The 57,671-nt window shown below is 57.1% G+C and carries 51 protein-coding genes (1 of these 51 running past the window's edge); 23 read left to right on the forward strand and 28 right to left on the reverse strand.

Going from position 1 to position 57,671, the window contains the following annotated elements; genetic code table 11:
• Positions 1 to 129 precede the first annotated feature (129 nt).
• The 6 genes from QMG40_RS08790 to QMG40_RS08815 all read right to left on the reverse strand — a co-directional run bounded on the left by QMG40_RS08790 (position 130) and on the right by QMG40_RS08815 (position 7,874).
• Positions 130 to 843 carry an ABC transporter ATP-binding protein gene (locus tag QMG40_RS08790; RefSeq protein ID WP_283530593.1) on the reverse strand — a complete coding sequence of 238 codons (714 nt, stop codon included), beginning with the start codon at positions 841 to 843 and terminating at the stop codon, positions 130 to 132.
• The gene (locus QMG40_RS08795) at positions 830 to 1,723 is read right to left on the reverse strand and encodes an ABC transporter ATP-binding protein (protein WP_283530596.1); all 894 of its coding nucleotides are present in this window, start codon (positions 1,721 to 1,723) and stop codon (positions 830 to 832) included. The genes QMG40_RS08790 and QMG40_RS08795 overlap by 14 nt, the downstream gene beginning before the upstream one ends.
• Complete coding sequence (locus QMG40_RS08800) at positions 1,720 to 2,985, reverse strand: branched-chain amino acid ABC transporter permease (RefSeq protein WP_283530598.1); 1,266 nt, start codon at positions 2,983 to 2,985, stop codon at positions 1,720 to 1,722. The genes QMG40_RS08795 and QMG40_RS08800 overlap by 4 nt, the downstream gene beginning before the upstream one ends.
• Positions 2,982 to 3,989 carry a branched-chain amino acid ABC transporter permease gene (locus QMG40_RS08805; protein WP_283530599.1) on the reverse strand — a complete coding sequence of 336 codons (1,008 nt, stop codon included), beginning with the start codon at positions 3,987 to 3,989 and terminating at the stop codon, positions 2,982 to 2,984. Before QMG40_RS08805 ends, QMG40_RS08800 begins: the two co-directional genes overlap by 4 nt.
• Positions 3,990 to 4,129: 140 nt before the next feature.
• Positions 4,130 to 5,368, reverse strand: coding sequence for a branched-chain amino acid ABC transporter substrate-binding protein (locus tag QMG40_RS08810; protein ID WP_283530601.1), 1,239 nt, complete (start codon positions 5,366 to 5,368; stop codon positions 4,130 to 4,132).
• 286 nt (positions 5,369 to 5,654) lie between these two features.
• The gene (locus QMG40_RS08815) at positions 5,655 to 7,874 is read right to left on the reverse strand and encodes an NADP-dependent isocitrate dehydrogenase (protein WP_283530607.1); all 2,220 of its coding nucleotides are present in this window, start codon (positions 7,872 to 7,874) and stop codon (positions 5,655 to 5,657) included.
• Positions 7,875 to 8,056: 182 nt separating this feature from the next.
• Here QMG40_RS08815 and QMG40_RS08820 point away from each other — a divergent pair, with 182 nt between their 5' ends.
• On the forward strand, positions 8,057 to 8,560 hold the full coding sequence (locus tag QMG40_RS08820) for a ferritin (protein WP_283530609.1): 504 nt from the start codon (positions 8,057 to 8,059) through the stop codon (positions 8,558 to 8,560).
• A gap of 276 nt (positions 8,561 to 8,836) precedes the next feature.
• On the opposite strand, the gene QMG40_RS08825 is transcribed toward QMG40_RS08820, so the two are convergent.
• Together QMG40_RS08825 and purH are read right to left on the reverse strand one after the other, a co-directional pair.
• Positions 8,837 to 8,959: a hypothetical protein gene (locus QMG40_RS08825; RefSeq protein WP_283530612.1), complete on the reverse strand. Its 123-nt coding sequence runs from the start codon at positions 8,957 to 8,959 to the stop codon at positions 8,837 to 8,839.
• Positions 8,960 to 9,078: 119 nt separating this feature from the next.
• The gene (purH, locus tag QMG40_RS08830; protein ID WP_459252980.1) at positions 9,079 to 10,749 is read right to left on the reverse strand and encodes a bifunctional phosphoribosylaminoimidazolecarboxamide formyltransferase/IMP cyclohydrolase; all 1,671 of its coding nucleotides are present in this window, start codon (positions 10,747 to 10,749) and stop codon (positions 9,079 to 9,081) included.
• Between the two features lie 76 nt (positions 10,750 to 10,825).
• Here purH and QMG40_RS08835 point away from each other — a divergent pair, with 76 nt between their 5' ends.
• The 6 genes from QMG40_RS08835 (at position 10,826) to QMG40_RS08860 (ending at position 17,099) form a co-directional block, all read left to right on the forward strand.
• The gene (locus tag QMG40_RS08835; RefSeq protein WP_283530616.1) at positions 10,826 to 12,487 is read left to right on the forward strand and encodes a glycoside hydrolase family 3 protein; all 1,662 of its coding nucleotides are present in this window, start codon (positions 10,826 to 10,828) and stop codon (positions 12,485 to 12,487) included.
• A 3-nt stretch (positions 12,488 to 12,490) separates the two neighbouring features.
• A complete protein-coding gene (gene murQ / locus QMG40_RS08840; protein ID WP_283530618.1) occupies positions 12,491 to 13,435 on the forward strand; it encodes an N-acetylmuramic acid 6-phosphate etherase in 945 nt (314 codons plus the stop codon).
• On the forward strand, positions 13,435 to 14,511 hold the full coding sequence (locus tag QMG40_RS08845; RefSeq protein WP_283530621.1) for a serine hydrolase domain-containing protein: 1,077 nt from the start codon (positions 13,435 to 13,437) through the stop codon (positions 14,509 to 14,511). The genes murQ and QMG40_RS08845 overlap by 1 nt, the downstream gene beginning before the upstream one ends.
• Positions 14,512 to 14,526: 15 nt before the next feature.
• Positions 14,527 to 15,879, forward strand: coding sequence for an MFS transporter (locus tag QMG40_RS08850; protein WP_283530623.1), 1,353 nt, complete (start codon positions 14,527 to 14,529; stop codon positions 15,877 to 15,879).
• A 211-nt stretch (positions 15,880 to 16,090) separates the two neighbouring features.
• Positions 16,091 to 16,393 (forward strand): hypothetical protein, encoded by a 303-nt coding sequence (locus QMG40_RS08855; RefSeq protein WP_283530625.1) that lies wholly within the window; start codon positions 16,091 to 16,093, stop codon positions 16,391 to 16,393.
• 82 nt (positions 16,394 to 16,475) lie between these two features.
• The gene (locus tag QMG40_RS08860) at positions 16,476 to 17,099 is read left to right on the forward strand and encodes a DedA family protein (protein WP_283530627.1); all 624 of its coding nucleotides are present in this window, start codon (positions 16,476 to 16,478) and stop codon (positions 17,097 to 17,099) included.
• Here the strand turns inward: QMG40_RS08860 and purN are convergent.
• The 3 genes from purN to QMG40_RS08875 all read right to left on the reverse strand — a co-directional run bounded on the left by purN (position 17,096) and on the right by QMG40_RS08875 (position 19,532).
• The gene (gene purN / locus QMG40_RS08865; RefSeq protein ID WP_283530629.1) at positions 17,096 to 17,674 is read right to left on the reverse strand and encodes a phosphoribosylglycinamide formyltransferase; all 579 of its coding nucleotides are present in this window, start codon (positions 17,672 to 17,674) and stop codon (positions 17,096 to 17,098) included. The two genes, QMG40_RS08860 and purN, sit on opposite strands and share 4 nt — an antisense overlap.
• A gap of 34 nt (positions 17,675 to 17,708) precedes the next feature.
• Positions 17,709 to 19,106 (reverse strand): cell division protein PerM, encoded by a 1,398-nt coding sequence (locus QMG40_RS08870; RefSeq protein ID WP_349361611.1) that lies wholly within the window; start codon positions 19,104 to 19,106, stop codon positions 17,709 to 17,711.
• Positions 19,107 to 19,328: 222 nt separating this feature from the next.
• Positions 19,329 to 19,532: a cold-shock protein gene (locus QMG40_RS08875; protein ID WP_038467205.1), complete on the reverse strand. Its 204-nt coding sequence runs from the start codon at positions 19,530 to 19,532 to the stop codon at positions 19,329 to 19,331.
• A 510-nt stretch (positions 19,533 to 20,042) separates the two neighbouring features.
• Here QMG40_RS08875 and QMG40_RS08880 point away from each other — a divergent pair.
• From QMG40_RS08880 to QMG40_RS08895, 4 genes are all read left to right on the forward strand, one after another.
• Positions 20,043 to 20,519: a hypothetical protein gene (locus tag QMG40_RS08880; protein WP_283530631.1), complete on the forward strand. Its 477-nt coding sequence runs from the start codon at positions 20,043 to 20,045 to the stop codon at positions 20,517 to 20,519.
• A gap of 155 nt (positions 20,520 to 20,674) precedes the next feature.
• Positions 20,675 to 21,397, forward strand: a complete 723-nt coding sequence (locus QMG40_RS08885; protein WP_283530633.1) for a DsbA family protein — start codon at positions 20,675 to 20,677, stop codon at positions 21,395 to 21,397.
• A gap of 3 nt (positions 21,398 to 21,400) precedes the next feature.
• The gene (locus tag QMG40_RS08890; protein ID WP_283530635.1) at positions 21,401 to 22,303 is read left to right on the forward strand and encodes a cytochrome c biogenesis CcdA family protein; all 903 of its coding nucleotides are present in this window, start codon (positions 21,401 to 21,403) and stop codon (positions 22,301 to 22,303) included.
• Position 22,304: 1 nt separating this feature from the next.
• Positions 22,305 to 22,769, forward strand: coding sequence for a hypothetical protein (locus QMG40_RS08895; protein WP_283530637.1), 465 nt, complete (start codon positions 22,305 to 22,307; stop codon positions 22,767 to 22,769).
• 48 nt (positions 22,770 to 22,817) lie between these two features.
• Here the strand turns inward: QMG40_RS08895 and QMG40_RS08900 are convergent, their stop codons facing one another.
• The 7 genes from QMG40_RS08900 to QMG40_RS08930 all read right to left on the reverse strand — a co-directional run bounded on the left by QMG40_RS08900 (position 22,818) and on the right by QMG40_RS08930 (position 33,960).
• Positions 22,818 to 22,976 carry a hypothetical protein gene (locus tag QMG40_RS08900; protein ID WP_283530640.1) on the reverse strand — a complete coding sequence of 53 codons (159 nt, stop codon included), beginning with the start codon at positions 22,974 to 22,976 and terminating at the stop codon, positions 22,818 to 22,820.
• 62 nt (positions 22,977 to 23,038) lie between these two features.
• Positions 23,039 to 23,593 carry an acyl-CoA dehydrogenase family protein gene (locus QMG40_RS08905; RefSeq protein WP_283530642.1) on the reverse strand — a complete coding sequence of 185 codons (555 nt, stop codon included), beginning with the start codon at positions 23,591 to 23,593 and terminating at the stop codon, positions 23,039 to 23,041.
• Between the two features lie 60 nt (positions 23,594 to 23,653).
• Positions 23,654 to 24,058 (reverse strand): hypothetical protein, encoded by a 405-nt coding sequence (locus QMG40_RS08910; RefSeq protein WP_283530644.1) that lies wholly within the window; start codon positions 24,056 to 24,058, stop codon positions 23,654 to 23,656.
• Between the two features lie 9 nt (positions 24,059 to 24,067).
• The gene (locus QMG40_RS08915; protein WP_283530646.1) at positions 24,068 to 24,748 is read right to left on the reverse strand and encodes an alpha/beta fold hydrolase; all 681 of its coding nucleotides are present in this window, start codon (positions 24,746 to 24,748) and stop codon (positions 24,068 to 24,070) included.
• Between the two features lie 154 nt (positions 24,749 to 24,902).
• On the reverse strand, positions 24,903 to 26,435 hold the full coding sequence (locus QMG40_RS08920; RefSeq protein WP_283530648.1) for a hypothetical protein: 1,533 nt from the start codon (positions 26,433 to 26,435) through the stop codon (positions 24,903 to 24,905).
• A 200-nt stretch (positions 26,436 to 26,635) separates the two neighbouring features.
• Positions 26,636 to 32,158, reverse strand: a complete 5,523-nt coding sequence (locus tag QMG40_RS08925) for a DUF3320 domain-containing protein (RefSeq protein WP_283530650.1) — start codon at positions 32,156 to 32,158, stop codon at positions 26,636 to 26,638.
• A 245-nt stretch (positions 32,159 to 32,403) separates the two neighbouring features.
• On the reverse strand, positions 32,404 to 33,960 hold the full coding sequence (locus QMG40_RS08930) for an acetyl-CoA hydrolase/transferase family protein (protein ID WP_283530652.1): 1,557 nt from the start codon (positions 33,958 to 33,960) through the stop codon (positions 32,404 to 32,406).
• Between the two features lie 95 nt (positions 33,961 to 34,055).
• Between QMG40_RS08930 and QMG40_RS08935 the strand changes: the two genes are divergently transcribed.
• From QMG40_RS08935 to QMG40_RS08945, 3 genes are all read left to right on the forward strand, one after another.
• Positions 34,056 to 34,529: a hypothetical protein gene (locus QMG40_RS08935; RefSeq protein ID WP_283530654.1), complete on the forward strand. Its 474-nt coding sequence runs from the start codon at positions 34,056 to 34,058 to the stop codon at positions 34,527 to 34,529.
• 120 nt (positions 34,530 to 34,649) lie between these two features.
• Positions 34,650 to 35,015, forward strand: coding sequence for a hypothetical protein (locus QMG40_RS08940; RefSeq protein ID WP_283530656.1), 366 nt, complete (start codon positions 34,650 to 34,652; stop codon positions 35,013 to 35,015).
• A gap of 38 nt (positions 35,016 to 35,053) precedes the next feature.
• A complete protein-coding gene (locus QMG40_RS08945) occupies positions 35,054 to 35,455 on the forward strand; it encodes a hypothetical protein (protein ID WP_283530658.1) in 402 nt (133 codons plus the stop codon).
• Between the two features lie 68 nt (positions 35,456 to 35,523).
• On the opposite strand, the gene QMG40_RS08950 is transcribed toward QMG40_RS08945, so the two are convergent.
• From QMG40_RS08950 to QMG40_RS08970, 5 genes are all read right to left on the reverse strand, one after another.
• The gene (locus QMG40_RS08950) at positions 35,524 to 36,432 is read right to left on the reverse strand and encodes a DNA-methyltransferase (RefSeq protein WP_283530660.1); all 909 of its coding nucleotides are present in this window, start codon (positions 36,430 to 36,432) and stop codon (positions 35,524 to 35,526) included.
• Between the two features lie 371 nt (positions 36,433 to 36,803).
• Positions 36,804 to 36,944 (reverse strand): hypothetical protein, encoded by a 141-nt coding sequence (locus QMG40_RS08955; protein WP_283530662.1) that lies wholly within the window; start codon positions 36,942 to 36,944, stop codon positions 36,804 to 36,806.
• Positions 36,945 to 37,061: 117 nt separating this feature from the next.
• Entirely contained in the window at positions 37,062 to 37,769 is a 708-nt protein-coding gene (locus QMG40_RS08960) for a pullulanase X25 domain-containing protein (RefSeq protein ID WP_283530665.1), read from the reverse strand.
• Between the two features lie 136 nt (positions 37,770 to 37,905).
• Positions 37,906 to 41,025, reverse strand: a complete 3,120-nt coding sequence (locus QMG40_RS08965) for a DUF3427 domain-containing protein (protein WP_459252986.1) — start codon at positions 41,023 to 41,025, stop codon at positions 37,906 to 37,908.
• Between the two features lie 297 nt (positions 41,026 to 41,322).
• Complete coding sequence (locus QMG40_RS08970) at positions 41,323 to 42,837, reverse strand: SulP family inorganic anion transporter (protein WP_283530670.1); 1,515 nt, start codon at positions 42,835 to 42,837, stop codon at positions 41,323 to 41,325.
• Between the two features lie 173 nt (positions 42,838 to 43,010).
• Between QMG40_RS08970 and QMG40_RS08975 the strand changes: the two genes are divergently transcribed.
• The 6 genes from QMG40_RS08975 (at position 43,011) to QMG40_RS09000 (ending at position 48,747) form a co-directional block, all read left to right on the forward strand.
• Complete coding sequence (locus tag QMG40_RS08975; RefSeq protein ID WP_283530672.1) at positions 43,011 to 43,385, forward strand: MerR family transcriptional regulator; 375 nt, start codon at positions 43,011 to 43,013, stop codon at positions 43,383 to 43,385.
• 152 nt (positions 43,386 to 43,537) lie between these two features.
• Positions 43,538 to 44,017, forward strand: a complete 480-nt coding sequence (locus QMG40_RS08980; protein ID WP_283530674.1) for a DUF6941 family protein — start codon at positions 43,538 to 43,540, stop codon at positions 44,015 to 44,017.
• A gap of 113 nt (positions 44,018 to 44,130) precedes the next feature.
• Positions 44,131 to 45,186: an alpha/beta fold hydrolase gene (locus tag QMG40_RS08985; RefSeq protein WP_283530676.1), complete on the forward strand. Its 1,056-nt coding sequence runs from the start codon at positions 44,131 to 44,133 to the stop codon at positions 45,184 to 45,186.
• 165 nt (positions 45,187 to 45,351) lie between these two features.
• Positions 45,352 to 46,065 (forward strand): hypothetical protein, encoded by a 714-nt coding sequence (locus tag QMG40_RS08990; RefSeq protein WP_283530678.1) that lies wholly within the window; start codon positions 45,352 to 45,354, stop codon positions 46,063 to 46,065.
• Between the two features lie 251 nt (positions 46,066 to 46,316).
• Complete coding sequence (locus QMG40_RS08995) at positions 46,317 to 47,939, forward strand: amidohydrolase (RefSeq protein ID WP_283530680.1); 1,623 nt, start codon at positions 46,317 to 46,319, stop codon at positions 47,937 to 47,939.
• A gap of 88 nt (positions 47,940 to 48,027) precedes the next feature.
• Positions 48,028 to 48,747 (forward strand): hypothetical protein, encoded by a 720-nt coding sequence (locus QMG40_RS09000; protein ID WP_283530682.1) that lies wholly within the window; start codon positions 48,028 to 48,030, stop codon positions 48,745 to 48,747.
• Between the two features lie 139 nt (positions 48,748 to 48,886).
• Here the strand turns inward: QMG40_RS09000 and putP are convergent, their stop codons facing one another.
• Entirely contained in the window at positions 48,887 to 50,410 is a 1,524-nt protein-coding gene (putP, locus tag QMG40_RS09005; RefSeq protein ID WP_283530684.1) for a sodium/proline symporter PutP, read from the reverse strand.
• Between the two features lie 237 nt (positions 50,411 to 50,647).
• Here putP and QMG40_RS09010 point away from each other — a divergent pair, with 237 nt between their 5' ends.
• From QMG40_RS09010 to QMG40_RS09020, 3 genes are all read left to right on the forward strand, one after another.
• Entirely contained in the window at positions 50,648 to 51,478 is an 831-nt protein-coding gene (locus tag QMG40_RS09010) for a tryptophan-rich sensory protein (RefSeq protein WP_283530687.1), read from the forward strand.
• 88 nt (positions 51,479 to 51,566) lie between these two features.
• Complete coding sequence (locus QMG40_RS09015; protein ID WP_283530689.1) at positions 51,567 to 51,734, forward strand: hypothetical protein; 168 nt, start codon at positions 51,567 to 51,569, stop codon at positions 51,732 to 51,734.
• 50 nt (positions 51,735 to 51,784) lie between these two features.
• Positions 51,785 to 52,405, forward strand: coding sequence for a PH domain-containing protein (locus QMG40_RS09020; protein WP_283530691.1), 621 nt, complete (start codon positions 51,785 to 51,787; stop codon positions 52,403 to 52,405).
• Positions 52,406 to 52,501: 96 nt separating this feature from the next.
• Here the strand turns inward: QMG40_RS09020 and QMG40_RS09025 are convergent, their stop codons facing one another.
• From QMG40_RS09025 to QMG40_RS09040, 4 genes are all read right to left on the reverse strand, one after another.
• Entirely contained in the window at positions 52,502 to 54,229 is a 1,728-nt protein-coding gene (locus QMG40_RS09025) for an ABC transporter family substrate-binding protein (protein ID WP_283530693.1), read from the reverse strand.
• 111 nt (positions 54,230 to 54,340) lie between these two features.
• Positions 54,341 to 56,431, reverse strand: coding sequence for an ABC transporter ATP-binding protein (locus QMG40_RS09030; protein ID WP_283530872.1), 2,091 nt, complete (start codon positions 56,429 to 56,431; stop codon positions 54,341 to 54,343).
• An 82-nt stretch (positions 56,432 to 56,513) separates the two neighbouring features.
• Positions 56,514 to 57,440, reverse strand: coding sequence for an ABC transporter permease (locus QMG40_RS09035; protein WP_283530695.1), 927 nt, complete (start codon positions 57,438 to 57,440; stop codon positions 56,514 to 56,516).
• 2 nt (positions 57,441 to 57,442) lie between these two features.
• Positions 57,443 to 57,671: the 3' end of an ABC transporter permease gene (locus tag QMG40_RS09040; RefSeq protein ID WP_283530697.1), read on the reverse strand. 755 nt of this gene lie beyond the right edge of the window; only the last 229 of its 984 coding nucleotides appear in the window; its start codon lies off the right edge, out of view; it ends in the stop codon at positions 57,443 to 57,445.

A 57,671-nucleotide genomic window follows, 5' to 3' on the forward strand; every position in this document is an offset into this window, starting at 1 on the left:
CGCTCACTCCACGTCGACTTTCCTTCGACGCTCGCTCACTCCACGTCGAGAAATGAAGATCGCTCCTTCACTAGGTGAAGGAGCGATCTTCGATATACAACATCAAGTGAGCGAGCGTTGGGGTAGGGGTTAGCCGACGCCCAGGTATGCTTCCTTGATGGCCGGGTTGGCCAGGAGCTCCTTACCCGTACCACTGTGGGTGATCTCCCCCGTCTCCAGCACAAACGCCCGATGCGCCCGGGCCAGAGCCTGGTTGGCGTTTTGTTCCACCAGCAGCACGGTGGTGCCCTGGCTGTTGATCTCCGTGATGATCTTGAAGATCTGGCGGATGAACTGTGGCGCAAGACCCATCGAAGGCTCATCCAGCAGCAGCAGTTTGGGCCGGGACATCAACGCCCTGCCAATGGCGAGCATCTGCTGCTCACCACCACTCATGGTTCCACCAAACTGCTTCTGCCGTTCCTGCAACCGTGGAAACAACGTAAAGACCCGCTCAAGGTCCTTGCTCACACCGCTTCTGTCCTTGCGGCCAAAGGTACCCATATCAAGATTTTCAAGCACAGTCATGGCCGGGAAAATACCCCTGCCTTCGGGTGCTTGGGAAATACCCTGGACCACTCTGATGTGCGCTTTCATCTTGGTGATGTCCTCGCCCATGAACTTAATGGAGCCACCGGATGGATTCAGCAGCCCTGAAATAGTCTTCATGGTGGTTGTTTTTCCGGCACCATTGGCACCGATCAACGAGACAATCTCCCCCTCATCTACTGTGAAAGACATGTTGTGGATTGCCTGAATCCGTCCATAGTGGACTGAGACGTCGTTCAGCTCAAGCAAAGTCATCTTCAGGCTCCCCTAGGTAGGCGGAAATAACACGTGGGTCTTCGCGGATGTCATGCGGTTTGCCGTCGGCAATCTTCTTGCCAAATTCCAAAACAACAATCCTGTCCGTGACACCCATGACCAGTTTCATATCATGCTCAATCAGAAGTACCGTGTAGCCATCATCGCGGATGGTGCGGATGAGGGCCATCAGCTCTTCTTTTTCAGCAGGGTTGAAGCCGGCTGCTGGTTCATCCAAACACAACACTTTGGGGTCCGTGGCCAGTGCCCTAGCAATTTCTAGGCGACGCTGGCTGCCATAGGGCAAGTGCTTGGACAGTGTGGCGGCTTGGTGTTCGATACCAACAAATGCCAACAGGGCCAGGCCGCGCTCTATGGCGCTTTTTTCCTCGCGGATGTGCCTTGGTAAACGCAATAGCGCCCCAACAACGCTTGTTTTGTGCCGGGCGTCCAAACCCACCACAACGTTCTCCAGAGCTGTCATCTCACCAAAAAGGCGAATGTTCTGGAAGGTACGAGCCAAGCCGGCCCGGGTGATTTTATGCTGCTTCATGCCGTTGAGCATCTTGCCTTCAAGCAGTACTTGCCCACTTGTGGGTTTATACACCCCTGTCATGGCATTGAAGCACGTGGTCTTTCCGGCACCATTGGGGCCGATCAAACCAAGGATTTCACCACGTTTGATGGTGAAACTGACATCATCCATGGCCACCAGGCCACCAAATTTCATTGTCAGGTTCTTTACTTCCACCAGGTCTTCACCGATGGCAACATCAAAGCTTCGATCAGGAGCAATGGCCGCCGCAACATCGAGGTCAACTCCTCCTGCTCCTACATCTGCTGCAGAGTCACCGGTTGATTCTTGCGCCGCATGGCTCATGGTGTCATCCCTTCAGCATTGGGTTGGGCTGTGGCCGGAGGTGTGCCTACTATGCCTGTGCCACCTGGACCGCCATTTTTCTTTGTCGGTTTGGCATACCGCTCCCTGACGGAAGCGTACGCTTTGGTGCCATAGGCCAACAGCCTCTGACGAGCCGGGATAAGGCCCTGCGAGCGGTAAATCATGATCAGTACCAGCGCCAAGCCGAAGATCAGGAACTTGTATTCGGCAATAGCTGTGAACCTCAGTGGAATATACGCAACCAGCGCACCGCCAAGGATGGCCCCGACCTTGTTTCCTGATCCACCCAAGACTACTGCCGCGACAAACAAAATTGACGTCACGACGTCGAACTTCTGGTTATTCACAAAGCCAACCTGGCCGCCCATCAGCGCACCTGCAAGGCCGCCAACACCGGCACCCAGTGCAAACGCCCACACCTTGTACTTGAACGTTGGTACGCCCATGGTCTCTGCGGCATCCTCATCTTCACGGATGGCGATCCATGCCCGGCCCACGCGGCTACGCTCCATATTGCCCACAAGGAAGAGAATTATTATCAGGATGACAAGCGTCATCCAATACCACGGCGTGCCGTTCGAGTTGGCGAAAATTGGGATTCCGTCATCACCAACACCCGGCGGGTGACCTACGTTCTGGAAACCGGGCTGGCCCTTCATGGCAGGAATGATGGTGGCCAAAATTCGGACAATCTCGCCAAATCCAAGCGTCACAATAGCCAAATAATCGCCACGCAGGCGCAGGGTGGGCAAGCCCAACAGGACACCCACAAACATGGAAACGGCAATGGCAACCGGGATGGTCCACAGGTAGGGAATCTTAATGAATGCGGAATCGGGGCTTGTCAGCATTGCTGCCGTATAGGAACCAACAGCGAAGAAAGCAATGTAGCCCAGATCAAGTAAACCTGCGTAACCAATGACAATGTTTAGCCCTACGGCCACCAGCGCATAAATAGCCATAAGCTGGCAGGCTAGTGGCCAGTCGTTGCCTGGTTCGGTAGTTATGAACGGTGGGTTTAACACTGGAAGAGCAAAGGCTAGGAGCACCACAGGGATCAAGATGAGCCATTGTTTTTGACGAGGCATTTCTCGCCATCTATCGCTCCATGAACCAAATTTACGGTTCGGACGTGGCACAGCGGCACTGGATCCTGGAGGTACCCCCGCAGACTCCATATCGGCAGTGCTTTGGCCGGACTTAGCGGTTTTTAGCGGCTTGGGACCGTCAACCATACTCATGCTTTGCTCCTTCCCAACGATGTGCCGAGGATGCCTTCTGGGCGGAACAGCAGCACCAGAACCAGCACCAAGAACGCCACGACATCTGTCCATTGCGAGTTGCCCAACAGGATCTGGCCGTAGTTACCGATCAAGCCAAGGAGAAGCCCGCCAAGCAGGGCCCCCCGGACGTTGCCGATACCACCGAGAACGGCCGCGGCAAAAGCCTTGATGCCCAAAATAAAGCCACCGTTGTAAACAACTCCGGAGGGGATCTTCATGACATAGAACAGTGCGGCAGCACCGGCCAAAATACCGCCGATAATGAACGTAGTAATGATGATCTTTTCTTTGTTCACTCCCATCAGCGTGGCAGTGTCCGGATCCTGGGCTACGGCACGAATACCACGCCCTGTCCGTGACTTACTGATGAAGCGCTCGGTGACAACCATCATGATGACGGCAGCCGTGACAATCAAAATCTGATCCGAGTAGATGATAGTTCCAAAGACTTCGAAAATCGGTTTGGTCTGGAACATAGTCAAAGCCTGCTCAGGAACCGGGCCACGCCACAGGAAGATCAGGTACTGGATGGTGAATGAAGCACCGATGGCTGTGATCAAAAAAACCAGACGTGGCGCATTGCGTTTCCGCAACGGTCTGTACGCGAGCCGTTCAAGCAGAAACGCTGTAAGCGCCGAGGCCACAATGGCGGCTATTAGCGCCAGCAATAGGTTCAAGACAATCTGTCCAATGCCCAGATTGGGTGCAGAGGGGCCAAATCCTAAGAAACTTAGGGTGAAGAAGACTGCATAGCAGCCCATGATGAATACTTCAGAGTGAGCAAAGTTAATCAGGTTCAACACGCCGTAAACAAGCGTGTAACCAAGTGCCACGAGGGCATAAATGGAACCAAATGTCAGGCCGTCAAAAGTGGCTGACCAAAAGTTTTGTCCCAGGGAAACAAAGTCGAGTGTAATCCAGTCGTTGGCCACTGGTGCGGCCATAAGGATGGTTGGAAGCATAGGAATGTCCGTTTCTTGCGGGGCGCCGGGGCAGGTTATGTCCGTGGCCGCTAAGATCCTGCGGAATGGGCTAGGAGGTCTGTGCATGGAAACGCTGTGGGACGGGTTCTCCCCACCCCACAGCGTGACCACAAGCGGGATTACTCCCCGATGGCACCGATGGGAACAATCTTGCCGTTCTCAACCTTGTAGCCGTAAACAGTCGGGGCCTGCAGTTCACCCTTGTCATTCCATTTGTAGTGCTTGCTCAAGCCGTCGGCGTCGTAGTTCTTGACCCACTCCATCAGCTTTGCGCGGTCCTGGTTGCCTGCGTCAATACCAGCCAAGAGAACCGTTGCCGCGTCATATCCTTCGATGGAGTATGTGCCTGGATCCATATTTGCCAATGCCTTGTAGGCCTTAGCGAAGTCAGGAATCAATTCACCGGGGATGCAGGGACAGGTGAAGTATGAGTTCTTCGAAGCATCGCCTGCCTGCTTGATGAACTGGTCATCCTTCAAGCCATCCGGGCCAATGAACGTTCCGGTGTAACCCTTGGCTACGAGCTGCTGGTCAAATGGTGCACCTTCAGCGTAGTAACCGGAGTAGAACACCGCGTCAGCTTTGGAGTTCATGATCTTGGAGATCGTCGCTGAGAAGTCCTTCTGGCCTTGAGTAACCTTGTCGGTGCCGATCAGGGCATCTCCCAAGCCCTCAGTTGTGGTTTGTGCCAAACCGATTCCGTATTCGGAGTCGTCCTGGACGATGTAGACCTTCTTGGCGCCAAGCTTGCCCGTCATGAACTTAGCCGCGGCCGGACCCTGAACTGCGTCATTACCCAGTCCGCGGAAGAACGTCTTCCAGCCATTTTCCGTCAACCCGGGGTTGGTGGCAGCTGGGGTGATGTGCACCATCTTCACCTGTTCGAAGATGTTGCCGGTTGCTTTGGACTCACCGGAGAACGGCAGCCCGACAACACCAATAATATTCTCTTCTTTAGTTGCCTGGGTGACGGGACCAGTTGCCTTGTTGGGGTCACCTTCCGTATCAAACTTCTTGAATGCCACCTGGCATTCGGCGTTCGCCGCATTGTGCTCATTAATGGCTAGCTGAATACCTTGGAAAATATTGATACCCAGCTGAGCATTGGCACCAGTTTGTGCACCAATGTAAGCCAACGTGGTGGTATCAGGGCAGACTGCTTTGCCATCGCCTGCAGGCAGAACAGCATCCTTTGGCGTTTCAATGGATGTCAAAGCTGGGATGTCTACAGCCGATTGGCTGCCACCAGCGGCGGAAGAGCTTCCACCCTCGGGGGCTGCTTGGTTTGCACAGCCTCCCAGCAGCATCCCAAAAGTGGCCGCAGCAGCCAGCGTGGTCATAACTCTCTTGCGGTTCATAAATGCGCCTTCCGAAGTTAGCATCAAGGCCCGTGGAACGTCGTCGTTCTACGTAACCGTTGGCTTCACGTGACTTGACCTTACACTCGAGAATGTGAAGTACAGCACACTATTGCGTAAAGATCTGATAACAGATGATGTACAACTGGGTACCTCTGCATAAATAGGGCATTGCGTGGCTGGTATTGCGTGGCTGGTATTGAGCGCAAAAAAGCCCGCCCCAGAGTGGGACGGGCGTTTTTGTTACTTGTACTCGCCGGAGGGCTTCCAAGAAGCCTGGCGGGTCTTAGGAGAGAGTGTCGATGGCCTTGTTCAGCAGTGCTGAGGGGCGCATGATCGCTGCAACCTTTTTTGCGTCCGGGCGGTAGTAGCCACCCAGGTCAACTGGCGAACCCTGAACGTGCGCGAGCTCGGCGATGATCGCATCTTCATTCTCGCTCAGATCGGCAGCGACTGCCGCAAAAGCAGCCGCCAGTTCAGCGTCAACACTCTGTGCTGCCAATTCTTGTGCCCAGAACTTGGCCAAGTGGAAGTGGCTGCCACGGTTGTCAATTTCGCCAACCTTGCGCTTCGGGGACTTGTTTTCCAACAGGAACGTTCCCGTTGCTCGGTCCAGAGTGTCAGCCAAAATCTGAGCACGGGCATTGCCTTCATTGACGGCAAGGTGTTCAAAGCTCACAGCCAAGGCCAGGAACTCACCCAATGAGTCCCACCGCAGGTGATTTTCCTTGATCAGCTGTTGGACGTGCTTGGGAGCAGAACCACCGGCACCGGTTTCAAAGAGGCCACCACCTGCAATGAGCGGGACAATGGAGAGCATTTTGGCGCTCGTGCCCAGCTCCAAAATCGGGAACAGGTCTGTGAGGTAGTCACGGAGCACGTTGCCTGTGACGGAGATGGTGTCTTCGCCTCGACGGATTCGCTCCAGGGTGAACTTTGTTGCATCCGCTGGTGAGAGGATCTGGATATCCAGATCCGTGGTGTCGTATTCCTTAAGGTATTCATTGACCTTGACGATCAGCTTGGCATCGTGTGCGCGCTTCTCATCCAGCCAGAACACCGCGGGGGTTTCTGATGCGCGGGCCCGAGTTACGGCAAGCTTGACCCAGTCACGAACCGGGATGTCCTTGACCTGGCAGGCGCGCCAGATGTCCCCGGCCTCAACGTGGTGTTCAATAAGGACGGTGCCTGCAGAGTTGAGGATCTGCACGGTTCCGGCTTCGCGCAGCTCAAAGGTTTTGTCATGGCTGCCGTACTCTTCTGCCGCTTGTGCCATGAGGCCAACGTTGGGGACGGTGCCCATGGTGGTTGGATCAAAGGCGCCATGCGCCCGGCAGTCATCAATGGTGGCCTGGTAGATACCGGCATAGCTGCTATCAGGCAGCACTGCCAACGTGTCGTGTTCCTGGCCATCCGCACCCCACATGTGCCCGGAGGTGCGGATCATTGCCGGCATGGACGCGTCAACGATCACATCGGAAGGGGTGTGAAGGTTGGTGATGCCGTTGTCGGAGTCCACCATGGCCAGTGCCGGGCCGTCTTCGTAGCCTTTCTTGATGGCCGCTTCAACCCCTGTGCGCACATCCTCGGGCAGATTGCCCAACCCGTTAATGATGGAGGCCAAGCCGTTGGCGGGACTCAGCCCTGCCGCATCCAGTGCTTCACCATAGTTGGCGAAGAGTTCCGGGAAGTAGGCCTTCACCACGTGGCCGAAAATGATGGGGTCCGAAACCTTCATCATGGTGGCCTTCAGGTGGGCAGAGAGCAGAACACCCTCTTTCTTGGCCCGCGCAACCTGTGCGCTCAAGAACGTATCGAGCTCGGCAGCACGCATAACTGTGCCGTCTATGATCTCATCCTTGAGAACCGGGAAGGCCTCCTTGAGCACGCTGGTGGTGCCGTCCGTTGCCACGAACTGTATTTTAATCTTGTCATTGTCTTCAATGACAACCGACTTCTCATTGTCAAAGAAGTCTCCACCGTCCATGGTGGCCACGTTGGTTTTGGAATCTGCGCTCCAGGCACCCATGCTGTGCGGGTTCGCCTTTGCGTAGTTCTTTACGGACTGGGGTGCGCGCCGGTCAGAGTTTCCTTCACGCAAAACCGGGTTCACTGCGCTGCCCTTGATCTTGTCGTAGCGGGCGCGAACGTCTTTTTCCTCATCAGTGGAGGGATCATCCGGGTAGTCCGGAAGAGCGAAGCCCTGGCCCTGAAGCTCGGCAACAGCAGCCTTGAGCTGTGGAATGGAAGCGCTGATGTTGGGGAGTTTGATGATGTTGGCATCCGGGCTCTTAGCCAGTGCACCCAATTCGGCCAGGGAGTCAACCACTCGCTGATCTTCCGTGAGGTAGTCACCAAAGACGGCGAGGATGCGCGCAGATACGGAGATGTCCCGGGTTTCCACGTCCACTCCGGCCGTGGAGGCAAATGCCTCAACAATCGGCAAGAAGGAGTACGTGGCCAACATGGGCGCTTCGTCTGTCAGGGTATAAATAATCTTGGCCATATGCGAGGTGTCTCCTGCGAAAATTCAATGGATTATTGAGAATCTGGTGAGATTTCTTTCCACTCCAATCTACCCGAGATAGGACGTTTGCCCGCTATCGGCAGTCGAAAGTGACATGTTCCATGGGTGAACTTAGCCTTACTTAGCATGCGCGGGAACTATTTTCCCAATAGCTTGGAGTTATGGAACTTAAAGGAAAGCTCGCAGAAGCCATTAACGATCAAATTACGTTGGAGATTCAGGCCGCGATAGTTTATCGCCAGCTGGCCATTGAAATGGATGTCCAGGACCTGCCCGGGATCTCCGGATGGTTCCTGGCCCAGTCTGACGAGGAACTGGTGCACGCACAGAAGTTCACGGATCATATGACAGACCGCAATGCCTCGCCCAAGATCGGCACCATCACGGCCCCGAACGTCACAATCACCACGGTTCTTGAGGCTTTCGAGGCCTCCCTGGCGCACGAGCAGAAGGTCTCGGAGTCCATCCGCAACCTCTACCGCATGGCCCAGCAGGAGGGCGATATTGACTCCATTCCGCTGCTGAACTGGTTTGTGGAGGAGCAGCTGGAAGAGGAAGCCACAGTAGGGGAAATCATTGGCCGCGTGCGCCTCATTGGCGCCGACGGCAATGGTCTGCTGCGTTTGGATGCTGAACTGGGCTCCCGCAAGGAATCAGGACAGTAAAGTGCGCGGCCGCGAGTTCACTCATGGCCGGCTAAGCCCGTGCCATGAGCGGTGGCGGCGCTGATGTCGGAGCAGATGGACAAGGTGCCCATCTGATCTGGCATCTAGCGCCATCAAGAAGGCGGGATGGCTTCAGCGTGCGTAGGAGCAACCGGCTTCTCACATGGCGTCTCCAGCTCCTTCATTCTGGCTGTTAAAGTACGACGCCGGGGTGTCACCTTTCGCACGAAAGGTGACACCCCGGCGTCGTACTTTTTTATGCTCAGATCTTCGTTTTCAGCGCTTGCGCATCTGCACCACAATGCCCACCAACAGCGCCACAAACGCTGTGGCCACGATGCTCGTGATGAGTGTGGCCGCAACATAAGGTGCCAGCAACCACTCAAACAAATCAGTCACACTGCACGCTCATCTAAGGAGGAAGTGGGTGGGCCCACAGTCGAAACTATGGGGCCCCCGCTTCCGAGGGGCCCCAATTTCAGGTCGCTTGCGACCTGAAATTGGGGAGGAAGTGGGGACTAGTGGAAGAAGTGGCGGGCACCGGTGAAGTACATGGTGATCCCGGCAGCATTGGCCGCTGCAATCACTTCTTCATCGCGTACTGAGCCACCTGGCTGAACAACTGCGCGCACTCCGGCGTCGAGCAGGATCTGCAGACCGTCGGCAAAGGGGAAAAACGCGTCGGAGGAAGCCACGGCGCCGATTGAGCGCTGCTCGAAAGCGGCCTCGGAGGACGCCGAGGCACCACCGGCACCGTCAACGTCGGAGGAGACAAGCACACCTAGGGTGTTGGCCCGTTCAACGGCCAGTTTGCAGGAGTCCACCCGGTTGACCTGCCCCATGCCGATCCCTACCGCTGCACCGTTTTTGGCGAGCAGGATGGCGTTGGATTTAGCAGCGCGGACTGCGGTCCAGGCGAAGGCCAGGTCAGCCAACGTGGCGTCATCGGCCGGCGCTCCTGCGGCGAGGGTCCAGTTGGCGGGGTTGTCGCCGTCGGCGTCGACCCTATCGCTCATCTGCACCAGCATGCCGCCGGAAACCTGGCGTACTTCCGCCGGGTAGCGGCCGTAGCCTTCCGGCAGCGCAAGCAGTCGGATGTTCTTCTTTTTGGAGAGGATTTCAACCGCTTCGGGCTCAAAGTCCGGTGCTATGACTACTTCGGTGAAGATCCGCGCCACAGTGCGGGCCATGCCAGCGGTGACGGTGCGGTTCGCGGCAATGACGCCACCAAAGGCGGAGAGTGGATCGCAGGCGTGAGCCTTAACGTGGGCGTCGGCAATGGGGTCCGCTGCGTCCACGGAGGCCACGGCTACACCACACGGGTTGGCGTGTTTGATGACGGCCACTGCCGGGACGTCAAAGTCGAATGCTGCACGTAAGGCAGCATCGGCATCGACGAAGTTGTTGTAGCTCATGGCCTTGCCGTGGAGCTGGTCTGCTTGGGCGATCCCCGAAGGTGCACCCTTGTCCACGTAAAGCGCTGCCTGCTGGTGCGGGTTTTCCCCGTAACGCAGTACTTCGGAGCGTTCAAGGGAGTAGCCGGCGTAGGAGGGCCAGTCGATGATGCCGTCGCCGTCCTCGTCCAGGAACTGGGCTGAGGTCCAGGCGGCTACGGCGTTGTCATAGGCGGCCGTGTGCGCGAATGCTGCGGCGGCCAGGCGCTGCCGGGCAATGAGTTCAAAGCCGCCGGACTGGGCCGCTGACAGTACTTCGCCGTATTTGGTGGGGTCAACAACAACGGCTACTGAGGGGTGGTTCTTGGCTGCGGCGCGGACCATGGAGGGACCGCCAATGTCGATCTGTTCTACAACTGCGTCCTGCCCGGCCCCTGATTTTACTGTGTCAACAAACGGGTACAGGTTAACCACAACAAGGTCGAACGGCTGAACGTTCATGTCTTCAAGCTGACGGACGTGATCCGGGAGGCGGCGGTCGGCGAGGATTCCGGCGTGAACCAACGGGTGCAGGGTTTTGACCCGGCCGTCCAAGGCTTCGGGGAAGCCTGTCACTTCGGATACTTCGGTCACGGGAATTCCGGCGGCAGCAATTTTGGCTGCCGTTGAACCGGTGGAAACAATCGCAACTCCGGCAGCGTGGAGGCCGGCGGCTAGTTCCTCAAGCCCGGTTTTGTCGTAGACCGAGATCAATGCCCGGCGGATAGGAACTCGGTTATGCACAACGCTGGTCACAGGTAATCTCCAGAGGTTCATTGATGATGGCGACACATAAAGTTTAGGCCACTTCGGCGCCGGTAGGATTTGCGGTATGACTTCACGTGAGCTCAACCACACGCCGTCCTCCATAGACTCTGCATCCGCTGACCTCCCAGCAGATTTGTCCCGCCTGATTAACTCGGTGATTCTCCCCGGTTTTGTTGGCACCACTGCACCAGGCTGGTTGGTGACTGCTCTTGAAAACGGGCTGGCCGGCGTCGTATATTTCAGCCAAAATATTGATCCCGACGCCCCTGGACAGGTGGCAGCTCTCTCTGCTTCTATCCGGGCCGCCAACCCGCAAGCTGTTATCGGTGTGGACGAAGAGGGCGGAAACGTCACCCGTTTGCAGTCCCGTGACGGCTCGGCCATTCCGGGCGCGGCAGTGCTGGGTGCGGTAAATGAGCCGGCCCTGACGGAAGCTGCGGGGCGCGCAATCGCCCGGCTGTGCCGCAATGCCGGCATCAACTTGGCGATCGCCCCGGTGGCTGATGTCAATACCAACCCGCGCAATCCCGTCATTGGTGTGCGCGCGTTTGGTTCGGATACTGCATTGGTGGGCGTCCATACTGCGGCTGCCGTCTCTGGCATTCAAAGTCTGCGCGTTGCCGCCTGCGCCAAGCACTTCCCCGGGCATGGTGACACTGTGGCTGATTCACACATGGACACGGCCCGCGTTGAGCTGACCTTGGCGCAGATGACGGCATCCCATCTGCCCCCGTTCAAGGCCGCCACGGATGCCGGGGTTGCTGCGATGATGAGCGCACACATCATCATCCCCGAGCTGGGTGAGGCCCCGGCCACCCTGAACCCGGCGGCGAGCGCACTGCTGCGCACGATGGGCTTTGAGGGCGTGCTGATTACTGATGCATTGGACATGGCCGCCGTTCGAGCAACCGTTGGCCCCGGGGAGGGTGGCGTGCTGGCATTGCTGGCGGGCAACGACCTGTTGTGTGTGGGCAACCCGATGAACGCCTACACCACAGGCCGTGATGACGAGTCCTGCTACACCGAGGTTTACGACGCCCTGTTTGCTGCGGCTTCCTCCGGGCGGTTGCCTGTGGAAACCTTGCGCCGGGCTGCTGCCCGTGTGCAGGGGCTGGCGCAGTGGTCTGCCGCGGAGGTTTCCCTTGAAGCGGACGACGACGTCGATTGGGTTTGCGTTGCTGCCCACGCCTGCCGTGTTGACTCGCCAGGTACACCAGCACTGGCAGGCTCCGGTGCGGTGACGCTGTTGGATGCGCGCACCGGGCACAATATGGCCGCAGGTCCCACCGCGAATTTCATGGCAACAGCCTTGAGTGATTATGCGGTGACTGCCATCAGCGTGGCAGGGCTCTCCACAGCGGAACTGGACACTGCCTTGGGCCAAACACCTTCCGGTACAGGGGACACGATGCAAGGAACCGTCCTTGTCATGGTTGACTCGTTGGAGTCTCCGGCGCAGCAAGAAACTCTGCAACTGGTTCTTGCCCGGGCACCCCGGGCAATCTGCATCAATGTGGGTCTCGCTACTTCGGAACCAACAAGTTTTATGACAATCCATGCCTATGGTTTCAGCCGAGTCAGTGCTCTTGGCGTGGTCAGCATATTAGAATCCCTCTCCTCCGTATCGTCCTCCCGTTCCCTCTCTCCCTCTCCCACCCTCTCCCCCTCTCCAACCTCAACGAGAACCCACGAAAATCTGAGCCCACAGTTCTGCAAGGAAGAGTGACCCGTGACCATCCACGAAAAGTCGATCCACAGTGAAACAGTTCGATCCGAGATTGGAACGCTGACAACAGAAGCTTCCAATCCCCGCTACCCGGATCTAGCCGCACTTTCAACAGCAGAGCTTGTTGCTGGAATGAACAGTGAGGATGCTTTAGTCCCTAAGGCCATTGAGAAGCAGCTTCCCGTACTTGCCACAATCATCGATGAGGTTGCAGCTCGCATGGGCCGGGGCGGCAGATTAATTTATGTGGGGGCCGGAACGCCAGGTCGCATGGGGATCCTGGACGCTAGTGAATGCCCGCCTACCTTCGGAACTGATCCGGAGCTGGTGGTGGGCATCATCGCCGGGGGTCAGGCGGCCGTTAAACAGGCCGTTGAAAATGCCGAGGACAGCGCCGAAGCGGGGACTGCTGACATGGCGGCATTGCAACTGGGCCCCCACGATTCAGTGGTGGGGATAGCCGCATCCGGACGTACTCCTTATGTCATTGCCGCCATTGAAGCCGCCCGGACGCAGGGTTGCTATACAGTCGGATTTGCCTGCAACAATAACTCTCCGCTGGGAGCTGCGGCCCAGAGTGCTCTGGAAATTGAAGTGGGCCCAGAGTTCCTGACTGGTTCCACCCGGCTGAAATCCGGTACCTGTCAAAAGATGGTGTTGAACATGATCAGCACCATCACCATGGTGCGACTGGGGAAAACCTACAAAAACGTCATGGTTGATCTTCGCGCCACGAACGCCAAACTCCATGCCCGCAGCGAACGTACTCTCATGCAGGTCACCGGGTGCGACGCCGAAGCAGCGACGGCAGCCTTGGCCGCAACCAATGGCCACGTGAAAGCGGCGATCCTCTCGATCATGACAGGTTTCTCTGCAGCACAGGCGGCAACGCTATTGGCTCAAAAGGATGGGTTCCTGACGGCCGCGATCGACGCCGGGAGGCACTAATGCCTGCCACTCACCGAATACTTGAAACCAAAATACAAAAACTGCTGAATCAGTGCGTGCAGGACCGCATAGCACCAGCGGCGAGCTGCGCCGTTGTGCTGCACCATGATTGGCTACCGGAACTCATCGCCGGAGAAGCGTCACCACAGACATTTTTTGACTTAGCTTCCGTGACAAAACTATTCACCACCGTCACAGCACTTTCGCTAGTTGACAGTAAAGCTCTGGAACTCGATGCACCCATCGGGCGAATCTTGCCCACCTACCGGCAAGGCCAGAAAGCTACAGTGACGTTGCGGCAGCTGCTGACGCACACCTCGGGGCTCCCATCACAGTGGCGGGGATGGGAGCGCTCCCTGAATGAGGGGCGGGGATTTGAACGTGCGCGGCTAGTTCAAGACTTGTTGGACACTGCCCTGGAAGCACCTCCAGGAACACGTTTTGAGTACTCCTGCGCAGGATTTAACACCATCATGGTTTTGGCTGAACATGCGACGGGGCAACCGTGGGCCGCCCTTGTCCATGACAGGGTTTTGGCGAAGCTTCCCACTTCAGGCCTCACCGGTACCCCCCGGGTGGAGCACTGTGCACCCACGGAATACCAGCACGCATTGGGCCGTGGACTTATTCAAGGCATAGTCCACGACGAGGCGGCTTGGTCCCTGGGCGGACTCAGCGGCAATGCCGGTATGTTCGCCACGTCGGGTGGACTTGTAGCATTTGGCGAGTCCCTGGGCCGAGGGCTGCCCGGCATCCTCTCCCCCGGACTCGCTGAGGAAATGTGGCGCAGCCAGCTGCCCGAGATATTGGGTAACAATTTCAATCCAGAGGATCCCGCCTCCGGGCACAGTCTAGGCATGCGCATCAATGCGCAGACGTGGATGGGCTCACACGCCCAAGAAGCCCGAGGACACGGTGGATTTACCGGCACCTCACTGCTGATCGATCGCGAGCACAGTCTCTCGATCGCATTGCTGACCAACCGTGTAAGCCCCAGCCGGGACGGGGATGACGCAACCAACCTGCGCAAGGCTGTGTCCGACGTCGTCTATTCTGGTGAAAATAACCCTCGCTGATCAGGACACAGGAACATGAGCAACCCAACGCCCCTACTCACCGGCGACCGCGTAGTGCAGGAACTCCCTTGGCGTTGGCGCGTGCAAGGCAGTATCTTCCTGATCGGCGGGCTCGGCTTCATGTTCGATGCCTGGGATGTCACCCTCAATGGCTTCCTGATTCCGCTGCTGTCCAAAGAGTGGGGGCTCAGCACCGGGCAAGCGGCATGGATCGGCACAGCCAACCTGATTGGCATGGCAGTTGGTGCTTTCGCTTGGGGATCTATCGCGGACATTATTGGGCGCAAAAAGGCGTTCACACTCACCCTGCTCATTTTCTCCATTTTCACGGTTCTTGGTGCCGTCTCCAACGAGATCGTTCTCTTTTGTGTGTTCCGTTTTCTGGCAGGTTTTGGCCTGGGCGGGTGCATTCCCGTGGACTATGCGTTGGTGGGTGAGTTCACTCCCCGCAAACTCCGCGGCAGGGTATTGACGGCCATGGATGCGTGGTGGCCAATCGGGGCGTCCCTGTGTGGGGTGGTTTCAGCTGTGCTGATGGCATCATTTGGGAACTGGCGGTACCTGATGCTGGTTATGGTGCTCCCGGCTCTGCTCGTTTTTTGGGTTCGTGTGGGTGTGCCAGAATCACCACTGTATTTGGTGCGGGCCGGCCGTCCAGCGGAGGCTAAAGCTGTCATTGAACGCCTCATTGAAAGAACCGGGGCCACAGTGGGTCCCTGGACACTGCCAGACGCGGCAACTGCACCAAAACTATCTCTGGGCAAGATCACCGACCAGTTGGCGGGACTGTGGCGTTTCAACTGGCGTGTCACAGGGGTGGCCTGGTCACTGTTTCTAACAATTTTGCTGGTGTACTACGGCGCTCTGACGTGGATGCCCTCCATTTTGGTCGCCACTGGCTACGCCGAAAATAAAGCGTTCATGGCCACCGCGTCAATGACAGCCATTGGATTACTGGGGGTGGTTGCTGCTGCACTGCTTGTAGAGCGGCTGGGACGCAAATGGATTCTGGCCGTTACCGGTCCCTTGGCAGCGTTGTCATTGGTGATTTTTGCGCTGGTGTTGGATGCCCCTGTGGCCGCTCAAATCTGGTTGCTCGTGTTTGGTTTTGTCATACAAGTTGCCATTCCTGTGCTCTACACCTATGTGTCAGAGCTTTATCCCACGCACCTGCGCGCCACCGGTTTTGGCTGGGCTTCTACTGTTTCGCGGGTGGGTGCCGGGCTGGTTCCACTAATTTTCGGCTCCCTCCTATGGCCCGTATTGGGCTTACCTCTCACCTTCGCACTGACCGGTGGGCTTGTGGTGGCGGCAGTTATCTGGATGGCGATCTCCGCCCCGGAAACCAAGGGCACCGTCCTGGACTGAGCGCACTGCCGATATTCCACCCAACCGCATCCACCCCACGCCCCACGCCCGAACCACGGTCCTGGCCCACGTCCACGCCTCGACCCACTCCCCACGCCCCGGTGAGATTGGAGATCATGACACCCCGGCCGAAGAACGGGGTGCCATGATCTCCAATCTCACCGGGGTAGTCTGTTGCAGACCTTGAATTCTCCACACCTAAGGATCTTCCATGAACGTTCTACTTCCCACCGTCTCTTCCACCGTCGGTTTGCTTGGCGGATACCAAACGGCCCGGGTCACCAAGAACCGCCAGTTAGGTGGTGCCGTGTTGGCCGCCGCAGGCACCGCCGCATTTTGGGGCTGGAAGAAGAACGCCGGAGCCGGAGTTGCAACCGCATTGACCGCCACCTATGTACTGGCATTTGGCGCCTCACATCCTTTGGCTAAGAAGATGGGTGCTTGGCCTGCCGTCTACACAGTGACAGCCGCCACCGCCGTTGCTTCGCTCATTTTTGGCCGCACCAGGAAATAGCACCACTAAACTAGTAGTGCATCAGCACTGCTTCAGCACGGCCGGGCCAACATCCAAAACAAGCACCAAAGAAAAGGGCAATATGGATCTCGCAGCCGACACCACCGGCTTCCTTGCGAGCATTTGGATCTACCTGATTGGTGGGTTTTTTGTGATGGTCTCCGCCATCCTGCCGCCAGTTCCTAGCACTACCGTGTTCGTGGGCCTGGGCGCTTTGGCGGGGCTCGACGGCGGACCGAAAGCCCTGCCTCTTGTCTTAGCCATGATGGTAGGCGCCGTGGCCGGGGATCTCTTGACGTATTGGATCATCAAATTGTTCGGCCATACCCGGTGGGGTGCTACCCGCGGCCCCCGCCGCCAACGCGCGGTTGATGCCGCCACACGCAGGCTGAAGCAGCGACCCTACATGTTCATGCTGACCTCGAGATTCATCCCAATAGGCCGGCTGTCCTCCAATATTGCGGCCACAATGGCAGGGTATCCGCTGCGGGCATTTAGTGTGTTTTCCCTTGTATCCGCTAGCGTTTGGTCCATCTACGCCGTTGGTATTGGAATTTTGACGAGGTATTGGCCCGGTATCTCAACACAGGTTGCCGTCATTATTGCCATTGTCTTTTCCATCATCCTGGGCTGGCTCGTTGGGAGAGTCTCAGCCTGGGTACTTGACCGGAAGAACTCTAAGCCAAGCTCCGGCGTCGCACCTTAGATTTTTTTCTGAGAATTCCAGGCCGAAGCTAGGTCACCCAACACTTTGATCAGGAGTGCACGCTCTGCCACTTTGATGCGTTCGTGCAAGGATTCCTCGGTGTCTTCGGGCAACACTGTCACAGGTGTTTGGGCGATGATGGGCCCTGTGTCAACACCTGCATCTGCAAAATGCACTGTGCAGCCGGTGACTTTCACCCCGTATGCCATCGCGTCGCGGACACCGTGCGCACCAGGGAACGACGGCAAGAGCGCCGGATGAGTATTGACGTACCGACCCTCAAAAGCATCAATGAATGCTGGCGCTACAATCCGCATGAAACCACTTGAAAGAACGTAGTCCGGTTTGTACGCGGCAACTGCTTCCAGGAGCGCCGCATCCCAGTCGGTACGCGTTGTGTAATCCTTGAAATTGACCACGAAGGTTTCCAGTCCGGCCGCGGCAGAACGTTCAATACCGAACGTACCAGCTCGGTCCGCCCCGACGGCAACAATTTCAAGGGGCAGACTGTCGGCGGCATCAATCACGGCCTGCAGATTTGAACCGGTTCCGGAGACTAAAACAACTATGCGCATGCCCACAATTTTAGGGGCAAGGGGCGCCCCTGCCCTATTCGGCTACTTCTTCATTGCGTCGCATCAGGGGTAAGCCATTGTGTTCGCCTTCAAGCCACGGTGCCAGCAGCGAACCAAGCATGACTCCTAGTGCCACTTCGGCTCCAATCCATAGTGCTGCCGTGAGCGGATCGGGTCCCAAATGGGTGAGTCTGCCAATACCCAGAGAGCCCTGCGAAAGCCAGAACAGCACCCAGCTCATGGCCATGGCGGAGACGCCGATGACGGTACCCAGAAAAAGCGTTGATCCAGGTAGTGAGAGCCAGCGTTGGCGCACCTTAAGTGAAAGCCACTCGTCAAAGTGATTCTCGCCGGCCCGAACAAACCACCAACCGGCCAAAAGGCCAGCTATAACGGGGATTAAGAGTGCTGCAAATCCCCACGTCATAGCCCCTGTGGGCAATGCAGCAAGGAGCGGGATGGGTGGCACGGGAGCCACAGCAGTTCCCAAGGGTGAGACCGTGGAACCGACACCAAGATCAAAGCCTGCACCGCCAGCCCATGCCAACGACCAGATGGCCAGATTCGGCATGAACGCCATCTGCGCAAGTGTCAGCGTTGCCCCACCCACTGCTCCTGGCCGCAACGCTTGGTAAACGGCAGCGATGTCTGACCAACGCCCCGCCAAGTTAACCGCCAGCAGTAATGCTGAAAGCGAGAGTGCGCTCATGAGCGCAATAAACCCTGAGCGCAATACCGTCCAAACATAGGAACCAGCCCAACGCTGATCCTGACTGGTTTTAGCGATCCAATCGGCAGCATTCATTCCAATCAGTCGGCTCCACGAGCCAGCTTCCAAACGAGAGCCAATGATCAGTCCTACACCGGCAGGAATCACCGGAATCAGTGTGCTGGCAAGCAGAGGAGCCGAGATACTGGGGATGCTGCACACAAAACCAGTTGCAAGACCGGCCGCCGCATAGACAGCAACAGCACTCAAGAGGGGCTGCCACAGCTGGTCGGTATAGGAGGCCCGTGCCAATCGCCGGCCAGCACGCCACGAGAGAAGAAAGGGAATCAGCGCCAAGCCTATCGGCAGCAAACTAAGTGTTCCCATTTGCAGGGATGCCGAACTGGGCCCGCTGCCAACTGTCACGTTCAGCGGAACACCATGGCCAAGTAACCAAATATGGCCGGCCAATCTGGCAACAATCGAGGCATCTTTCTCAGCAAAGCCGCCTGTAAACCAAGTAGCCGTCAACGGTATCGCCACGACCAAAGCCGAAATGACGAACATTTGAGCAGCCTCAAAGGCCCCCTGCAGCCACAGCGGCATGGGGATCCCGTCGCGTGCCCGCTTGGAGTTATTGGTGTTCATCGTTTCCAATGGTGCCACATGGCGGGCTTCACTGCCGTGAACAGCGCCGTTAGACATTGCCGTTTTATTGCTCACTGATGCTCTGCAAGTTTCGGTAATCCATCTCACAACGCGTTTGCGCCCGGCAAGCGAGTAATTCACGCACAGCCTGTCCGTTCTCGCCAGCCTGGAAGGGAACATCTAGCTGGCAACATAAAGGTGGATTAAACACAAATAAGGCCCGGGAAAACCCGGACCTTATTTGTTCAAGCCCTAAGGACTAAAGAATGCGCGGTTACCCGCACGTTTTCTTTAGAATTAGATAGCCTGGATGTTGACTGCCTGAGGACCCTTGGGACCCTGCTCAACATCAAAGGAAACCTTCTGGTTCTCTTCGAGGGAGCGGTAGCCGGAGGAGTTGATCGCGGAGTAGTGCGCGAAAACATCCTGGCTCTGATCATCGGGTGAGATGAAGCCGAAGCCTTTTTCAGCGTTGAACCACTTGACGGTACCTGTTGCCATTATTTCTATTTCCTTCTGAAGTTGGAGATTCCGCCCGACCTTCGGGCCTCCGTATACGGTGTAAGTCCGCTTCTCCAGAAAAGCGACGTCTCCCTAACGGGCGGCATCGCTTCAACTACAAAAAACGCAACACTACAACTACGTCCAAGTATACATATCTATTTCCACAAAGCCACTATGCACTGAGAGTAACGTCACTTGACTCCGCATGAGAATGCCAGGGTCGAGAAAAATCCTTGAATCTGTGCGGATTTGTAATCTCAGGCCAGTGACACGACACTCAGTATTCATCTTTTGTTTACTGAACATGACGCTCGGTCTGGCCCAACATGGGCGGATCCCGGATCGGGCACTTCGGGCGAGGCCCAGATTCCCGCAGACCAGATTCCCGCAGACCAGGAAACAAACACCCCCCCGCCCGCCTCCCATATAGCTGACGTATAGTGGTGAAAATATGCCGAGAATCGGCCTAGCCAAGCCCCACGATGCTCCGTGATGAAAGGACCATGCATGCCAAAGCCTGCCTCACTGCTCAGCTTTGTCACCCATGCGGTTCTTTTGGCCCTCACCGGGTTGATGCTTGTGATCGTGGGATGCACCGGCGCTCAGGCCTCTTCGGGAAATCCGGCAGCCTCCGGCAGCACCTACGAACTCACTTCCACTGCTTTGGATATACACGCGGTAGCGGTACCTGTTTTAGCCGTAACCACGGGGCTCTCCTTACCCAGCACCGCTCAGTTACCCAACACCGTACTGTCACCCGGCACTGATGCACGCCCGGCGTGGACCACTTGTGTACCGGGGCGAGACAAAGTACGGCTGGAACAAAACGCTCTCACTCCTGTCTCGGCACATCTACAACGCCCGCCTTCAGCCCTGGAGTCCGATCTTCTGACGCCTGCGCGTGCTGACGGTGGTGCTGACCAGTTCGCTGATAGGGTTCCAGCGGCGTTGACGCACCTAGATCTTGGGATTGTGCGGACTTAGACCTGAGGCAAGCCGCTTTACCCTGCCCAGAAACTACGGGCGAACAAGCGGCATCCAAGGTGTCCTCTATATATACGAATATATGCAAGTGCTCTGCCGCCGGTTTGTCTACTGCCGCGGAAGTGCTGCCCTTGCACAAGCTTGAAAGATTATTGATGAAGACGAAGAAGACCAGAAATATCATTTTGCTGCTGGCACTGGGTGTTGTCATTGTTCTAGCCATAGTCTTTGTGGGCGCCGCTGCAGGGAAAGACCGTCTAAAGTCCGCGGAAAACCCTGCCAGTCAGAACTCGTCCTCCTCCGGTGGCGCAGCGCCCGCCCCGGAACTGAACCTGGAGCGACGCACACCTTCGGATCCGCAAGCTCTAGGAGACGTGGATGCTGATGTTGTTCTAATCGAGTACTCCGATTTCCGGTGCCCCTTCTGCGGGGTTTACTCCCGCAATACCCAACCGGAAATCATCAAAAAATATGTTGACTCCGGTCAGCTGCGCATTGAATGGCGTGACCTGCCCCTGTTCGGCGAAGGGTCAATAAACGCTGCCGTGGCAGCACGTGCTGCAGGAGTGCAGGGTTTATTTTGGGAGTTCAATGAGACGCTCTACGCTGCCGCCCCAGAAAAAGGCAAAGCAGAGCTCTCCGAAGCGGAATTATTGAAGTTCGCTGAGCAGGCAGGGGTGCCTGACATGAAAAAATTTGCTGCGGATATGAAAAGTCCGGAGCTTTTAGCCCTGGTGAAAGCGGATGTGGCCGAGGCAACGGCGCTGGGACTAAACAGCACGCCCACTTTTGTCATCAATAATCAAGCGATCCCGGGCGCTCAGCCACTGGAGGTCTTTACCCAGATTATTGATGGCGAACTGGCCAAGGTGAAATAGCCCATGGACATCGGATACACCGGGGCCTTCCTGGGCGGGATACTGACGCTTCTCAGCCCCTGTTCGGTGATGCTGCTACCGGCATTTTTTGCCTACGCGTTCGCCAGCCCTACTAAACTCTTGGGCCGTACGGCCCTGTTTTATGCCGGCCTATTGACAACGCTTGTACCTCTTGGACTGTTGGCCGGGCTGGTTGGTTCCCTGATCACACAAAACCGGTCAGTGCTGATCAATATTGCTGCAGCCGTGGTCATTGTCATTGGAATTTTACAAATCAGTGGAGTGGAGTTCCCTGGTCTGAGCCGCCGCGGAGGCACTGACGGGACCTCAGCAATATCGGTTTTTGTTCTCGGCTCCGTGTATGGAGTGGCCGGGGTATGTGCCGGTCCCATTCTTGGATCGGTGTTGGCCGTGGCTGCCGCTGGCGGTAATCCACTGTATGGCGGGATCATGCTGGCAATTTTTGCGCTCGGCATGGCGCTGCCGTTGGGAATTTTATCCCTGTTCTGGACACACTTGCGGTTGGGTCAGCGTGGTTGGTTGAAACCACGCCGTTTCCGGCTGGGACCGTGGGAGAACTCGGTGTGGATGGTGGTCTCCGGGGTGCTTTCCATCGGTATTGGTGTCCTACTGCTACTGACTCAGGGCACGGCTTCCTTGGGCGGTCTGCTGACTATTGATGCTCAGTACGAGGCGGAATCCTGGGTTGTTGGGATCTCATCAAAGATCTCCAACGTAGGCTTCGGTGTCGCCGCGCTGCTGGTTCTTCTTCTTGCGGGCGGACTCTATTTGTGGCGTTCACGTCGCGCAGAGCAGGCTTCCCGAACCGTCGATTCCACACCGTCAGATTCCACACCGCCAGATTCCACACCGTCAGATTCCACACCGTCTTCAGAGAGTAGCTAGCGTGTTTGCCACTATTGCCTCTAATTTGCGTCTGTGGCCGCTGCGGCGCTGGGCGGCAGGTGCCGCCACGGCGCTGCTGGTCTACGTATTGGTCGCCATTCCCACGGTCCTCATTCCGAACACCTTCTTTAGCCGTGAGATCCCGCCAATGTGGTGGTCTTATGCCGCGCTGGGCATCAGCTCGCTACTGACGGGGCTGCTGGTAGCCACCTATGTGGCCTCACCGATCACCCGCGCGGGAGCAACCAATAAAACGGGCGTCTTCGCCTCATTTTTGACCTTCTTTGCCGTGGGCTGCCCTGTCTGCAACAAAATTGTGCTGTTGGTGTTGGGTTCGGCAGGCGCGATGAAGTTTTTTGAGCCCGTGCAGCCTATTCTGGCGGTGCTCTCCATCGCACTGCTGGTGTGGGCTTTGCTGCGCAGAATCTCTCAAGAGAATTCGTGCAAGGTACCTGCCGCGGTTTAGGCTCGCGTGAGTATCCCCCGCTAAATCGGACGACGGCGAGAGGTTGCCTTAGTTGAACGAGCGGTCCGGTCCCAGCCGGGAGAGAACAAACGCATCGGATACTGCGGCTGGGGCGAACCTCAGCAGCAGCGAGGCTTGCAAGGCAAGCGCCAACTTTTCCACCACGTTGCGGGCCTGCCCGGCAAAATCCTGTGGCGCCGAGTGCATAGGAGCCACCTCTTCCCTGAGCCGGGCAGTGAAGTCATCAAAAATCGGGTGCGTGCTTGACGCTAGCCGCAGCTCCTGGAAAAACGCATCCACAGATTCGGGTTCGGTGGCCATCGCTCGCAGCACATCCAGGACAATACATCCAGGGCAATCACATTGCACGTACCCTCCCAGATCGCCATGACCGGTTGTTCCCGGGAGCGCATAGCCAAAGGGAAGTCCTCAATATAGCCGTTGCCGGCCAAGTATTCCATGGCTTCGTAGGCAGGATTGGGACCTCGCTTGCACACCCAGTATTTGGTCAGTGCAGTCCCAAGGCGCCGGAAGGCGCGTTCGGCATCTCCGGCGTCGTCATCACAAGCAGAGGAAAGGCGCATGCTCACTGCGGTAGCGGGCATGCCATACGGCCTCGGCCACCGATTGGGGTATGCCACCGATTGGCGTACGCCGCCGGCCGTGCCGAGAATACAGTCAAAGCGGGTTTGGCCCACCATTGTCAGGATGGCGCGCACCCCGCGGCCCGGCTCGCCCACCCGCCACCCGACGGTGTTGGCAAATTCAAGCTCGGCGGAAGCGTTGGATCTGTTGCCCAGCTTGTCCTTCAGGCGCTGGATCAAGAACGTGTTCCTGCTCGCATCCGGCAGTACTCTGGGCACCAGAAAGCAGCCAAGCCCCGCCTAGTCCCGCGCTAACACCAGAAACGCATCCGACATAGGCGCCGAACAAAACCACTTGTGGCCGGTCAGGCGGAAATGATCCCCTGAGGCACGGCGCGGGTGGTGTTGGCCCGCACATCCAAGGCAGCCACTGCCCCGTTTCACCTGCGCAAAAAGCATAAATTGTGCAGCTCGCAGTGCGCTGGCTTCCTTGCACGGGAACTCCCATACGGGAGTATGCGCACCAGCAGCGACGGCTTGGGAAATGATGCGATGGTAGAAGGGGTGGCAATCCACCTCATCGATCCGTTGCCCGTATTTGCTGTGTGCGCGTAGAATCGGCGGATTCTTGTGGGCCAGTCGGGCATCTTCCTGAAACTGTGCGGAGCCGACGGCGGCGAGGGATCCGGCGTCGTCTGCGGTCATGGCTACAGGCTATGCCATCTGTGTTGCGGCCCGGTCTAGGAACTGGGCAACTGCTCGCGGGCGCGATAACACGGGGGCGTGACTGGAGGCTATCTCCGTCACGGACGCCCCCATGCGCTCAGCCATTTCGCGCTGCAAAACCGGTGGGACGCAACAATCATCCGTGGCCACAAGATAATGGGATGGCAGCTCCAACCAGGCAGGGGATCCCACCTTCACACGGTCGAGCCCAATCCGAACCATTTCCTGAGTCGCCGCGGCCACGGCGACCAGCTCGGCTGGGGCATCTGCTGCCAGCACTGCGCCAAAATACGGTCGGTCAATATAGGTGTAATCTCCCGCCACCACCACGTGGGCAGGAACAAGACTGCCTGGGTGACGCCGGGACAGCCCGCTGACGGATTCGCCTTCTACTGGGGCAAATGCTGCAACATAGGCCAGCGCTTTCACGGCCTCAACACCGCGAGCAGCTTCTCCGATGACCGCTCCACCATAGGACCACCCCGCCAGTAAGACCGGGCCCGTCACAGTGGCCAGTGCCCGGCGCACGGCAGCGACGTCGTTCTCAAATGACTCAAGTCCCAGCTGAGCGGCAATAGGGACATGCCCCATTGCTTGCAGTTCGGTGATGACCTTGGCCCAACTGGAACCATCAGACCAAAGGCCATGGACCAAAACGATATTTGTCATGTGTGCACCTCTTCTTTGAAGTTTTGCTCAATGTATCAGGACAGAATCCGGCCTATCAGACAGCCCACGAGGGCACGCCCGCAACTACAGTGCTAACAGTTACAGGCACCTTGGTTACAGGCCCTTTGGCTACAGGCACTTTGGTTCTAGGGCCCTAGGTACACAGGAACACTCCGGCGCGGTACCCGTACTGCCGTTCCAAGTTATCGATGCCCTCTGGGTCATGCCCGGTGAGTGCTTCTTGGATGGCTTCTGGCGGCGCCGGGAATTCCGCGTTGAGGTGTTTCAGGGCCCACGTGTTGCTTGTAAATGCCCACTCAAAAACCAGCAGGGCGCCAATCACGGCAGCCCATGTAAGTCCGTGTGCCGGTGTCCAAGGAATTTCGCGGTTCAACGGGGCAAACACCATCGTGTGTGTGGTGAGCATCGAGAAACCTGCGGCAAAGAAGCCGGTAAAAACTGCCGCTTCCGTAGCTCCGAACGATACCCCGGAACGGATAAACCAGCGCCTGCGCAACATGAATTGCCAATACACGCCAGCATTGATGATAGTTAGAACCGTGTAGAGCCATAGTGCCGCCAATGTCCACCATGGAACATGATCAATCATGGAGGGAACCAGTAAGGTCCCGGCCAGCGCCAAGAGAGCAATCAAGTTTGGTGGAATACCAATCAGGAAGCGGGTCCGCCGGGCTGACTTAGGTGTGGGGGCCCCTTCTGAGTGAGTTTCATCAGCCATCCACTGCGGAATATGTTCCATGCCAAGCGCCGCACTGCCCGCAGCTGTCCCGTCTGAGGTTGGTTCCACCTTGGCGGAGGCTTCATCGCCGCTGATGTGATCCGCTGGAAACGGTTCGTCGTCAATGTTCACGAAACTCTGTCCCACGTATCGGCGTTCAAGCAATATTCGCTCCTGCACAAAGGGACGTTCCGGATCAGTCCACACGTCAAATTCGTTGCCTATGGCCGGCGCCCACACTGGATAGTCAAAGAACCGGATCCGGAGAGTTTGTGTCTGATCTTGCACAGGGTATTCCAAATCCACGTGGAACATCGCCCGGCCATCAACAATGAACCTCTCATTGGTCACAGCCACCACAGTGCCGGTTACGTGGTCCCCGCTTGAAACTATGTCCCGATGGATGCGCTGTTCCGCCCTGGCCTGAAGCCAGATTATTTTACCCAGTTTAAGCAGTTTGATGGTGGGCACAATCAGCAGGACCGCCACCCCAGTCAACAGCAGGAAGCCAAGCCCATCTCCAGCAGCAGCACGGATAATCGCAGCCAAGACACATCCAGCCAAGAGCCCGGTGAGCATGGAGGCATAGACCAGACGCCTACCCCGCGGTGGCACCACTGTGTGCCCGTGATGTTCGGAAGTGCGCTTGACTACCCCGTAGCCCATCACATGTTTGAAGTTCTTACCTATCTCTTTGCCCAAATTCAGCGCACCCACCAGCCCAATCACGAACAGCAGGGCAGGCACAAAGTGGGCTACGTCCTCGAACACGCGAGCAACTTCAAGGGGTGAGAAGAAACCGAGCATGGCCACAGCCATGGCCCCGAGGAAAGCCACCAGGGAACAGGCACGGATGGTCTTGCGCACATAGCCACCCCAAATAATCGGGGACGTTGGCAACGGCACGCATTCCGAACCCGGCACGGCCCGAGACATCGGATACGCCATTACTGCCCCTTCGTGATAGCTGAACTTTCATTGTGCCCACGGGGGACTGCGATGTCGAGCTACGCCACGCCCGTACCCCATCCGGGTCCGCCCTGGGCACTTCAACCTCCTGGGCACCTCAGACCACCGTCGAGATTGGAGATGATGACACCCCGGAGGGATGAACTGGCGTCATTATCTCCAATCTCAACCGCCGAGGCTCAACCACCGAGCCGGTAAATCCCATCCCGGTCCTTTGTACATACGCCATTGCGCTGACAGCGGTAAAGGGATTTACTCACGGCTGCCTGAATCTCCGGTCCGCTGCGCGCCCACGAAAAAATCGATCGCAATGCTGTGAGAATTTGCTCCCCGGAGAGGCCCACGGCGTCGCGCAGCACTAAACGAACGGCCTCGTCAAGCTCCTCGGGTGGGATCGCTCCGGCCTTCCGATTCACTCCGGAGGCGCCAGGATGCCGGACATGCACAGCCCCGGGTGGCCCCAAACGGATGAAATCGTCGTTGTCTAAGCGAGCCCTCTCATCCGCAATGATGGATTGTGCCACCGCTTCGAGCAGGTTCTCCTTGATTCGGGATCCCACTCGTCCCATCCCCCAGGTCTCACGCAGCCGTGCTTGGAGCGTATCCAGATGCAGGGGCGCTTCGGCGGCAATCACTTTTTGGCAGAATTCTACGAGCTCCGGCAGTGCCTCAGGTGATCCTGCGGCCACATCATGGCTGGTTCGCAAGTGCCGTGCCTGTTGGTAAGCAATACTCCAACTGGGTGCGGCTAGGAGATCCACGGCCTCAAAATCAAGTCCAGGTTCCTCGCTGTCAGCCAGTTGCTGACCGCCTTTCACAGGCGACCCCATTAGAGCCTCCTCGAGTGCTTGTTGAAGTCTGCCCACTTGGCCAACCGGATCCCGGTACCAACCCAGGCCCCACACCCGGAACATATTCCAGCCCAAATTTTGCAACACCGAGCCACGCAAACGATCGCGGTCCCTGGCCGTTTTCGCAGAACTGTACGCCACGCCGTCGCACTCCACACCTAACAAAAAGGTGCCGGGCTTGTGTGGGTGTTTGACGCCAATATCTACCCGGTATTTAGCGGAACCAACCCGGGAGAGCGTTTCATAACCCAGCGCTTCAATGCTCTTTCGGACCTGGCCCTCCAACAGGAAGTCACCTTCGCTATGACTGGGGGCTATCCTGTGGGCCAGGGCAGCGGTGCCGCGGGAGGCGAAATCCAGATAGTTGCGCAGATGAAAATTACCCTCAGAGTTGCCCTCACGCATCTGAGAGGCGTGAAAGGAACTGACAATTTCCACGCGTCGACGGGCCCTAGTGATGGCTACATTCAGGCGACGCTGCCCACCTTTACGAGTAAGCGGGCCAAAGTTCATGGCCAAGTGCCCGCTAGCATCTGGTCCGTAGCCAACGCTGAAAATGATGATATCCCGCTCATCGCCCTGCACCGATTCAAGGTTCTTTACAAAGAAACCATGCAACCGGTCGCGGTCATCCAGCAGCCCGGTGAGCGCAGGTTCGTCAACGCTGCGCCGGTCAATGGCATCAAAAATGGCGTCAGCTTGGGCGGTCGAAAACGTGACCACGCCCAGCGATAAACCAGAATTGTTGCGGCGGTGCTCAATGATCCGGTCAACCACCCGCTCGGCCTCAATAGGGTTCATTGCCCCCTTGCCGCGCTGGTAAACACCGTTCACGAACTCGTGATGGACCCCCAAATCAAGTGAGTTTTGCACGGCGCCCGGGAAAGTATTCAACTTGCCGTCATAAAAACCATAATTTGAATAGGTGATCAGATCTTCGTGCAGGCTACGGTAGTGCCACGTCAGTGGCAACGAGGTGATGGCGCCGGATGCCTTACACAGATCCAGCACACTATCGAAGTTGTCAGGGGCCAGCTCGTCATCACTTTCTTCGGCTGTGGTGGTGAAGAAAGCGGTGGGTGGAAGCTGCTTCTGATCCCCGGCAATAATGAGCTGATTACCGCGGTAAATACAGTTCACAGCGTCCGCCGGCATGACCTGGGACGCCTCATCAAAAATGACAACATCAAAACGCATACTGCCCGGCAGGTATTGCGAAACAGACAACGGGCTCATCATGAAGCAAGGTTTCAGCGCCTGCGCCACATCACCGGTCTGCTCCAGAAGTGTTCGGATGGGTTTGTGCCGAGACTTTTTCTCAGCTTCACGGACGATGATGGCCGCCGCACCAAAGCTTGATCGCGGACGCCGGGCCGTGCACGCCTCAACCACGGAACTATAGGCATATTTGATCAGTTTCGCATCAAGGGCGGAGAACTCTTCCACTCTGGCGTTCCGGTTGCCCGGGCGGTACTCCGCCAGCCGGGTATCTCCCGAGATAATGGCCTCTGCCCAGGGTTCAAGCGCACCTCGTTCAAATGCGCCTGGAATATCTGCCGCTGGCGCTGCCGCTTTTTCCAACCCCGCCGCGGTCTCCCCCAAACCGTGTGCAGCGGCCCACTGGCGAATCCGCTTGTACTCAAACCACACGTCGATATCCGTGGCAGCCTCGGCGTCCATCTCCGCGGCCAGCCCAACTGTGCCAGCCACGTCGCGGCCCAGCTCTTCAGTCAACCCGTGCACGCGATCATCCTCAAACCATCTGGCCAGTTCCGCCAGACCGTTATCCCAGCGGGCTGTGCATGCTTGCAGGGAAAGTTCGACGCCGGAAAACTCACCCAGGATTTCCAAGGCTGCCCCGTCAAGGGGAGCGTTGAGATTGCTGCGGGCAGCCCGACACCAGACCAAGTCCTGCTCCAGAACCGGCCACGGCGTTGCTAGCCCGGCGAAATGGTGGCCCAAAAGCTCGGAGTCGGCGGCAGCAACGGCGTCGTTCGCGGCATCTATTTCAACCAGCCTGGCAATCCGGGACAGGTTCTCCGCGGCTTGTCTGAGCATCAACTTTTTTGCACCCATGGCATTTAGGCGAGCCAGCGCAGGCTCTGCCGTAGTGAGCTGGTCGGCAAAACCGACGCTAACCTGCAACAGCTCATTCAGCGGAGCTTCGGCAGCCCACAGCTGAAAGTCCGAATCCAATGTTTCGCCCATCAGCTTCTTGAGTTTGTCCGCGCCAGCAGTGAGCTTGTTGGCGATGGGCATGAGCAGCCGGTCAGGTTCAGTGTTGGTAGAAAGCTGCGCGGCCAGGCCCTGCAATCCAACGTCCTTCCCCGCCACCACGGCTGCCCGCTGCGCCAATTCCAGGGCTTGATGCACGCGGCTAAAATCGGTTTGCAGCCCTTGGTAGTAGCTCTTTAGTCGCGGTCCATATATACGCTCAGCGGCGTACAGTTCGCGCTGCGCGTCCTGCCACGCAATGGCGATGGGTAACGCCGCAATGACAGCCCTATTGACCCCACCTGAGACTGTGACCGGGCGAAGAGTGGTGCGATCCGCGCGGGCTTGTTGGGACCAGCGACTAAAGAACCCTGTGTGCTCATTCTCAAAGCGCCAGTGCAGTGCTTTTAGATCCAGACCGAGCACCTGCGGGGTGAAAATGTTCTGCAGTTGTGCCTGCTTTTCGCGCACAGCACCAACAGCGTTGGCCAGTACTTTGGTGCTTTCTTCCAGATCTCCATGGACGGCCGGGTCAAGCCAGTCCGCCTCGGGGCGGTGGCCCGCTTGACTCAACTGCGCCAAGGAGCAGAGCACCGAGAGGGTGCGAAGGCTGAGGGTGGAACTGTCCGCCTGGAACAGATCTGCCAGCCTGTGCGCCTCCGGCAGCAGCTGCTGAATCTCCGCATTGATCGCATTGATCTTTGCCCCCAACCCGGAGGCGGCTTCAACCGTGGCGTTCTGCAAGCTGGCGTGTACTGGAATGGCGCCTGCATAGGCGGCAAACGCTTCTATACTGGACAGAATTTTATGGTCTTCGGGAGTCCACTTCGTGAACTCGCTGCCAAGAACCCTTAGGAGCTCCCCTCTGAGTGCCAAGCTTTTGCGCCATTGATTGACCCGCTGTTCCACCTGGACAAAAGGTCCTGTGAGCCACGCATCAGGGATAGTGGGCCGGTGTGCTAGAAGCCGCACCACAGTGTTGCGCTGTTCCACGCCAGTACGGCTGCGGGGTAGGTCCAGAAACGGCAGCTTGCCATCAAAACGCAATGATTCTTCTGCCAGCTGTTGCGAAAGTTCGGATAGGTGCCCGGCAGAGCGTGCACAATCCCGAATACTCCCAGCGTCTAGCTGCTCACCAGCCAGCCCTCTCCAGATAAAATCTTCCTGTTCTAGCGCTGGACGCCAAGCACGCGCAAGCGCCCCACCTTGGTGCTTTATTTCAGCGAGAAGTTCAGGGGTCAGCGCCGTGAAATAAGTGCTATCACCCACCGGGTAATCGGCCAGGGCCGCTGCTCCCCCTGCCTCGTCCCCCGGGCCGCCAAGTTGTAATAGCCGGCCCAGCACATTGTGGAAGCTGCGTCCTAGTGGGTGGCGGGTCTCATTCATGGCAGCCGCATATTCGCTGAGTCCTAGACGGGAGCTCTCCAGTAGCGAGAGGTCAGCCTGATCCAGGTTGCTGCGCCCTATAGGTTTTTGTGTCAGTTCCTTATTAAGGGTTGTGACTACCTGTTTCCGTGTGGCTTTGTGGCTGTGGAGTTCCAGCAGAAAGGGCTCAAGATTTCGTGAGGCGAGCCTGTCGCGCACCACATCCAGTGCTGCCGCTTTTTCGCTAACAAATAGCACGGTTTTCCCCACGGCCATCAGCTCCGCGATGATGTTCGCAATCGTTTGACTCTTGCCTGTGCCGGGAGGTCCGTCCATGACAAAGCTGCGGCCTTCACGGGCAGCAATGATGCACTTGCGCTGGCTGGCATCTGCATCCAGAATGCTGTGCAGGGTTTCCGGTGGCACCAGTTCATCCAGCTGCTCACCGTCCGCCAGTTCAAAGGCAAAGTTTGCCCCCTCCCCGGAGCTGGGGCCCAACGCCAGGGCCTGGATTAACCCGCTGGCCAAAATCTGTTCCTCATTCTGGATCAGGTCCTGATACATGGCCTCCTTGTGGAAGGTGAAGGTCATCAAGATACTGCGCGGGTCCACGGACCAGCCGGGCTCACCAGCAATGACCTGTTTAACCCCGTCGATGACCTCGCCCACGGTGAAATCCGAGTCTTCGAAGGAGGGCATGTCTATGTTGAAATCGCGGGCCATCGCTAAAGCCAGCGAGGAGTTCAGCACTGCTTCATCACCTGTGCGCCGCATCGTGTACCTGCTGCCGGATTTCTCCAACCGCACGGGAACCAGTTTCAGCGGGCTGCAAACTTGTTTTTGGTCCGCAGGATCAATCCAATTCAGCATCCCCAGGCCAATGTAGAGGATCCACACACCACGGTCTGCGAATTCTTGCTCCGAGCGTTGCAGCAAACGTTTGCAGGTGCTGAGGATCTGGGCTTCGTTCTTGTCCTGAACAGTTGCCACGTGCCATTTCCTGCCAGTCAACAAGCCCAGCACTGAAGCACTTGCGCTATCTTCGACATCAGGTTCGTTGGAGACCAGGTTAACGGGGCCACTCTCCAGCCAGGCTTCAAGCTCGGCCATCTTGGGCAGCAGAAATTCAAAGGAGCCTACTTTGGGATGCTGGAAATACAGGAGTTTTTGCCGCCGATCCAGCGCCAACAAGTCCTCACGCCACACCTGCATTTGGCTCTGCAGTTTGACCAGCTGCGCCCCCTCGGGCATGTTCTCCACCGCAAGAACCACTGTGCTTCCCCTTTATACCCTGTCAATACACTAGCCCGCTGCAGCGCAGCAGCCTCGAGACCTGCTGTTGTCCCCATTCTGCCATTTCGCCCATAAGCTCCGGTGTTCATCAGCTAAACCTGTGTGGGTGTCAGCGACTCGGCGCCAAGGGGTGAACCTATGGCTCGGGGGTAGTTATTACGTTAAGCACCCCGCAGACATGGTGCTTAAAGTAATAACTACCCCCGGGTCCAACAACGATCCATCTAGAGACGCATATCCCCTGTCTCGATGTAGCGCTGGTGCCACGAGAGCGCCTCGCCCATCAAATGTGGGGTGTGTTTTCCGTAGGAAGAGACGGAGGCGCGGGCAAAGTAGTCCTCGAGCATCGGTTTGTAGTCAGGGTGCGCACATTTTTCGGTGATGACGCGGGCCCGCTGTTTGGGTGAGAGCCCGCGGAGATCTGCCAAGCCCTGTTCGGTGATGATGACCATGGTGTCGTGTTCCGTGTGATCAACGTGGCTGGCCATCGGAACAATCCCGGAAATCTTCCCGGCCTTGGCCACCGACGGTGACATGAAGGCTCCGAGGAAACCGTTGCGCGCAAAGTCGCCGGAGCCACCAATGCCGTTCATGACATACGATCCCACCACATGTGTGGAATTCACATTGCCGTAAATATCCGCTTCGATCATGCCGTTCAGGGCTACGCAGCCAAGGCGACGGATCAGCTCTGGATGGTTGGAAATTTCCTGGGTACGCAGCACAATCCGCTCACGGTAGAAGTCCACGTGGCGGTTGAACTCCTCAATGCCGGCCTCGGATAAGGAGAAGGAGGTTGCCGAGGCAAATTCGATGGTGCCGTCCTTGATCAGTCCAAGCATGCCGTCCTGAATCACTTCGGTGTAAGCCTTCAGCCCTCGATACCCTCCGCGAGATAGACCCGCGAGCACCGCGTTGGCGATGTTGCCCACGCCTGACTGCAGCGGCAGGAGCTTGTCAGTCATGCGCCCCGTTTTCACTTCACCGTCAAGGAAGTCCAGAAGGTGATCGGCGATTCTATTCGAGGTGGCATCCGGCTCAGCGAAAGCAGAGAGACGGTCTGGTGCGTTGGTTTCCACCACAGCGATGACCTTCTTTACATCCAAGTTCAGGTATGGCTGGCCGATCCGGTCTTCTGGCTCCGTCAGCATGATGGGCTTGCGATGCGGCGGCAGCGCGGTGCCGTAGTAGATGTCGTGCATGCCTTCCATGGCCTCAGACTGCTGGGTATTGACCTCAAGGATGACGGCATCTGCCATGTCCAGCCACGTCTTGTTATTGCCCACCGATGAGGAGGGAATCAGGCTGCCATCCTCACGAATCCCCACAACCTCAATGATGGCGATATTAATGCCACCGTAGAAACCAAACCAGGTGTGCTGGGCAACGTGGCTCAGATGGATGTCCATATAGTCGAGTTCACCGTCGTTGATCCGCTTGCGCAGCGCCGGGTCTGACATATATGGAAGACGCAGTTCCATGCCGCCAACCTTGGCTAACACGCCGTCGAGCTCGGGAGCTGTGGAAGCACCGGTGAGCACCTTGATCTTGAATGATCTGCCCTGGGAGTGCACTTCTTCCATCTGCACGGCCAATGCCTGCGGAACGGCTTTCGGGTAACCGGCCCCCGTAAAGCCACTCATGGCCACCGTCATTCCGGGCTTAATAAGCGCAGCAGCCGCCTCGGCCGACATACGCTTTTCCAACAATCCGGCGTGGCGGATACGATCGTGCACAACGGCCCACTTCCAAGAAAATTCCAGACATCCATCCAATGTCATCCAGACCACTATAGACGGTGGCTCGATGCAGCCAGACGCCACATCGAATACGCCATTCATTGGACTAAGTGCCGCGTTGAAGCCCATACTTGAGCATGCCCAAAGACAAAAAACCCCATTTTTTTGCTCAACGGGGCTGGATTTCCCACGATGCAAACACCAGCCGGCCTTCCCCCACACAGGAAGGGCAAGAAGCGCAGGATACCCCGCAAGCAGATGCCCCGGAAGCACTGAATAGCTCACCTGCCAGGCGAAAACCCAATATGGGTCTGGGCGTTGGGCTGGCAATGGGGGCCTGGTTTCTGGGAACTGTGCCCATCTTGGCGCTCAGTGCGTACATCCAGCTAGTTGACCAATGCACCTCATCTCCGGCGGACCTTTGTACCTCCGCTTCCGAGCGCAACAATATTCCCGTTGCCATCCTCATCATCGCGTGCATGGTGCTGGGACCACTGTTCCTAGGAATTGCGGCGGCTACTAAGGAGTCCTGGGCATGGCTGGTTACTGTTGTTCTGGCATTGCCTGTGATCTTTGGCGGACTCTTCGTAATTTCATCCATGCTTGGATAGAAGTGCCTGAACGGGCGCCCCAGTAGCCATGTTGCACTGACACCGCAAATTCCCCTGCAACGCAATGGCGCTGTGCTTAACCAACTGAAAATCCCCAGCTAATGCTGATAGAAATAGAGCATGACTGAGAGTTCTAGCCACCCCGCACCCCACGGCGAGCACCTGGCTCCGCAGCGTTCCCAGCTGGCCGGCACGGTGGTGTCGCTGATCGGCTGGGTAGTAGTGGTTCTGCCAATTGTCATGATGTCCGTGCTGATTTTTGCAACCGTCATGGACCCCTCCAGCGGTATGACAGCGCCGGGAAATATAGCACTGATTTTCCTTGGCGCAGTCCTGCTTTTCTGCATGATCGCAGCGCCGCACTTGCTTGGGCAGGCAGTGATTTATCGCGAAAGGGCCATGTGGCGAGCGGCCCTGGTAACAGGCCTCCCCACCGTATGCGTCATTTTGTACCTGGCGTTCCGTTGGGTGAGCAACCTCGGCTGACGTGAGAACCGTTCAGCAACGCATGCCAGAATAGAGCAATGCCCCGACCCCACAGTGAGATTCCGTCCCAGCGCTTGGCCGTCGGCCGTGCGCAGCCGTCCGCAACTCCCGCTAAGCCGTACCGTTCCAACTGGTGGAGCGTGGCCATTATTGTGATTGGCTGGACAGCGCTGGCCTACCCCATTATGTTGCTGGGGCTGCTTTCCTTCATTTTCATGACGGGCACCTATGACGGCTCCGTCACGGTGGGCAGTGTGGCATTTGGCATTCTTGGTGTGCTTCTTACCTTGTCCATGCTGGCTTTCCCGGTGCTGTTGGGCCTGGCGGTTAAAGTGCGACGCCGGCGACTCTGGATCTCAGCGATCGTCACCGGAGTGCTGACTGTAGCCGCGTTCCTCTACCTCACCTCGCAGTGGATCATTCCCCTGGCCGGAGCCTGACCAACGCTCAGTCCCAGGGAATTACCACCCGGCCATAAGGGTGATCGACTGTGCTGCTTCCCAATGCATTATTTTTCGGCGACGTGCTTAATGAAAGTGACCTTCGCCGGGTCCAAACGGGTACGCATAACTTCGATGGCTTCTGAATTCTGATCAACCATGACGAACCGGCGGTCCAGTTCCAGTGCGGCCGCACCGGTGGTGCCACTGCCTCCGAAGAAATCTAGAATCCAGTCGCCCTTCTCGGTGCTGGCTTGGATGATCCGGCGCAGGATGCCCAACGGTTTTTGAGTGGGGTAGCCTGTCTTTTCACGGCCGCTGGGTGAGACGATGGTGTGCCACCACGTGTCGGTGGGCAGCTTGCCGAGCGCAACCTTTTCGGGGGTGACCAAACCCGGCGCCATATACGGTTCACGATCCACCTCAGCACTGTTAAAGTAGTACGTTTTGGGGTTTTTGACGTACACAAGAATGTTGTCGTGTTTAGCAGGCCATTTCTTTTTGGAGCGTGCACCGTAGTCATAAGCCCAGATGATCTCGTTGAGGAAGCATTCGCGGCCGAAGAGCGCATCGAGCAGGACTTTCGCGTAGTGAACTTCGCGGTAGTCGAGGTGCAAATACAGAGTTCCATCGTCTTTGAGCAGACGCCACGCTTCTTCGAGCCGGGGTTCTAGGAATTCCCAGTAGTCGCCGAAGGAGTCGTTGTAGCTGAGGGTTAAGCCCTTGATGGTGTCATAGCTGCGACCTTGGAAGCCAACGCGTGATCCGTTTTCACTGCGGATATTTGTCATATTCTGACGTGCTTGGACCTTGCCTGTGTTAAACGGCGGGTCAATGTAGATCAGCCGGAAGCTCTCATCCGGCAACGTCCCCAAGAAGCTGAGGTTGTCCCCCTCGGCCACCAAATTCGCCCCTGTCGCCTGCCAGATTGCCGCCGAGGCAGGGCTGATCGAGGAATCGTTTGCATCCGTTGTCATGGACCAAGGTTAGCCCGCTGCATGGGCCTGCTGAAACCGGGCTCACTTCCGCCGCTGTGGGCCTTAATGCTGAGCGTATTCTTCCTGCGTCACCAATAGTTGTGAAGTGTGGGTTAGCCGGTGGACACTGAGCAATCCGTGTCCAAGACCTGTGCAAAACCGGCGGCCTGCAAGAGCGGCTTGATGGCCTCTAAGACGGTCTTCCAGCCGCCGGCAAGGCTCGGCAGTAAATCCTGAGAGCGCAACCTAGTTATGGTGAGAAAGCACCTACCGTCATTGTGTTTGCTCAGCCGGGTTCCACGATTATCTACTGGCAGCCATGGCTCACCGAGAAATTTCGTGGCCAGAGTGTCACTGATGTCTGTGGAGAGCTACTGGTATTGCGGCCCAGCCTCGGCTGCGGTGAGTAAGTGGGCTGTGCTACAGGCGGTGTTGATCAGCACGGCGGAATTCAGCACGGCGGAGATCAGCTCGGCGGAGAGGCGTACCGGCGGGCGGATCACTTTGAACATACTTCAACTCTAGTGAGCAGGCAGCGAAGGCATGATTGGGTGTTTTGAGAAGGCCAGGTCGGCCAATACGGCATCATCGGTTCCACAGAAACACGCGACACTCCTGTCCCCGGACGGTTAGGCTCTCAGCACGTCCTTGGTGGCGTGGTCGTAGCGGAAGGTTACAGTTCCACCGTTGTGAGAGAACTCGTGATTGGCGCCGTTATTGATACCGAACGCACCGTAGTTTTCATCCCAGGACCCGTTCACCACGGCCTTGTAACTGTACTGGCCCGCAGGCAGCTCGGCGGTGAGGAGCCATACGCCGTGCCGGGGATCCAAATTCATCTGAACAGCGTCGTGGCTCGGATCCCAATTTTTTGCTCCCAGCCCTTCCCCAAACGTCCCGGCCAAGGCCACTGACGCGGGCTGGTTTTCTAGTCCTCGGCCGGATACTGCCTGTTTTGGGGCCACCTTGGCAGCCGGTTTTTCCGGCAAGGCCGTTCCGGCCGGGATCAAGGTGTCATTGTTCAGGGCATCGGTGAGCTTCTCAACCGTGTCAAAAGCCACGGTTGCGCGAAGCCCGTTCTCTGTAATTTCCCAGCCTCCACGTCCTTTAGACATCCAGCCAGCCTTGACCAGACCAGCGGTGGCCTTGGTGAGGTTCTTGTGTCCGCGGGGAATACCACCGCTGAGAAGCTCTGACTCTTCCTTGGTGAACGGGATTCGAGCCACTGCTTCAGCTAAGACCACTCCCCCATTGGGTTTCTCATCCAGCCAGGAACCGGCTGCCATGATCTCCAGAACTTCTTTGAGTCGACGGTTGGTGTTGTCGCGAACGGCCATGGTGATCCTCAAGTAGACGCGGGTATCATTCCACTCTGGCAGGTAGCAAAGTTACGCGACAGTACATGACGGTAAATTCCAGATGATATTTCCGCTGGTAGCACTCCTCGGCTCAGTTGCCTCCTGTGACCATTTCTCATTGAGCCACGGCGGCCGCATCCGCAAACACATCTGCTGGCATGGGCCGTTGCAGCTTCCACGTGATGGCGATGGGCTTCTCGCCCTTGTGCTGGAGGTAGTCAACCTGGCCAAGACATGTGTACGGCATGGTTAGTGCGGTCTCATCTTCCGCGGTTTCCCTTGTAAATAGCAAGATCTGGGTTCGGTGAGATTTTCGGTCCAAATAGCGTCGTCCAGTGGGACTAGAAACAGATGTCGCGTTCTGCGATTCCCAGTGAAATAACTCAGGACTTGTCGCATAATCCTTGTACATGGTCGTCGCCGAATGATTGGCTTCATCCTTATTCAAGGTCACGAAGAACGCGTCCGTCTTCGTTTCCGGGCACCATGCAACGCCTTCCCGGTGACTAACATTCTTGCCCTTGGCGAGAGAGCCAAACTGCAATGCAGCAAGGATTTCCTCCCGCCTGTAGGTGGCATGCGACAGCAAAGGAATACCTGCCAGCTCCATACCTAGACTCTTTCCGCTCCTTTTCGAGGCGCTGGCACTCAAAGCAACAAGCTGCTGAATCTCGTGACACACATACGGGTATTGGCGCAGGTAATTAAGGCCCGCATCATAAGAAGTAAAGCCTCCAGCATCGACCCACAAGGTATAGAAAAGCATCCGAGCGAAGACTTGTTCACGAGGCGCCAAGTCGTCATAGGATGGCGCCTCACCCGATACCAACATTGAATACGCGTCCGCACGTTCCTGGTCATCAACATGAATCAGCGCTGCCATGCGGGACAGCAGCTTATTCTCAGCCGTGTACGACAATTCCGTAAGTTTTTCCGCAACTAGGTTTTCTGCGGGTGAGAATCCCTGAATTAGCTCAGCTTGCCGCAAGAATCCTGTCCAGGAATCTTTCGTAGAGCGGTAAATCGTCTTGACGTTGTGATCCGACTTCGCCAAGTATCGGGCAAGGAGCACTTCAGCATGGGACTTTATATCCTTGACCAGGCCTGGCCTGTTTAACTTCAGCTGGGTTTTCAGGCTGGCCAAAATAACGTCCTTGGCTACCCGATCAAGCATGATCTGGGAGCCCGACGGTAGAAACGGGAAATCATCAACAACGGCTTTCGTCAGCTGTTTCCTTCCGTAGCCCGTCAGTGCCCGGTACCGGACATCGAAACGGAACTCGCGGTGCTGTTGCCCGATGAAGTCCAAGACAGTAAGTACTGCCTTGCCCGAAGCCCTCCGCAGTCCCCGCCCGAGTTGTTGGATGAAGATCGTGGAACTCTGCGTGGGTCTAAGCAGCAGAATTGTATCCACCTGTGGCAGGTCCAAGCCTTCATTGAACAGGTCGACCGCAAAAATGCAGTTGATCTCCCGCCTGCTCAGCCTGTCCAGCGCAAGGGCACGTTCGCCGTCGTCTGTCTGCCCCGACACGGCAACCGAGGCTATCCCGGCCTTGTTGAACACGTCAGCCATGTAGACGGCGTGCTGCACGGAGACGCAGAATCCAATGGCGCGCATGTCCGAGGTACTTGTAACTTTGTCACGAAGTTCTTTGATGACCTTTGCGGCGCGTGCGTCATTGCCGGTGTAGAGCTGGCTCAGTTGCTGGAGGTCATAGGAGCCGCGCTTCCACTCCAGATTGCTCAGGTCAACGTCATCCGAGACCCCAAAATAGTGGAACGGCACCAGCAGGTCGGCGTCCAGCGCGTCCCACAGTCGCAGCTCGCTGGCCGTGCGTCCTTCAAAGAACACATCCGCGACATGGATGCCGTCACCGCGCTCGGGTGTTGCCGTGAGCCCCAGCAGTTCCATGGGTTCAAGATGGTCAATGAGCTTTCGGTAGGTGGGCGCTGCTGAATGGTGAAACTCGTCGATCACGACCACATCAAAACGATCTGCCGGCAATGCGTTGATGCCCTTGGCTGAAAGTGACTGGACGCTGGCGAAGACGTGCTTCCAGAGCTTGGGTTTGTGCTCCCCAACGTAGAGTTCCCCGAAGGTACCGTCCTGCATCACGTTTCGGTAGGTCGTCATTGACTGTTGCAGGATTTCCTTACGGTGGGCCACGAAAAGTAGGGAGAGTTCACGTCCTGCGGCCTCGCACAGTTGTTTGTAGTCGAGGGCGGCAATGACAGTTTTTCCTGTGCCTGTTGCCGCGACGAGCAGGTTCCGGTGAAAACCCTTTGCACGTTCTGCCTGGAGGTCTTCAAGCATCTCTTCCTGATGGAGAAATGGTTGGATTTCCAGGCCGGTAAGAGTATCTGGGGCAGCCGTGAACCTGCCGCCGTTACGCGCGAGGGCTGCATCGAGCTTGTCGGCATCTTGCTCCGGATCATAGCGCTGGAAAGCCCGTTGCTCCCAATAGCTGTCAAATGTAATCGCGAACTTTTGAAGCAGGGCGGGCGTTCCAACGTTGGAGAGCCGTACGTTCCATTCAAGCCCATCTACCATGGCTGCCTGACTCAGGTTGGAGCTGCCAACGTAGGCGGTGTCGAACCCCGTGTTGCGACGGAACAACCAGGCCTTTGCATGAAGGCGGGTGGACTGTGTCTCATAGCTGATCTTGACCTCTGCCCCATATTCGTTGATGAGATGGTCGATGGCCCGTCGCTCAGTGGCACCCATGTATGTGGTGGTGATGACCCGCAGTTTTCCGCCACGCTCCTTCAGGCCTCGGAGAGCTGAGTCCAAGAGTCGGATACCGGTCCAGCGGATGAATGCACAGAGCAGGTCAACGGAATCTGCCGACTCAATCTCAGCCCTGATCTCTGCAGCGAGGTTGGGATCATCCTTGCCGTTGGTCAGCAGCGCACTATCGCTCAGAAGCGTTGTTGGTCGGCGCAACTGGCGGCGTTTCAACGCGTCAGGGTGATGCAGCGACTGAAGCTGCTGGGGACCTGTTGTGATCCGATTGGATGGATCGATGCTGCTCAGAATGGTGTTTGTCTTAGCGACACGGTCCTCGGCCTTGATCCCGCTCAGTACCTTTTGAACGGCATCTGCAACGTGACGGGCAAGGATGTCCGGTGAGATGTTGTTGTCGACATGGATTAGCTCCTGCTGCAGCTCCGGTACTAACTGAAGCCGGCTTCCCAAGTCATCAGTGTGCAGCAGCTCATAAAGCCCTTCGACCAGCAATTCTGCCGGTTCTCCCCCATCAAATGTGTTCACCAGGCCAGGTTATGCGTTGGGTGGGACATAAACGAAAATGACGCAAGTCATAGCCATTTAGTTTAATTGTTTGTGCTGATTCATTTCGTTGTGACTGCGGCTTGTAATTCAGAGTCGGGAGACACCGAGCATCGCCGTACCTAAAGAAAAGCAAACCCACTGAGGCCCACGAGAGAAGCTGCGCTCCGGGGCAGATCAAGGCGAGCGGACAAACTTCGCCAGCTGGCCGGCGTCGCACATTATCACCGTGGGCACACAACCTCAGCCGAGCTTGCCGCCCAGACGTTGACGCATCAGTGTGCTGGCCTCGTTCAAGCCAACAACTTCCACGTTCTTACCGTGTTTGCGGTATTTCTCTGTAATGGCGTCCAGCGCGGCGATCGTGGAGGCATCCCAAAGGTGGGAGCCATGCATGTCGATGACAACGTGATCCGGATCCAGGGCGTAGTCGAACTGCGTGTACAGGTCATTGGAAGATGCAAAGAACAGCTCACCATTGACAACATAGCTGGCCGTTTCCTGCCCATTGAGGGATTCCACGCTCCGTTCAACCGTCACAAAGTGTGCCACCCGGCGGGCAAACAGCACCATGGCCACGAGTACACCCACGCCCACACCGATGGCCAGGTTGTGCGTCACAACAGTGACAATCACCGTGGCAACCATGACCATCGTCTCGCTCTTGGGCATCATTTTCAGCGTAGAAGGACGGATGCTGTGCCAGTCGAAGGTGGCGATAGAGACAAACACCATCACGGCCACAAGCGCCGCCATCGGAATCAACGAGACCACATCGCCTAGCACCACAACGAGGATGAGCAGGAACAGTCCCGCCAGGAACGTGGAGATGCGAGTGCGCCCTCCGGAGGCTTTGACGTTGATCATGGTCTGGCCGATCATGGCACAGCCACCCATCCCGCCAAAGAACCCTGTGACAATGTTCGCCACGCCCTGACCCCACGCTTCACGGGTTTTGGATGAACGAGTGTCAGTAATATCATCAACCAGCTTCGCCGTCATTAGGGATTCAAGCAGACCTACAAACGCCATAGCCAGGGAAAAGGGGAAGATAATCTGCAAAGTTTCCATACTGAACGGCACATTCGGCATGAACAGTGACGGCAACGAATCTGGCAGCGCGCCCTTATCCCCCACAGTGGGCACAATGATCGCGGCGAAAACAGTGATCAACGTCAACACCACAATGGCTACCAGCGGCGACGGAACGACCTTCGTTAACTTCGGCAGACCAAAAATGATCAGCAGGCCAACCGCAGCCAACGGATACACCAGCCACGGCACACCAAGGAGTTCAGGGACCTGGGACATAAAGATCAGGATGGCCAATGCGTTCACGAAACCCACCATGACCGAACGTGGAATGAAACGCATCAACTTTGCCACGCCAGAGACCCCCAGTATTATCTGGAAGACACCGGCCAAAATGACGGCAGCAATGAGATAGTCAATCCCGTGGCTCTTCATCAAAGGAGCGATCACCAGCGCAACCGCACCGGTGGCAGCGGAAATCATCGCAGGACGTCCGCCAACGAAGGAAATTGTTACGGCCATGGTGAACGCCGCGAACAAGCCGATCCGTGGATCCACTCCGGCAATGATGGAGAAGGCGATAGCCTCCGGGATCAGCGCCAGTGCGACAACGAGTCCGGCCAGGACCTCGGTCTTGAGCCTGCGCGGGGACTTCAAAGCACCCAGCACCGATTGGAGCTGTTCGGGAGTTATAACCGGTGAATCTCCGGCAGTTTTGACGGCCATTGCTGGCTCCGTTCATGGTCAGGACGACGCAGTACGACGCCTTCGCTTTTCAAAATTAGGGGGACGCGACACCGCGCCAAGGTATAAATGGGCTGCCAAATGGACTCCCGCTACTCAGCAACTCTACCTTAACGTGATGGTAGGGTTGCATTTGGATCCGAACGGCGGCAGGCATGAGAACGAGAACAGGCATAACTATGCATATTGGGGAACTGGCGGAGCGGACAGGGTTGTCTCTGCGTACCATTCGCCATTACGACGACGTTGGGCTGCTCCCAGCCACGGCTCGCACCGAGGGTGGCTTTCGTGTTTATTCCGAGGAAGACTTCCAGAGCTTAATGGTCATCAAACAAATGAAACCGCTTGGATTTGCACTGGAGGAAATGGCTGAAATACTTGCTCTCCTTGACTCTCGTGATGCCCTAACACCCTCTAGCGAGGGGGACGATAAACTTTCCGGTTTCCGCCAGCAAGCCCTCACCCAGCGAGTCAAAATGGCGCGCAACTTGGCACAAGCCGATGAGTTCATCCGGCGCCTCGAGCGCTGACATACGCGCCACATTGGTGAGTAGCGCCACATGGGTGAGTCCCGGCGTCGCACATCCAGATCGGGACGGAACCTGAGCGCGAACCTCTACTGTAGAACTAGCGCGGACCTCTTTGCCGTGATTTCATTCAACGAAGTAACGGAGCACTTAGCGTGAGGGACCTTTCAAGGGCCGGCGGCACCATCCTGATCGCCGATTTCGTGAACATTGACGCGGCCGGGAAGGTCAATATCATTGGCGGCGGGGTGCAGTTTCTGGGCTTCGATCCGGATACCGGGATCACCGCACCATTCTCGCTATTCGCCAATGTCACAGTGAGCCTGCCAAGTCTGGATGACGTCACTGCCACCGTGGAAGTTGCACTTATCGATGCCGACGGACAGCCCGTAACGGTGCCAAGTCAGGATGGTCAAGCGCCCTTGCAGTTCACTCAGACGGTTGATTTTGCGCACACAATCAACCCGGAAATTCAGGCCCCGCCGATGGGCTTCCCGGGAAGCTCAAATGTGGTCCTGAATTTCCCCAGTGGTCTTCCGCTACCGGTGGGCACCACCTATGAATGGGTGGTGCTGATGGACGGTATGCGGCTGGCATCCACAACGTTCTTTGTGCCCGGCACGGTTGAGGCCTAGCCACAGTTTAACCGGCTGGCAGCCCCTGAAAGCCTCGATGTTTCATGCCGACGTTGGTAGTCTTTGGCTCAATGGCAGCTCTGCCTCGGACCAGATTAGGAAAGGCCCTTCACATGAACGGGTTTCCGTTGGACTACGAAATGTACGAACTTGGCGATTTGATACTTCAGGGCGGGGCAACGCTCCGAGGGGCGCGATTGGCCTATAAAACCTATGGCAGTCTCAACGCCGACAAGAGCAACGCAATTGTCTACCCCACCTGGTACTCCGGGCGACATTGGGACAACGAATGGCTAATCGGGGAAGACAAAGCGCTAGACCCCACCAAGTACTTCATCATTGTCCCGAACATGATTGGCAACGGTCTTTCAAGCTCCCCCAGTAATATGCCAGCGCCCTATAACGCAGGCAGCTTCCCCAACATCACCTTCTACGACCAAGTTCAGGCGCAGCACCAGCTAGTAACTGAACACTTTGGTATTGAAACCTTGGCCCTTGTTACAGGGTGGTCAATGGGCGCCGGCCAAACCTACCAATGGGCTGTCAGCTACCCCGATATGGTGCAACGGGCACTGCCGTTCTGCGGCTCGTCCAAAACCAGCGAGCACAACTTCGTGTTCCTCGAGGGCGTCAAGGCAGCCTTGCAAACCGACTCCTCCTTCCAGAACGGCTCTTACACTGAGCAGCCAACTCGTGGGCTTCGCGCAGTTAGTCGCGTGTACGCCGGCTGGGGCTTCTCGCAAGCGTTCTACTGGGATCAGGTCTATAAGGACATGGGATTTTCAGCGCGTCTGGGCGCGGATCTTGCGTACTCCTCACTTGAGGACTTTCTAGTGGGGTACTGGGAAGGCCACTTCCTAGGCCACCGAGATGCCAACGACCTTCTCACCCAGCTGTGGACTTGGCAGCACGGCGACGTCGGGGCGACTCCCGGATTCGGGGGAGACCACATCAAGGCGTTGCAATCCATCAAAGCCAAGCTGATAGCGCTGCCGGCAAAAAAGGATCTTTACTTCTGCCCAGAAGATGAAGAGTATGCCTCCCAGTACATTCCCAACGGAGAGGTTCGCGTCATCCCGGGAGTCTGGGGACACTTTGCCGGAAGCGGAGACAGCCCCGTAGATGCGGCCTACATCAACAGTGTTGCCCAAGAACTATTGGATAGCTGACTCGCTTGGTCGGTGCCCGCAGCGCCTTGCGGCGAGGCCCCAATGGGCGTTCCCCTGCAGTTCATCTGGCCCACATTGCAGTGGCTTGCTCTGCAGGGACGTGAACTCCATACTCACGCAGATAGCGCCAATACGCCCATATAGGTGATCCGCTGGGGTGGAAAAATGCGGAAGAAGAAGAACGTACCGGATCCGGAGGCATGGACTATTCGAGATGGAGCATTGTGGAAAACCGCAGAACTTGCCTCCGCAGTCCTAAAGCGCAAACTCGGGGAGGAACCAACTTTTCCTGTCCCTTTTGCACTCCGCTTTGGTGGCGCCAGCGAGGGAGTTTATGCCCACGGCCCCTTCCAATTATTTGAAGTCCGCGCTGGCGGAGATGGAAGCTACGTCCAAAACAGTTCGGTGGTGGCCGCTACTGGTCGGGGAGCTGTCCCCTTCATGCTGGGATTTGTTGCCACCCAAGCTATCGGAAATGCTGCACGCCGAAACCATGCAAACAACCAGGCCCAGTTACAGTTGCAGACCATTGACCATGGGACTGTCGGGATCAGTAATTACGGTTTCTACCTGCACACACCAGCGGCAGTTCATGCGTGGCAGTGGCGCGACGTCACTCTCGCAGAACTCACCTGCCCCGGGCAACTCCGTATTCAGGGCCTGTCCAACCGTGGGTCCGTCAACTGGATCTTGGAATCCGACTGGGCTGAACTCATCTTCGTCTTTTGGGCCAGTGTTTGCAATCCAACACATCAACAATTTGTTACGAGAACCTGGCTGCCCCAAGAATGGGTAACGCGAGCATTTATTTGGTCAAAGTCCCACTCATCGGCCACTAGCGCAGGGTTCAAGGACCTTTACGACGGGCTGGAATCCTAAGCTGGCCTTCCACGTAGCTCCCGTTCGCGTTGTTCTTAGCGCTGTTCTTAGCGTGCGGCCGCACATCCCCAAGCACCGGGGCTACCATAGTGAACATGTGCGGAGCCTGCGATCCTAGATCGAATATAAATCCCGTCAAGCCCACCGTTGGCCTGTCTGCCGCGCCAGCCCCACCGGGCCTGCGCGGCACTCATAAACAACACGGTCGCCGCAGTCAAAGCGGTCGACACCTAAAAGCACTTCCCGAGCAGTTGGATCCCACACTTTGGCAGGACGGGCCAGTCGAAGCTGAGCTATTGATCACCGGCGGCCCCGTCATCACCATGGACAAAGACCGTCCTAATGCAGAAGCGGTTGCCATCCGCCAGGGACGAATCATGGCCGTTGGCTCAAAGGAAGAACTGCGCTCCCTAACAGGCACCAAAACAGAGGTCATTGATCTTGACGGCCGAACGCTGTTGCCAGGGCTCATTGATCCGCATATGCATTCCTCCATGGTCCAGCTCAACGACTGGGTTGATGTGAGCCCGATGAAGACACCAACGCAGGACGAGGTATTTGCGGCTCTCCGCAATGCCCCCGCAACCTCAACCGGATGGGTCTTGGCTCAGCAGTTCGACCCCAGCATCACCGAGGGCCACCCCGTTCTGAACCGTGAAGTACTTGACCGTCTGGTTCCTGACCGTCCTCTTCTGGTGCTGGAAAGCAACGGGCACATCGCCTACGTAAATTCTGTGGCTCTAGCCCAAGCCGGGGTGGACAGGGAGAGCCCCGACCCGCCCGCAGGAAGGTACACCCGCGACGAACGTGGTGAACTGACCGGACGCTTGGAAGAGTCCTCAGCCCTGGTTGCTTTCCGCCAAGGCATTCCATTCGTTACCGGAGATGCCGCCACAACCCGCATTCGCGAACTGCTATGGCATGCAGCAAAAAAGGGCGTCACCCTGCTTCACGACTGCGGAATTGGTTCAATCGCGGGCACCTCAGACTTAGCAGGATTACAAGATGCTCTCGATGCTGATTCACCCGTACGATACCGGGGGATGCTTGTTTCAACCGCCTATGACGCGTGGATGGACATGGGAATCCGGCCAGGATTCGGCAACGACCTGTTCAGGGTTGGCGGTATCAAGGCCTGGTCTGACGGTTCCAACCAGGCTGGCACAGGTTACCAACGCGAACCCTATCTGGGCCAGACAAGCCGGGGTTCGCTGAACTACTCACCCAAAGAACTAGCGGACGTAGTGCTGCGCGCGCACCTGGACGGCTGGCAGGTTGGGGTGCATGCCAATGGCGATGCAGCCATCGACGTGACCATCGATGCCTTTGAACAAGCGTTGCGCAACCATCCCCGTTCCGATCACCGCCATAGGATCGAGCACTGCAGCGTTATGCGCCCTGAACACATCGAGAGAATGGTGGGACTGGGGCTGTCACCGTCATTTTTGATCGGCCATATCCGCTGGTGGGGTAAGGCTTTCCAGGACAGGCTGCTGGGCCCTGAACGGGCCGCATTTTACGATCCGTGCGCCTCGGCTCTGAGCGCGGGCTTGCGGATCTCCCTGCATAGTGATTGGAACGTCACTCCGCTGGAGCCACTTCGCTACGTCCAAGATGCTGCCACCCGAATCATGGCCGAAGGTGGGGACGTCTTGAATATTAACGAACGCATTAGCGTAGAGGCAGCCCTTCGGGCCGTCACGATCGACGCCGCCTGGCAGTGCGGTGCGGACACGATCACCGGCTCGATCCAGACTGGTAAATACGCTGACCTTCTGATGTTGGAGGAAAACCCGTTGGAGGTCCGGGCAACATCGATCGACGCCATTGCCGTTTCCCAGACTTTCCTGGCCGGCAAAGTGTGCTCCCGGTAACTTCGTCCCCGCGCAGGCACTCGCCTGGACGGCTCAGCTTGGACGGCTCAGCTTGGAAGCAGGAGGCGTTGCACAGTAATCTCAACCCATGACCGCCAACAAAGCCAACCCCAAAAACACCGCTGCTAAGAAGAACGCGCAAAAGCCCAGTAAGGAATCAACCACCGCGGCCGGGCGCCCGCAGTTCTCCCCCGGGGACCTTGCACCAGCAACAGCTGTGGCCTTCGTTTTTTTGATTCTGCGAATCTTTGCCGTATCCGGCTATGACTGGAATACAGCGTTTGCGGTGAGTACCACGCTAAGTGTCAGTGACGGATTAGCTTTGGTCTTTGGTTCCCTCATGGCAGGTCATGTTCTTGTGGAGATTTTGCTGGTGGGCGTTCTTCCGCTTCTGATCGCGACGTTCTTGTGGTCCTCGAGCGGGCACCGGGCCACAGTGCTATTAGCTACCACTTTGAGCGCCGTCACACTGATTGCGTTGACAGTCAGTTTCCAAATTTGGTGGTTGCCGATAGCAACGGCAGCCGTATTCGTTGTGTTCGCGCTAACGCACAGGCTCTCGGTAAAGCACTGGCTGCGCCGCGTGTTTTCAGTGGCCATGGCCAGCGTTGGCGGCGTGGCCGCAGTGGCGGTATTGCTTGTTGCTGCTTTTGTCCAGACACCGTGGGTTCCCCAAGAGCACATCCAAACCACAGATGGCATGCTCATTGGCTACGTTCTCAGCGTGGATTCCGGTTACCTGAATGTGTTGACGCAGGAGCATGAATTTGTGATCCTGAACAGCGGCGATGTGCTTTCCCGCAAGTAGCACCCGCACGCAGCACCACCGCAGATAGTGAGAAAAAAGAGGGCACCGCAACCGTCGAGTAAATACTCAACGGTTGCGGGCCCTCGTTTTCGCAATCCAACGTTCCCTTTCGGAGACGCCGTTGGCAGGTGGGGTGGGACTATTCCGCCGCCACCATGACAGGCTTCTTGTCGCTTGAATCTGCGAGCATCGCCGTGAATTCCTCTTCGATGACCGGGTTCTTCTTGTAAGTCATCTTAGAGATGACTACTGCCAACAAGAGGTTGATCAGGAATGCAGGGACGATTTCATACATGGCATCATGGAGCACCGGGGTCTTGCCCCAAGCAAACACCACGATGGTTCCTACGATCATGCCCACCAACGCGCCGCGGGCAGTGAGCTTGCGCCAGTAAAGGCTCAGCAACACGATGGGACCGAATGCGGCACCAAATCCTGCCCATGCGAAGGACACCAACTCTAGGATGCTTGCTTCACGGTCCAAGGCAATAACGGCAGCAATAACAGCCACCACCAAGACGCCTAGGCGGCCCAGGGCAACCTGGCGTTTAGGCGAGGACTCCCGGCCGGTCATGTTGTAGAGGTCTTCCACCAAGGCGGAGGAGCAAACGATCAGCTGTGAGGAAATGGTGGACATGATGGCAGCCAATACTGCCGCCAGAACCAAGCCCGCAACGAACGGGTGGAAGAAGATCTGACTCAGTCGCAGGAAGACCGTTTCTGGGTCATCAAGTCCCATGGAGGGATTCTCAGCGAAGTAACCGATACCTACAAGAGCGGTGCACACTGCACCGGTTGCGGCCAGAACCATCCAGCCAATTCCGATCCGGCGGCCAACTTTGGCGTCCTGCGGTGAGCGCAGAGCCATGAATCGCACAATGATGTGCGGCTGGCCGAAGTAGCCCAAGCCCCATGCCGCGGTGGAGAAAATTCCCACCGCCCATACCAGTGCGTTTCCGTCGCCGAAGCCGGCGAACAGATTTAAGTTATCCGGATCAATGTTTTGCAGCCGGGTCACAGTAGCCCCAACGCCGCCGGTTTGAACAACGGCAATGATCGGTACCACTATGAGAGCCGCAAACATCAAAATCCCCTGGGCGACGTCGGTCAGGGTGGCTCCAATGAAACCGCCGAAGAGAGTGTAGGTCAAAGTGATAATCGTGACCACACCCATGCCGACCAAATAGGGCCAGCTGAAGGAAGCTTCAAAGAACTTTCCTGCCGCTACCATGCCTGAAGATACGTAGAAGGTGAAGAACACCAAAATGATCAGCGATGAGGCAATGCGCAGCCAGTGCGAGTTCTCCTTGAGCCGCTTCTCAAAAAAGCTCGGAATGGTGATTGCGTTTTGTGAGATCGCTGTGTAGGAGCGTAGCCGGGGGGCTACAAACTTCCAGTTCAGCCACGCGCCAATGGTCAGTCCAATGGCGATCCAGGCCTCCACCAAACCACTCAGGTAAATGGCGCCAGGCAGACCCATGATGAGCCATCCAGACATATCTGAGGCGCCTGCTGACAGAGCGGCAACGCCTGGCTTTAGTTCACGTCCTGCCAGCATGTAGTCATCGAGGTCATTCGTCTTCCTGAAGGCGAAATAACCGATGGCGAGCATTCCCGCCAGGTAAACCGCTATCGCAAGCAGTTGAAAAGCATGTTCAGTCACTAATTGTTCCTTTACATTCTTTGACGCATCATTGCGTTCATGGATAGCACCCAGAACAGCTGGATTGTCACAATGAATGGCGGCCAATATTTTTGACAAGTAGTTCGAACATACCAAAATCCTTGTTCACACGCGATGCTAGAAGCAGAGGACTATAACAATTCCCGGCCAAGTTGGCCATTTACCAGAACCGTGTGAGATCCTGCCCCAGCTCACTTAAGACGATAAAGTGTTGACATGAACCAGACCTCAGCCAAAAGCGATACATTACGTCAAGTGGTGGTGGCCATCAGCGCCGTCGTAGCGATCATCGGTTCCTTCATTGGATCCGGGGCCGCCGGTGGCACCCCGATACAAAATGCCTCCAACGGCGCATTAGCCGCCGATGCCACTCTTATAGCCCCCGATGGTCCCGCTTTTTCAATCTGGAGCGTAGTGTATTTAGGCCTGGTGGCCTACGCAATCTGGCAATTTCTGCCAGCCCAAACCAAGCAAATCCGCCACCGCCTGCTGGGATACCCCGCAGCGGCATCACTGCTCCTGAATGCGGCCTGGATCCTGAGTATTCAGTTCGATCTGCTCTGGCTGAGCGTTCCAATTATTGTTATATTGCTTGCGGTGCTGGCATCGATCTTCGTGCTGCTCTTGCGCTACCGTCCAAGCAACACTTGGGACGCTCTGATCACTGACGGCACAATGGGGCTTTACCTTGGGTGGGTGTGTGTGGCTACAGCCGCCAATGTTTCTGCCGTTCTTGTGGCCTCTGGCTTTGCTGGATTCGGGCTCAACCCCAATATCTGGTCTGTGCTAGTTCTCGCCGTTGCCGCAGCTGTGGGAATCGCCTTAGCCCTGTACGGTAAGGGCCGTTTGGCGCCCACAGCGTCGCTATGCTGGGGCCTGGTATGGGTAGCGGTGGCAAGGCTCACCGGTGATTTACTCTCTACTCCTACGGCAGTTGCGGCACTAGTGGCCACCGCTTTGGTACTCATCGTCACCCTCGTTGCACGCTTCCGCGCAACAAGTTCAACACGTTCAAGCCGTTCAAGTAGGCCAGCTGCCACGGCCTGAGCTCGAAGCAGAAGTCAGAAGTCAAAAGTCTAAAGTCTAAAGTCAGAGAACTCTAGCGAACGCTCCTGCCCACAGCTAGGGTATGGGCATGAGCAAGCATCCAGATGACAACGACAAAGACTTGATCAACGGCGCCCCTGCGGGTGACCCGCTTACCGAGGCCTATACAGGGATGGTTTCCCCTGACATCGAGGAAATCAACGAACACGCTGCAAGCCGCGCCAAGGAAGATCAGGTGGAACCGGACAGCATGTAGGAGCGAATCTGCGCTGGGGATGCGCCAAAGTCTGGCATTCTTGAATGATCATGGACATAGCCTCGAAAAGCCAGCGTACAGTGACCGTCTACTCCGCTCCCACCCGCGTCCTTGCTGCGGTTGCCTGGGCGTTTTGTGCTTTCTTTGCGGTGAATTTGCTCTTCACAGGCAGCCCTCTTTCCATTTGGCATTTCATGCCGTGGCTGTTCTTCGTGGCGTGGGGCATCTTCATTTTGCTGTGGCGCCCGCAGCTGCTGATTCACCCTGAGGGCCTATCCATCCGCAACCTTCTGCGCGACCACGAAGTCCCGTTCAGCGAACTCACCGCTGTGCGCGTCATGCAAACCGTCAGCTTTGACACCAGCGCCGGGCGCATTTCTAGCTGGGGAGCTCCGGGAGCCGGCAAATTGGGTCCTAAAATGCTCACCGGGACCGGAGGCGTGCGCACTATGGCGTCCCTACCCCACACTCAAGCGATGGTGCAAGCCGCGTGGGATAGCTGGGAGCAGTCCCAAACTCCCCTTCAGCAGTACGACGCCGGAACCTCCCTCCCCGATCACTCCGGCTACCAGCCCGGTGCACAACCAAAGGTGACTAGCAAGTGGAATGTACCGGCCGCCGTCGCCGGTGTCATTGTGCTGATTCTGGCCATTCTCAGCACGCTCATATAGACCACAGTGCGCCTAGAACAGAGTTGGCCTAGAGCAGAAACGAAAGGCCCGGCCCGCTCAAGGAGAGCGGACCGGGCCTTCATGCTGCGTTGTGAGTTAGGACTTGAAGCCCACAGTTGTCCAGTCAATTGATTCGAACTGGGCCGCACCGTAGTTGACCAAGCCCGTCTTGACACCCAAAGTGTTCGGGGTAGGGGTCATCGGGATCACGGGGGTGTAATCAAAGATCGTCTTGTCGATCTTGTTCGCCAGTTCAATGCGTTTGGCCGGGTCCAGCTCTGCGTTGGCCGCGCTCCACATCTCACCGAGCTTCTCATCTGTGATGCCGGTGAAATTCTGACCGGCATCCACCGGGTAGAAGATCGACTCCGAGGAGGCAACCGGGTAAGCGGTCCCTGACCAGGCGAAGCCGGTCATGTCGAAGTTGGACTTCAGCACGTAGTCCGCGAAGAACTTATCAGCCGGAACTGTGTCATTCTTCAGCGATATGCCCACAACTTTGAGGTTGGCCTGAAGCTGCTTGAAAATCTGCTCTGATACCGGGTTGTTGGCATCCAGAGTGTACGTGATTTCCAGCTTGGCGCCGTCCTTTTCCTGGATACCGTCGGCACCCTTGGTGTAGCCGGCTTCCTTCAGCAGTTCTTCGGACTTAGCTGTATCAAAACCAATAACAGCCGTGGCGTTATCTGTGTAGCCCTTCTGCCCGGGCATGTAAATGTAGCTGTTCTGGCTCGATACCGGTGCACCGATGGGGCTCAGACGGCTAGCGGAAATGGTGTCGCGATCAATGGCGCGAGCCACTGCCTGACGAACCAACACATCCGCCAGTGGTCCCTTGGAACCGTTCATGGTGACGTGGTTCCAGGTCAGGCCACCGGACTGCTGGATGGCACCGTCGGCACGCTTTTTGGCGGTGTCGTAGTTGTTCTTGTTGGTGCCGATGCTAAAGGCATCCAGTTCCTTGTTGGCGTACGCCTGGGCGAGGGCATCACGAGAAACAACCTTCATGATGATCTTTTCCAGCTTCGGCTTTTCACCCCACCACTTCTCGTTGGGGAGCAAAGTGATTACCTGACCGGCGGTGTCTACCTTATCCACCTTGAAGGGACCACTTGATGGCAGGGGCTTTGACTTGTAACCCTCGTTGAACGCCTTCACGTCGGAAGCAACGGCGGCAGGAAGCACAGCTGTTTGCACCGCACCGGCGGTGCTACCGCCAAGAATGGAAGGCCAGTCAGCGTTCTTGTTCTTGAAGGTGATCTTGAAGTTGAAATCCGAGTCTTCCTTGGTGACCGACTCGATGTCCTTGTAGACGTTGTCGCCAACAATCTGGTAGTCAGCGTTGGTGCCGTTGTTTGCCTTGATCGTGGCGTCGTAGTCCTTATAGGTGATGGGAGTGCCATCCTCCCAGACTGCCTTCGGATTCAGCTTGATCTCAACCACCTGGGGATCTTCGCTGGCCAGTTTAACTTCCGTGGCGTAATCCGGGTTCAGTTCCCAGCCACCATCGACGGTGTTGCGAACCGGGCCACCCGTTGTGGGGTCCAGCACCTCGCTACCGGCCTTGACGTTACCGTCCACCTGCATCGTGTTCCAGTTATCAGGCATCTGGTCCACGGCAAGTGTCAACGATCCGCCATCTTTCACATCAGCGTAATCAGCCACGGTCCAAGCCGTTGTGGGCAAGGCCCCCGTTTCAGCAGCGCCCTTGCTACTGTCCACGTTGGGCTTGCTGTCACCGCCACCGCCGCCTGCACTGCAGCCTGTGACCGTGAGGGCCAGAGCTAGAACTCCGGCGCCCATCATCTTCTTGATTTGTTGCATTATTTCCTCCCATTGGTGTTCCCCGGCGGATCATAGGTCTTGTTCCGCGGGGACTTTGGCTACGGTAAGTCTTTGAGGTTTTTCATGACGGTTATCATGAGGTTCGCAAGTTCAAACCCTTCCGGGCGTCATGAGTTCAATGTGCTCAGCGTGGTGGCATGCCACTAGGCTGCCGTCCATCTCGCTGCCTGCCACGTGACGTTGCGCCGGGTCCTCGGTTCGGCAACGTTGCTGGCCGGCCGCGTCCATCAGCTTGTACAGCGGGCACCTGGTCCTGAAATTGCAACCAGTAATGTCCTCCGTGGGGCTCGGCAGGTCCCCTTCGAGGATGATCCTGCTCCGGCTGCGTTCCACTGTGGGGTCCGGGACGGGCACTGCTGACAGCAGGGCACGCGTGTAAGGGTGCTGGGGGTTGTCGAAGATCTGCTCCGAGGCTCCACTTTCCACGATCCGTCCCAAATACATGACGGCAACCGTGTCCGCGATCTGCCGCACCACCGCCAGGTCGTGTGCCACGAACAAATAGGAGAGTCCCAGTTTCTCCTGCAAGTCCTGCAGCAAGTTAATGACACCGGCCTGGATGGAGACGTCAAGGGCTGACACAGGCTCGTCAAGGACCACAATTTTGGGGTCGGTGACAAGGGCCCGGGCAATACCGATGCGTTGGCGCTGACCGCCGGAAAATTCGTGTGGGTACCGCGAAGCCATTGACGGATCAAGACCCACCAGCTCCAAGACGTCCCGAACTTTTTTCAGGCGTTCCTTCGCGGGAACCCCGTGGACGCTCAGTGGCTCCCCCACCAGGTCTTGGACAGGAAGCCGAGGATCCAAAGACGCCATAGGGTCCTGAAACACCACCTGGATGTCCCGGCGCAGCGCCTTGCGCTCCTTCCCCGACAGGGTGGCTACGTCACGACCATTGATGGTGACTTTCCCGGCCTGCGGCGCGGTAAGTTCCAGAATCTCCATGATGGTTGTTGACTTGCCACAGCCAGACTCGCCCACCAAGCCCAGCGTTTGCCCGGACTTGATCTCAAAGTTGACCCCATCGACGGCCCGCACGGTGCCGATGGTGCGTTTGAATACCGAGCCCTTGGACAGCGGGAAGTGCCGTTCAAGCGCAGCTACTTCCAGCACACTTTCTGAGGCAACCGCGGCCCTTTCAGCATATGCCACCGGTTCAGGCACGGGATAGAGTTCAGCACGGTTCAGCTCACCGCTGGCAATTTCGCCAACCCGCAAACAAGCCGAAGAGTTCCGCGGATCATCAGCAATCACGTTTAGTGGTGGTTCAGTAGTGCGGCATTCGTCAATGGCCACAGGGCAACGCGGTGCAAAGGGGCATCCGGGTGCAAGATTGCTGAGCTGCGGTGGGCGGCCTTCCAGCGGAACCAAGCGGGTGTGCCCGGCCGTGGCCAGATTGGGCATGGAGCGCAGCAAACCAATGGTGTAGGGCATGGAGGGTGCGTGGAACACCTGATCAACGGTTCCGGTTTCAACGATTCGCCCGGCATACATCACGGCCAGTCTGTCCGCATTGCCGGCCACAACACCCAAATCGTGGGTGATGAGCACAACCGCAGCCCCTGTCAGGTCCTTGGCTTTCTGCAGCACTTCCAGGATCTGCGCCTGGATGGTGACATCCAAGGCGGTGGTGGGTTCATCAGCAATGATGAGACGCGGATTGTTGGCGATGGCAATGGCAATCATGGCGCGTTGGCGCATGCCACCGGAAAATTCGTGCGGGAATGCCTGGGCGCGGCGCTCCGGGTTGGGAATGCCCACCACTTTGAGCAGTTCCACCGCACGGACATTGGCCGCAAGCTTGGAGAGCTTCCTGTCGTGAAGCTGCAACGATTCCGCGATCTGCGAACCGATCGTGTAAACCGGGGTCAGCGCGGATAACGGATCCTGGAAAATAATTGAAATGCCATCGCCACGCAGCTTGGACATTTCCCTGTCATTGCGGCCCAGCAACGATTTCCCCTCAAAAAGGATGTCCCCGGTGACTTTCGCAGATGAGGGCAGCAACCCCATGACGGCCAGCGACGACACTGACTTTCCGGAGCCTGACTCGCCCACAATACCCAGGAATTCCCCCTTGTCCACGTGGTAGTTCACCCCACGTACAGCTGTGACGGCACCGTTGGGCTGCGGGAAAGTAACGCTCAGATCCCGCACTTCCAAGAGATGCTTGGACAGGTTCGACGGCGTTGGTTCAGTGTGTGCACGGGTTTGCGGTACCGCTGCGCTCACGTTTGGAGAGGCGTTCTTGGTCAAATTATCAGTCACGGTTGACTCCGGAGGTTGGGTCGACGGCGTCGCGCAAGGCATCGCCGACAAGGCTGGCCGAGAGCACCGTAAATACGAGAATGGCGGCTGGGAAGATGAAGAGCCACGGACGGGTGGAGGCAGCACCCTGGCCTGCAGAGAGCAAAGTACCCAAGGAAACATCGGGTGCCTGAATGCCGAAGCCAAAGAAGCTCAGTGTGGTTTCACTGAGAATCGCCCCACCAACGCCGAGCGTTGCATCGATGATCAGCAGCGAGGACACGTTCGGCAACACGTGCCTGCGGATAATGGTCCACGTGTCAACACCCATGAAGCGGGCCGCTTTAATGAAGTCTCGATCACGCAGGGACCGGGTCTGGGCACGGATTACTCGAGCCATGATCATCCAGCCAAAAGCTGAGAGCAAGAAGATCAGCGCCACCCAGGACAGCGACTTGAAGATGGGGCTGAGCAGGATGAACAGGAATAAACTCGGCAACACCAGGAGCAAATCGATGACCCAGACAATTGCGCGGTCCCACCAGCCACCAAGGTAACCGGCCACGGCTCCCACCACACCGGCAACAATCGCCGCCAGTGGGCCCACCAGCAATCCGATGATGAGCGATTTGCGCAAGCCAACAATCGTTTGGGCGTAAATGTCTTCACCAATGTCACTGGTACCAAACCAGTGCAGGCCTGTTGGGCTGGAGCCCATGTTGTAAACGTCAAGATCGGTGGCATTCCACGCGTTGGGAACCAACCCAAAAATGGCCCACAAGATGATGGTGAGCAGGCCAATGATGCCCACCCAGAAGCGCGGCGTGCTGCGCAGACGGGACACCACCAGGCGGAGTCGGGACACGGGCTTCTTGGAATGGAGCACTTCGGGGTTGGCTGCCGCAGTGTCTGCGACGGGGATTTCTTCAAGCATGGCCATGGTTACACCCTCACTCTCGGGTCAAGGGCTGCGTACACAATGTCGGCAAGTGTGCCGGCGATCAGGATCAGGATGGCATTGAATAAAATGGCACCGGTAAAGGCATTGATATCACTCTGGGTGATTGCTTGGACAAGCATCTCCCCCATGCCGTGCCAGCTGAAGACCAGCTCCGTTACAGCCGCACCGGCCAGGACGGTGGCGAAGGAGTAGGCAAAGTATGTTGACATG

The organism is Arthrobacter antibioticus, assembly GCF_030063205.1.
GTDB lineage: Bacteria > Actinomycetota > Actinomycetes > Actinomycetales > Micrococcaceae > Specibacter.

Bases quoted from the DNA above. Each gene is read 5' to 3' on its own strand.
- QMG40_RS08860 (WP_283530627.1), top strand. From the start codon at position 16,476: ATGGATCTCGCAGCCGACACCACCGGCTTCCTTGCGAGCATTTGGATC.
- QMG40_RS08900 (WP_283530640.1), bottom strand. From the start codon at position 22,976: ATGCACTCGGCGCCACAGGATTTTGCCGGGCAGGCCCGCAACGTGGTG.
- QMG40_RS08915 (WP_283530646.1), bottom strand. From the start codon at position 24,748: ATGACAAATATCGTTTTGGTCCATGGCCTTTGGTCTGATGGTTCCAGT.
- QMG40_RS08850 (WP_283530623.1), top strand. From the start codon at position 14,527: ATGAGCAACCCAACGCCCCTACTCACCGGCGACCGCGTAGTGCAGGAA.
- QMG40_RS09035 (WP_283530695.1), bottom strand. From the start codon at position 57,440: ATGGCCATGCTTGAAGAAATCCCCGTCGCAGACACTGCGGCAGCCAAC.
- QMG40_RS08880 (WP_283530631.1), top strand. From the start codon at position 20,043: ATGCCAAAGCCTGCCTCACTGCTCAGCTTTGTCACCCATGCGGTTCTT.
- QMG40_RS08790 (WP_283530593.1), bottom strand. From the start codon at position 843: ATGACTTTGCTTGAGCTGAACGACGTCTCAGTCCACTATGGACGGATT.
- QMG40_RS09015 (WP_283530689.1), top strand. From the start codon at position 51,567: ATGAGCAAGCATCCAGATGACAACGACAAAGACTTGATCAACGGCGCC.
- QMG40_RS08855 (WP_283530625.1), top strand. From the start codon at position 16,091: ATGAACGTTCTACTTCCCACCGTCTCTTCCACCGTCGGTTTGCTTGGC.
- QMG40_RS08815 (WP_283530607.1), bottom strand. From the start codon at position 7,874: ATGGCCAAGATTATTTATACCCTGACAGACGAAGCGCCCATGTTGGCC.
- QMG40_RS08970 (WP_283530670.1), bottom strand. From the start codon at position 42,837: ATGGCCGTCAAAACTGCCGGAGATTCACCGGTTATAACTCCCGAACAG.
- QMG40_RS08955 (WP_283530662.1), bottom strand. From the start codon at position 36,944: ATGTTCAAAGTGATCCGCCCGCCGGTACGCCTCTCCGCCGAGCTGATC.
- QMG40_RS08935 (WP_283530654.1), top strand. From the start codon at position 34,056: ATGCCCAAAGACAAAAAACCCCATTTTTTTGCTCAACGGGGCTGGATT.
- QMG40_RS08805 (WP_283530599.1), bottom strand. From the start codon at position 3,989: ATGCTTCCAACCATCCTTATGGCCGCACCAGTGGCCAACGACTGGATT.
- QMG40_RS08875 (WP_038467205.1), bottom strand. From the start codon at position 19,532: ATGGCAACAGGTACCGTCAAGTGGTTCAACGCTGAAAAAGGCTTCGGC.
- QMG40_RS08930 (WP_283530652.1), bottom strand. From the start codon at position 33,960: ATGACATTGGATGGATGTCTGGAATTTTCTTGGAAGTGGGCCGTTGTG.
- QMG40_RS08810 (WP_283530601.1), bottom strand. From the start codon at position 5,368: ATGAACCGCAAGAGAGTTATGACCACGCTGGCTGCTGCGGCCACTTTT.
- QMG40_RS08795 (WP_283530596.1), bottom strand. From the start codon at position 1,723: ATGAGCCATGCGGCGCAAGAATCAACCGGTGACTCTGCAGCAGATGTA.
- QMG40_RS08975 (WP_283530672.1), top strand. From the start codon at position 43,011: ATGAGAACGAGAACAGGCATAACTATGCATATTGGGGAACTGGCGGAG.
- QMG40_RS08845 (WP_283530621.1), top strand. From the start codon at position 13,435: ATGCCTGCCACTCACCGAATACTTGAAACCAAAATACAAAAACTGCTG.
- QMG40_RS08985 (WP_283530676.1), top strand. From the start codon at position 44,131: ATGAACGGGTTTCCGTTGGACTACGAAATGTACGAACTTGGCGATTTG.
- QMG40_RS09000 (WP_283530682.1), top strand. From the start codon at position 48,028: ATGACCGCCAACAAAGCCAACCCCAAAAACACCGCTGCTAAGAAGAAC.
- QMG40_RS08910 (WP_283530644.1), bottom strand. From the start codon at position 24,058: ATGACCGCAGACGACGCCGGATCCCTCGCCGCCGTCGGCTCCGCACAG.
- QMG40_RS09020 (WP_283530691.1), top strand. From the start codon at position 51,785: ATGGACATAGCCTCGAAAAGCCAGCGTACAGTGACCGTCTACTCCGCT.
- QMG40_RS08835 (WP_283530616.1), top strand. From the start codon at position 10,826: ATGACTTCACGTGAGCTCAACCACACGCCGTCCTCCATAGACTCTGCA.
- QMG40_RS09025 (WP_283530693.1), bottom strand. From the start codon at position 54,229: ATGCAACAAATCAAGAAGATGATGGGCGCCGGAGTTCTAGCTCTGGCC.
- purN (WP_283530629.1), bottom strand. From the start codon at position 17,674: ATGCGCATAGTTGTTTTAGTCTCCGGAACCGGTTCAAATCTGCAGGCC.
- QMG40_RS08800 (WP_283530598.1), bottom strand. From the start codon at position 2,985: ATGAGTATGGTTGACGGTCCCAAGCCGCTAAAAACCGCTAAGTCCGGC.
- QMG40_RS09010 (WP_283530687.1), top strand. From the start codon at position 50,648: ATGAACCAGACCTCAGCCAAAAGCGATACATTACGTCAAGTGGTGGTG.
- QMG40_RS08950 (WP_283530660.1), bottom strand. From the start codon at position 36,432: ATGACAACGGATGCAAACGATTCCTCGATCAGCCCTGCCTCGGCGGCA.
- QMG40_RS08960 (WP_283530665.1), bottom strand. From the start codon at position 37,769: ATGGCCGTTCGCGACAACACCAACCGTCGACTCAAAGAAGTTCTGGAG.
- QMG40_RS08820 (WP_283530609.1), top strand. From the start codon at position 8,057: ATGGAACTTAAAGGAAAGCTCGCAGAAGCCATTAACGATCAAATTACG.
- QMG40_RS08945 (WP_283530658.1), top strand. From the start codon at position 35,054: ATGCCCCGACCCCACAGTGAGATTCCGTCCCAGCGCTTGGCCGTCGGC.
- QMG40_RS08940 (WP_283530656.1), top strand. From the start codon at position 34,650: ATGACTGAGAGTTCTAGCCACCCCGCACCCCACGGCGAGCACCTGGCT.
- QMG40_RS08920 (WP_283530648.1), bottom strand. From the start codon at position 26,435: ATGGCGTATCCGATGTCTCGGGCCGTGCCGGGTTCGGAATGCGTGCCG.
- QMG40_RS08890 (WP_283530635.1), top strand. From the start codon at position 21,401: ATGGACATCGGATACACCGGGGCCTTCCTGGGCGGGATACTGACGCTT.
- QMG40_RS08885 (WP_283530633.1), top strand. From the start codon at position 20,675: ATGAAGACGAAGAAGACCAGAAATATCATTTTGCTGCTGGCACTGGGT.
- QMG40_RS08990 (WP_283530678.1), top strand. From the start codon at position 45,352: ATGCGGAAGAAGAAGAACGTACCGGATCCGGAGGCATGGACTATTCGA.